Here is a 57,671-nt window from a genome sequence, read left to right as displayed (position 1 = left end):
GATTAATGCAATTGATACCAGTCCATCGGGCGTACAATTGGATATTGCCATCATCTGTCCCGGAAGCAGCCACCAAAGCCGAAGTTATCCTACCGTATGAACTAGCAAGGCTGTTCTCAGGCTCCAAAGTCCAACCATCAAAGCAGTAACCATCCGTCCTAAAAATTTGATCTATACTGGGGAACTCGGCCCCACCTTGATCATCAACGGGACCCTCAAAAGACTGCATAAAACCGTCTGACAGGAAAACATTACCCGGCCGACTTTTCTGATTCAGGTCGAAGTAAACCGTATAGACTTCTTCATCCTGCCCCATAGCAAGACTTGCTAAACTCACCACGGACAAGGCCATGGCACACAAAAATTTCGAGAATCTCACCATAAGAGTCCCTTTTATTCAGTACATACTTCCGATAGGAAATATAGTTACTTGTAAGAGTATTGTAAGAAAGCCACCGGGGCAAAACCCCAGTGGCTAAGCTCATACGGTTAAACAAGAACTATTAGGACCGCGAAAGGTTACTTCACCATCACCTTGGCGTTCATGGTCTGGCTTCCAACCTTCACCTGCATGAAGTAAAGGCCGGACTTGGGAGCCTGCAGATCAAGTACGTTCTGGCCGGCGCGGGCGGCAAAGTTGCCGCGGGCCACGCTCTTGCCGTTTACACTCACCAGAGCGTAGTGGCCATTGGCCCCAGCCAATGCGTCGGCCGCATTGAAGCCAACCTGCAGCGAACCTGCGTTCTGCAACACCTTGAATCCGTTCAGGGCGGCAGAGGCAACAGCCATGTCACTGCGAGCAGCCACACGGACCTGCACCTGCTTGGCATCCTGCTTCAGGGCGACATTCAGGGACTTTCCGTCGGTCACTTCCTTGGTTTCACCGTCAACAGTCACATACATGACGTAACCCAATTCCTTAAGGGCGTCAACACCTTCAAAGGTCAGCTTGCCTTCGCGGGCGGTATTTGCACTCAGGTCCAGGAACCATTCGTATTCCGATGCCACAGCCTTGATACTCTTGGCCAGAACAGAACCCCTGGCACTTTCGCGGATCGAGAGATTCACGCGGTCGCCCATGCCAGAAGGAGGCTCATCCAAGGTTTCGGCACTGCTGCCGGCACCCAGAATGTTCCAGGAGTCCACCTTGCCGTTATCGTCGGAAAGGGCAACAACCACACTCCAGTTATCCGCAGAAGCCTTACGGGCGGAACCCTTGCGCATAGAGGCAACCTTTCCAGCAACAGACAGGTCATTCTTCTCGGCATAATTGTAATCAGGGTCAGCCTTCACGCTGAACACCGTGGAGTGATCCACCTGAGCCCATACCGCTTCATAGGGGCCAACCACTTCGGCAACGCTGTAGGCACCCAGTTCGGAATCCCAGTGCCAGAAGATAACCTCGGCGTCACCTTCCGTTTTTCCCTTAGAAAGGTCTACGTACCAGCCATAGGGATTTGCCACCAGATTCCAACCGCTATACTTGTTATCCAGTTTCCACTGGATTTCGGCATCTGCAGAAACTTCCACTTCACGAAGGGGAATGGCAACTTCCCTTGCAGAGCCAACCCAGTAACCGCGGGTTTCATCAATGGGGCCACCGCGATAGGAACGATACTGCCAGTATTCTCCGACAGGATTCAGTTCATCCCACCAGTAGAAATTCATTTCAGAAGCGCTCAAGGTGCTTTCATCCATTGCCACTACAGAAACCATCTGCCAGCTCTTGGCCTGCATGACCACTTCCTTCTTTACCTCGTAGGACTCCTGGTAAATCACCTTGCCACCCACTTCAACAGTTACGTAGGACTTGCCCTTGGGAGCGGGCACCATTTCCCAGTAGCCGTCAGTGACCGTAGCCGTAGCAATAACCATTCCCAGTTCGTCAAGCACAGTCACCGTGGCAGGTTCGTCGGAACCCTCGGTCTTGAAAGACAGGCGGATAGCGTTGCCAGACTGTTCAAACTTCGGAGAGACAATCTGCACTTCTACCTGATTAGAGCTGCTGGAGGCAGGTTCTTCAGAGGCGGAAGAACTGGGCTTTCCAATGTAGGTAGAGTCGTAAACGGCCTTTATATTCATGTCGCGGATAACCTTGCCCAGAGCTTCGCTCCAGCCCTTAAAGGAGTACACATAATCTTCGGTAGCCTTGCGATCCAGAGCCATGCTGTTGGCCAAGTGGATGGTGTCGCCATGGGGAACCATCATTTCGTAAACGATGCTATCCTTGTAATCCCTGAAGACTACCTTGTATTTAATAGTGTCATAGATTGCGTTGATCTTGAGATCACCGACAATTTCGGTGTAGCTGGAATCCCAACCCACAAAAGTCAGACCTTCAATAACAGGAGCTTCGGGAGCCACCGCTGCCTGGCCATATTCTACCTGAGATTCATAAACCGTTCCATTGATTACAAAGGACACGGTGTACTTTACCAGGGAAGAATCGTATTCGGCCACATACACAACATTGTCGGTCACCTTTTCTACAGCAGGAGTCCAACCCTTGAAGGTGTAATCATACTGTTCCGTAGACTGACGGCGCGGTACTGCAGGGGCAGTCACTTCTGCACCATAAGTCAGCGACAGGAACTTGAGGGTATCGCCATCGTAATCTTCGAACACAACAGCATAGTTGAGCTGTTCATATTTAGCCTTGATTACAAGATCTGCCTTTACCTGCTTGTATTCATCACTGCTCCAGCCAATGAATTTATAACCTAGACGGGACGGATCGGCAGGAGTTTCAACGGAACCTTCATAAGTTATTTTCTTGGTCAGCAGTTCTGTTCCATCAAAATCCTGGAATACAACTTTATACATAACGGCTTCAGATTTAAAGACAGCCTTCAACACCACGTCTTCATCGGGCATGGTTGCAGGAATCACATCAGAGCCATCTTCCATTACCCACTTGACAAAGGTATAGGAATACTTTTCGTCGGCAGCCTTCTCGATGTCAGACATCAATGTGATTGCGCTTCCGTAAGCAACTTCAATATTTTCAAGCACACCATCTTCATCATCCATATAGACCAGCTGATGAACATTAGCCGTAAACTTTGCATAGACAGTGATGTCACTCTTGACATCCTTGTAGTCATCGCTATCCCAACCAGTAAAGGTATGGCCAATCTTCTTGACACCGCTGGGAACAACGGCAGATTTACCATACTCAACAAGCTGCGTCGAGATAGTGTCGTCCAAGGCCTTAAGGAAGGTGACGGTATAGGAGTTGATTTCATAGATAGCTCTAACAGTCAGATCACCCGTAACTTCAGAAAAATCCTTATCCCACTTCACAAAGGTGTAGCCTGCGACTTCGGGAACGTCGGGAGCATTGGCAGCCGAACCAGGATCTGCATTCACCACAACCAACTGTTTGTCGTCAAAGCCCAGGAAGGTCACCTTAAACGAGACCTTTCCTTCGGGAATTGTCGGAGAATAACTACCATGAGCAAGGAAGGGCAAAGTTCCCAAATAGTAATCTTTGTCAAAAGACCAGATATAGTCCTTGCTGTTTTCGAAGGCACTGTTCAGGAGACCCGCAAAGGATTCCTTTTTCACATCAGCACTTTTCTGTACACCATTGTAGCTGGCATTGAGATTGGCCTCGTCACCGTTACGGATTAGGAACTTGATATTGGTGTCTTCGGTCCAGTCTCCAGCAACACCCTTTCCACCAAAGGGACCAACATCCAGATCGTCTTCACCGTAGTGGTAGCAGGACTTGATGCTATATGCTTTCGTTTGCTGATCGGCCACAAGGTAAGCCAACCTTTTAACACCCTTGTCATTCTTGGAATTACCTTCCATTGTAGCATTTACCAGAATGTTACCAACGCTAAAAGCACCTACAATGGACACGGTATCCTTTTCATTCACATTCACAGACTGGCCAACCATGCCACCCATAAGAAGGGAGTCACCCGAGAAAGTACCCTCTGCAGTAATATTTGCAACTACGGCCACAGAGGACACATCGTGGAGTTCGCGACAGACACCGCAGACACCACCAATTTTAGCCACCTGATTGTCATTATAGGTTCGAGTTACCGGATCGGCGTGAACCGCATTCAACTTAATCAGGTTTTCGGAACGAACAAAGATGCTATTAAAATCAACAGCCTTTCCGCCATTAAGGTTCGGATACGTACCGACAACACCACCCACAACAACAGTATTCAAACTGTCAGCCACTTCGATGGCACCGTCATAGTAAATTTCGGTAAGAGGCAGAGCCTTGGCCGTGGCAGAATTCATAAAGCCAACCACGCCGCCCACAACAACCGAGTCAAATACGGTAAAGCCGTTGGACATCAAGTCACCATAGGCGGTCTTTGTACGAACATCGATATTCACAGAAGACGTATCCTTGGACAACCCATCGCCATTGGTAGCAAAACAGGCGTCACCGGCAATGCCACCCACAAAGGCCTGAACATGAAGGCCATCAACATCCTTGGCGGATCCGGCAATACGAATATTTCCTTGAGAACGGGATTCCTTGATAGAAACGTAAATCGTATCGGAATCACCGCCGAGACAGCGGTTACTTGCACCAAGGATACCACCGGCTGCATAGCGGTAAATACCTTCAACCTTGAGAGAATCCTTCAGAGAAAGTTCCGCCTGGCTATTCTTGATAAGCAGTCTAGACATACCAAGAAGAGAATCACGACCCACAAGGCCACCGGCAAAGATATTCTTCTGGAGAACGCTATTAACAGATACGCCTCCCACGGAACCATCAGAAATTTCACCATTGAAAGAGGACTTGATGATGTTAATGGAACCTTCCTGCTGGGAACCGTTTTCATAAAGCACGCCGGCAAAACCAACAAGGCCACCCATGGCGCTGCCGCCAGAAATCCTGGCAACTTCTTCGCCAGCCTGGGAACCGGAGGTCACATTGAGAACGGAGTCGAAGGAGGCGGCCATCATACCCACAACGCCACCCAGGGCAGAATTATTATCTGCAGGGATGTTCTGCACAACAGCATTAACACGAGTATCCTTGAAAGAAGGGTCTGCCTGAGAACGGACAGACACACCGGCGATACCGCCAAGGAATACTCCATATCCATAGTTCGTGCTCTTGACCGTGGAGTTATAGGCATTCCCCATAACCTTGGAACCGGCAAAACCGCTAGTGATCTTGGTGTTGTTGACAATGCTGATACCATCTTCCACAACAGAATTCTTGACAGTGGAATTGTTCAGTACACCAACGAGGGCACCTGCAAAAGGTGCATCAATCTGGACATTGGAAAGCTTGACTTTGTCAATAGAAGACAGGCTGATTCGACCAACAAGGGCTCCCACCGGATAATAATCTTCGCCCTTTTCACTTTCGCCATCAATGATAATGCGGACGTTTTCAATGGTAAAGTTAGAGATGTTTGCATTGTCGATTGATTCAAAAAGACCGACCGGTCCGCTCATTTTGGAACTATGGTAGCACAAATTGGTGATTTTCTTGCCATCACCATAAAATTCATTGCTAACACGGAACGGCAACGGCTTATGATTGACGGCACAGGAACCATCGGCAGAAATTTCTCCCAGGTCGATATTGGATTCCAATCTGAGGGTGTGCTTGCTTTTTGCACCGATCCAGTGCTTTTCCAGCAGGTAGTAAAGGCTATCGGGTGTTGCCTTTACAGACTGCACACAAGTCTTACCAGCAGGCCCTGCGGGGCCCCCGCACCTAGCAGCTTCCTGCTTTAGGTAGAACACAGAATCCTGCGTAACGCAACCAAAACCGCAAACAACCGAAGAAACCTGCAAATTCAAGGAAAAAAAGCTGTTTCCAGCAGCAAAAACCATGCTGGCGGCAAGCAGCATGGCACACAGGATAAAATTGAATCTCATCTTCATAATTCCACCTCTGTAATCCTTACTTTACAAAGATACCCATTATTTCGTAAAAAAGGGGATTTTCACTTAATATGGGTCTTCCATTGTGACATACCGCAACAGCTGTTCACACATCACACATGCGCACCATTCCGTCCGTCTTTACGCAAGCCGTAAACCGTCGACAAACAACGAGTCAGCGTACTCGTCATACATTTGTAAAAAAAATCACCCAAAAAAAGCGTATTCTCTTTACATTATTACATTCAGCATATTATATTTATTACGAAAACACTTCAAAACCCTATCAAGGAGACAAAAAGATGATCAAGAAGATTGCACTCGCAGGCGCTCTGGCTGCAACAGCATCCTTTGCAACCTGGGACAAGTTCCCCGTTCTCGAAGCAGGCAAGGGCCAGGCTAAGGTCGGCTTCAAGTATCAGATGCCCGAAGACAAGTGGTCTGCAGCAGACCTCTACGTTGGCGCACGCTACGCCGTGATCCAGAACTTGGAATTGGGCGTAGTTCTTGACTACCGTCTGTTCACCCACTATGATGGCGAAGACGCAAAGCGCGATGGTCTCGACAACCTGCCGATCATGGTCCGCTACCAGTTCATGCCCACCATGAACGCCTTCTTGGACGTAACCCTCCCCATCGGTGCTGACGAAGTTGTCGGTGACGATGGCGAAATCGGTTTCCACGCAGGTGTCCAGTTCTCTCAGAACTTCGGCATGATCGACCTGGGTACCGAAGCTGGCCTCGCTCTCGAAACTGCCGGCGACGACAAGACCACTCCTCCTTGGAAGCTGAACATCGGTGCAGAAGCTGACTTCGCTCTGGGCGGCCCTGTCACTCCGTACGTAGGCTTGGACCTGGTCATGGAACTGGGCAAGTACACCTATGATGGCGACAATGTTGGCGAAGGCCACACTGGCGACCTGGGTATCTTCCCCTATGTTGGCGTAGGCTACTCCATCAACCAGATGATTTCTCTTGACGCATCCGTCAGCCTGGGCCTCGGCAACGAACATCTCGTTGACGACGATATGGACCTGACCATCGACGTGAACGCCAAGTTCAACTTCTAATTCCCTGCTAGCGCTCGCTAGACTGGAATTACAAAGGGTTCTGCCGCAAGGCAGGCCCTTTTTTTGGTGGCGGTCACAAAAACTTACGATAATATTATTTAACATATAAAAACGTCTAACCTTTTCTACATTTTGGACTGGTTTGAAAAACTAAGGAGATGTTTATGTTCAAGAAAATTATCGCAGCAGCAGCTATCGCAGCCTCTGCAGCATTCGCAACTTGGGACTATTTCCCGGTTCAGGAAGCAGGCAAGGGAACCCTTCATGGCGGCCTCTACTATGACTGGCACCATGAATGGTCTCAGGCAGGCCTCAACCTGGGCGCACGTTACACCGTCATCCAGAACTTGGAACTTTCTCTGCAGGGCTGGGGCTACCAGTTCTGGAGCGAAGTGGATTGCCAGGGCTGCACCAACGGTGGCGACGGTCTCCGCGACCTGACCATCGGCGGCCGTTATCAGATTACCCCCATGGTTAGCGGTTTCATCGACCTGCGTCTCCCCATCGGTAACGATGACGACGGCGTCAACGGCCATCCGCCTTCCAATAGCGAAGTTTCCATTTACCTGGGCGGCCAGTTCTCTATGCCGATCCAGGGCGTTCAGGGCCTCTCCTTCGGTACCGAAGCCGGCCTTGACTGGGGTTTCGAACACGACAACTACGAACGCGGTCTCGAAATCCACATTGCTGGCGAAATGGACTTCGCCGTTCCCAACCAGATCTTTATCCCCTATCTGGGCCTGAAGTTCAAGCTGCAGCTCACCGAAGATACCTGGGAAGACGACAAGGGTAACGAATGGGGCGCTGACGACAGCGGCGACTCCCAGTTCAACCTGTGGCTGGGCTGTAAGTTCGCCCTCAACCCGCAGATTCTCCTGGATGCACGTCTCATCTTCCGTTCTGGCGACATGGACGGCGATGCAACCGGTCTCTATGCAGGCGTAGACTTCAACTTCTAAGTTGAAAATCTCACAAGCTTTAAGGAACATCCCATTGCGGGATGTTCTTTTTTGTTGTTTAACTTATATTTACATTCAGCATGATACGCAAATTGGTTATGGTGTTGTTCAGCCTGGCGGCCGGGATTGCCTTCGCAAGCCCTCAACTGGTGATGTCCCAACAGGACCCTGCCGTACTCAAGGCATACATTTCCCAACTGAGGGAAATGCGAAACAGCGGCAAGTTCTCCGCAGCCGAAAGGGAGCAGCTAGATGAACTGTGGCGCACCGCCGCCGATATCGAGGTGATGAATGACCGATGCGGCACGATTTCCATTACCGAAGAAATCGATGAATCCTGCGGAAACTTCTACCAGTATGAACTTCCCAAGTTCGAAACCCAGTATTTCAAGCTCACCGGCGAAATCCGCCTGAGCCCCAACAGACTTTCAAACGCTATCGAACAAAGGCGCCAGGCCATCAACCAGTGTTATGAAGCCCTGCAGGTCGACGCCTTCTACCCCACCCGCTATTTCACTCTCGAAGGCAGCTACACTCCGGAACCCCTTTCCAAGGGCGTCGAAGTCAGCTACAACTTTAGCCTAGAAGAAAACCGAGGCGCCATCAACGACCTGAACGACCGGATCCGCCAATGGTACAACGCCTGCGGGAAGATCATCCACCACAGCGACAACAGCGGCGCCCTGGCCCCCATTTTCGTGGAACTGGTCCGACAGAGCCGCGCTAACGCAAGCAAGGCGAACGGCGGCCTGTATTTTGAACTGGAACAAGGATACGGCAAAAGACTGCTAGTAAAAACAAAGGACGGCATCGAGGGCGTCTACTACCTGAACGGCCGAGAACTGTTCAACTATAAAATCCAGTCAAGCCGGGTCGTCTTTTCGATTAACCTGGACGGCAGACGGTCAAGCGCTGACCTTGTTCAGGGAGACCATTGGCGAGACCGCGTCATATTTGACGACAGCGACCTGAGGGACGGACTCATGGGCAGGTTCGTGTGGGGTAAACCCCGCAATCCCTGGCTCGACACCAAGCAGCCTTCCACAAACTCTCCTGCCGCAGAATACAAATCCTACGATGACGGTTGGGAAAATCATAACAGCACTTCATCTGTACAGACCAGCAGTACACCAAGTTCCTTCGGAATCTACCTCCAGGCTCTAGGCGGCATCAACCTCACCTTCGGGGAAGCAAGCGAAGCCGAACCGTTCAAGGATTTCGAAACCGAAAATGATTCCGTCACAGCCATCACCGGATACGCAGTCGGCTTGCTTGTCTTTGAATTCACAAGGCAATTCGCCATCGGCCTAGGCGGAGGAATCTCCTGGAACAACGTGACCTACGAACATTGCAACGGGCATTTTGACACCAGCTGCGATGAAGAAAACATCCACCAGGCAGCAGCCCCAATGGCCACCGCAGAAATCAATATCGGCGAAGGATTGAACGGAGGCGTCCGCTTCAGCTACATCTTTGACAAGGACATGCCCACCACCTATCTGGCGGGGTTCGCGGAACTGGGAAACGTTCTAGGAATAGAACTGGGATGGGCCCACGCCGACGGTCTATGGGACAATATCTACATGGGGCTGAGCCTGAGACTCCCGCCCCGACACTTGAGCGACTTACTAAAGGAAACAGGTTCCAAAAAGAAGTAACCGCAAAAAAATGCAGACTTAAAAATGCCCGTCGCTTGACGGGCATTTCGTTTATACCATGGCGGTCATCCGCAATTACTTTACATCATATTCAGGAATGGGCAGGGCTTCGCCAGCCTTCATGGCCTTGTCGAGAGCAGCAGACTTTACCGGATCCACCCACCAGTAAACGGGGATGGCGTCTTCGCGATTGAAATTGTCCAGAACCTTTTCGGGCATGCCATAACGGTTCCAGTACAGTATGCGGTGGTGATCGCACTGCCACATCAGAACGTAAGGCACAATCTCGGAAAGACGGTTATCCAGTGCCTTCAGGATTTCGTTGCGCTTCGCCAAATCAAATTCAGTCTTCTGCAATTCAATCAGGCTGTCCACCACGGCGTCCTGCAAACCGCTCAAGTTGTTAGTGCCCTTGTCCATAGCCGTCTTGGAGGACCAGCTGGCCTCGGGATCACGAAGTCGGCCTGCGCCCCAGTTCACCCAGTAAAGGTCAAAGTCCGCATCGTCAAGACGCTTACGCAAGGTGCTCTGGCTCATCTGTTCGATGGTGGCCACCACGCCGATCTTCTTCAGGTCTTCCTGGAAAAGGGTCAGATGACGCAGGTCTTCGCTGCTGGTAATGAAGTTAATTGCAAAAGGCTTGCCATCCTTTTCCAGAACACCCTGACCATTCACCTTGTAACCCGCTTCCGCAAAGAGGGCGCGGGCACTGTCCGGATTGAACTTGTACATAGTGGCCTTGGGGTTGGTATTGTTGGGCCACAAGTCAGGATAGTAGCTGTTCTGCAGGAAGTACTGACCGTACATGTACTTTTCGTTCATGGCTTCGCGGTTCAGCATAAAGTTCAGGGCACGACGGACGCGAACATCCTGGTACTCGGGCTTGCGCATATTGATGGCCATGCCCTGGAAACCGATAGGTTCCTTATTGAAGATGCGCTGCTTTACGGCCCAGCCCTTCTGCACGGCATCGAAGTCAGTCTGCTTCATCCAGATGCTGCTGGTGTAGATAGCGTAGGCGTTGAAGTCCTGCTTCTTGAATGCTTCCAAGGCCTTGGTCTGGTCGTTCATGAAGCGGTAACGGATCTTCTGGAAGTTGTACTTGCCACGGTTCCAGTTCTTCTTGAAGCCCCACCAGTCGGCACGGCGGGCCAGTTCCACATAGCGGTCTTCACGGAAGGTCTTGATGATGTAGGGGCCAGAAACCACCGGGAAATCGTAACGGATCTGGTTGAAGTCCTTGCCCTGCCAGGCATGCTTGGGGAATGCCAGCATACCGGCCGCTTCCCAGAAGTTGCCCCAGTGAATTTCCTTGGCGGTCATCTTGATGGTCAAGTTATCCACAACTTCGGGACGGTCAAAGCGAGAAAGTCCCACCTTGAAAATGGGAGTCAGGTTCTTCTCGTCCATGATCACGTCGTAGTAGTACTGCACATCTTCGGCGGTAATGGACTTGCCGTCGCTCCACTTGGCGCGAGGGTCCACGTGGAAAGTAAAAGTCTTGCCGTCTTCGCCCACGCTCCAGCTGTCTGCCAGAATTCCAACTTCCTTGTCTTCGGTACTATGGAGGGAGACCAGCGGTTCGAACATCATGCCCATCAACTCTGCAGAGAAGCTGTTGTAGTCTTCCCACATGTTGAAGGACTTAGGCATGGCGGAACCCCACAAGGTAATGGCACCGCAGGGGCGAGCCTCCTTGGAAGCCACCGGGTCAAACTCGCCAGTAGCTTCGGGATCCATAGGCCGAATCGGGCAATCCGCTTCAGAAACGGCAGCCTTTGATGCAGAGCCCTTACCCGAATTGGAACCAGACTCATTGCAGGCGATCAAAACTGCGGACACCGCCAGAGGCATCATTAAACCAAAAGCAACTTTCTTAAAATTCATCTTTCGTCTCAACTAGGGCAAGCCAACGTGGCGTGCGGATTGTTTCTTGGGTTTGGAATTTGCGTCGGCGGACTTGTCTGCATCATCAGCGGAGTTGGCGGCGTCTTCAGCCAAGAGCATTTCAAGGCTGACGCGGGCCGCTTCCTGTTCGGCCTTCTTCTTGTTGGGGCCAGAACCACGACCGTAGGTTTTATCGTTGATGTGGACTTCGGTGGTGAACACCTTCTGATGTTCCGGGCCGTCTTCGCCAATCAAGACGTAAACCGGCGACGTACGACGCTTCCCCTGCAGGTATTCCAGCAAGGCGCTCTTGTGGTTTACGAAATCGTCGGCCACAATGATTTCCTTGATGCGAGGGAAATGGAACTTGTTGAGAATGGCACGGACTTCTTCCAGACCGCCATCCAGGTATACAGCACCAAGTACGGCTTCGTAGGCGTCAGCCACAATAGTTTCCTTGCCGCGGCCACCCATCTTCATCTCGGACTTTCCAATCTTGATATATTCGCTCAAGCCCCATTCCTTGCTGGACTGGGCGCAGGCGTGACCCGACACGATGGCACTCTTGCGCTTGGAAAGATCACCTTCCGGGTCGTTGGGATAGTTGCGGTACAGATACTCGGTGGTAAGCATGTTGAGCACGGAATCGCCCAGAAATTCCAGACGTTCGTTGTTGCTCTCGTAGGGCATATCCTTTCCTGTCAGGAAGGAACGATGCACCAGGGCATGAGCCAGCAGTTCCGGATCTCTGAATCTGTACCCAAGCTTTGCCTCAAGCCCGTCCTCGGACTTCTGGCGAAACCAGAGCTTTAATACTTTGTGCAATAAATTTTCGTTTTCCAAATTTATCTCCTATGGGGAAACGCGGGTTGGATCCGCATACTGAATATAATACGTAAAGATAAAAAGACCGCCCAACCGCACAAAAATAAAACGGCCCCGGGAAGTTCCAGGGACCGCTTTAAATTCGATTGCTTAATTCCAACAAATCAAGAAATTACTTCTTGGATTCGATGAAGGCGACAACGTCGGAAACCTTCTGGAACTTTTCTGCATCGCTGTCGAGGATTTCGACTTCGAATTCGTCTTCGAGAGCCATAACCAGTTCGACGCGGTCGAGGGAGTCAGCACCGAGGTCGTTACCGAATTCGGATTCCGGCTTCACATCTTCAGCCTTAACTTCGAGTTTGGCAACGATAACGTCGACAACCTTCTTAAAAATTTCTTCGTTCATTTTAGTCTCCATTTTTGGATTAAGTGTTTGAGTTTAATTTAGTAAAAAATCGTTAAGCGTTCAAGCCCCCGTCAACGCCCAATACCTGTCCGGTAATGTAGGAAGCGTCGTCGGATGCCAAAAATGCCACTGCCTTGGCCACATCTTCGGGGTTGCCAATGCGCTGCAGGGGGATAGAAGCGGCGTACTTTTCCTTGGTAGCGTCGTCCATCTTGGCAGTCATGTCGGTGCCGATAAAGCCAGGAGCCACAGCATTCACGGTAATGCCGCGGGAAGCGAATTCCATGGCGTTGGACTTGGTCATGCCGATGATACCGGCCTTGGCTGCGGCATAGTTGGCCTGGCCAGCCTGGCCACGGATAGCGTTAATGCTAGTGATGTTCACGATACGGCCAGTGCGCTTGCCCATCATGGTGCGGGCCACGGCACGGGTGCAGAGGAACACGGAACGGAGGTTGGTCTGGATGACGGCGTCGAAGTCTTCGTCCTTCATGCGCATCAGCAAGCCGTCGCGGGTGATACCGGCGTTGTTCACCAGGATATCCACGGTACCCATATCAGCAATGATCTGCTTGAACACGTTCTGTACAGTTTCGGAGTCGCCAACGTTGCAGGCATAGCTCTTGACCTGCACACCCAGTTCGGCGCTCAACTTGGCAGCCAAGTCTTCCTTCACGGAGGTGGAAAGGATGGCCACATCGGCACCTTCGCGTGCCAGTTCAGTCGCAATGGCGAGACCGATACCGCGGGATGCGCCAGTAACAATAGCCTTCTTGCCAGTAAGTTTACCCATTTGATAGTTCCTCATAAATTAAAAGTTTAGCAGTCAGGTGCGAGGTCGGTCGCCTTCGGCTCCCTTTGAGGTATGAGGTTAAAGCCTAACAACCTCAAAGCGAACGTAGTGAGCGACCTCATGCCTCAAGGCACGAAGTGCCGACCTATTAGCCCTTCAGGGCTGCAAATGCTTCGATGGTTTCGACGGGGGTGACCTTCACGTCGCGGCTGATCTTGCGCATGAGGCCCATGAGAACCTTGCCGGAACCCACTTCAACACCCTGGGTTACACCGAGGGAGATGGCCTTGTTCATGCAGTCGTTCCAGCGAACCGGGGATACCAGCTGGCGGACCAGGAGGTCTGCAATTTCCTTGCCGGAAGTCACAGGTTCTGCAATGACGTTAGCGATAACCGGCTTAGCCACATCGTTGAAAGTAGTCTTTGCGATAGCTTCAGCCAGACCCGGCTGAGCGAACTGCATCAGCGGAGAGTGGAAAGCACCGGACACGGCCAGGGGGATAGCCTTGATGCCAGCAGCAGCGCAGTTTTCAACCAGCTTGTTCACGCCTTCGACGGCACCGGACACCACAATCTGGCCCGGGCAGTTGATGTTTGCCGGAACCACGACACCTGCATCCTTCACGGATTCGCAGAGTTCGATAATCTTTGCTTCGTCCTGACCCATGATGGCAGCCATGGCACCGGGGTTCTTGGAACCGGCAGAGGCCATCAGTTCGCCACGGGTGCGGACCAGGCGGAGACCGTCGGCGAAGCTGAAACCGCCAGCGGCATAGATTGCAGAGTATTCACCCAGGGAGTGACCTGCAACGTAGTCAAATTCAAAACCTTCGGACTTGAGAAGTTCCATCACCATTGCAGAAACGGTGAAGAGAGCGGGCTGGGTATTGTCGGTGCTCTTGAGAACGTCTTCCGGACCTTCAGCCATGAGCTTGGACAGGGAGAAGCCGAGGATTTCGTCAGCTTCCTGCATGATCTTCTTGGCAGGTTCAAAAGTAGAAGCCAGAGTCTGGCCCATACCAACATACTGGGCACCCTGGCCCGGGAAAAGAAGAATGGTCTTAGACATGTTTTTCCTTGAGTGTAAAACAACGACTTGTAATATACGTCACAAAATTACAAAAATCATACCGCAAACAGGAGGGGCCAGTCCAAATTCAATGATATAAAAAGGTGTCTAAAGACTTACGTCACCAAAAAGGCAATCTCTTTGAGCATCAAAGGATTAAGCGCATTAGAACAAGGTCAAGGATTTTATATTCTACGCAAAACATCATCGGGACGGGCCTAGTCCTGGAGCCTTTTTGTTGAATGTTTACATCTTTTTTCTGGGAATAAATTAGGAGAACATATGAATATATTCAAGAATCTTGCCGTGATGTCCATCGCCGCGATCATGCTTATTGCCTGCGGTGGCGATAACGGCTCAAGCGCCAAGGACGACGAAATTATCCCGAGGAAAAAGCTGAAAAGAGATCAAGCGCGTCATGGGCAAGTAACTCCAGCTCTGTATTTCAAATCGTTTCGATAAATAAGTCCAATGGCTTCTCCGTCCGTTGTGTAATGGTGGAGTAACACCAATCTCCTAAACAATTCTCCCCAAAAAAGATTCTAGGGAACCCTCATGGTGAGGGCTCCCATTCCCAAGTTTAAATGATAATGATACGCAAAAGGCGTATCGAGGGTAAAATTGAATTTGTAAAAAAAAGACAGGATTGTAGTCCTGTCTTTTTTCGTTCGTCACTGGATCCTTCGCTTCACTTCGTTCCGCTCAGGATGACAATCCGCGGATTATGCCTGAGCGGGAGCTTCTTCGTCCTTGATTTCAGACAAACGAGCGTTCACAGCCTTAGCCACGCCGAGGCGGGCGTACTTGGCAGCCACTTCAACAGCCTTTTCGATAGCCAGAGCGTCGGAACGGCCGTGAGCGATAATGCCGGTGCCGTTGAGACCCAGGAGCAAGGCGCCACCGGTCATGCGGTAGTCCCACATTTCGTCGAACTTGCGACCAGCTTCGGAATCGATGTTGCCGAACATCTTGTGATGCATTTCGTAGAAGCCTTCGATCATCTTGAGGATTACGTTACCTGTAAAGCCAGAGGTAACAGCCACGTCGGCCTTGCCCATGATCAGGTCTTCACCTTCGATGTTGCCGATGAAGTTCACGGGCGCGTTCTTCAGGAGCTGGTAGGCTTCCTGGCAAACTGCGGGACCCTTGTGTTCTTCTTCGCCCATGTTCACGAGACCGACCTTCGGCTTTTCGCGACCGAAGTAAGTTTCGGCAAAGGCGGAACCGGCAATGGCAAAGTCAACGAGCACAGAAGCGCGTTCGTCTACGTTAGCACCAGCATCAACAAGGACGATGGGCTTTTCGGCGGTGGGGATCACGCAGCCGATAGGCGGACGGCCAAACTTTTCGGTGGTCTTGCCAAGAAGCATAAGGCAGCTGGCCATCATGGCGCCAGAGTTACCGGCACTGACGGAAGCATCGACCATACCCTTCTTCTGGAGGGCGACGCAAGTCACCAGACCGGAATGAGGCTTCTTCTTGAGGACCTGTACAGGATGTTCATCCATGGCCACCGGATCCGGTGCGTCAACCACAGAAATGCCGTGACCGGTGTAGCCACGCTTTTCAAGACCAGCCTTGACCTCGGCCTCAGGTCCGCACAAAACAATATGCAGATCGGCATCCTTGTTGGCAGCGTTAATGGCGCCTTCAATCACAACGTCGGGAGCGAAATCGCCACCCAGGGCATCCAGTGCAACTTTAACCACAATAACTCCTTATACATCAAAAAAAGTAAGCCCCGGCGCATGCCGGAACTTACCTTAATATAATCAATTAAATTAGGCTTCGGCCTTCATGTCGACAACTTCGACACCGTTATAGAAACCGCAAACCGGGCACACGCGGTGCGGACGCTTCACGGAACCGCAATGATCGCAGGTAGCCATAGCGGGCACGTCCATCTTCCAGTGGGTGCGGCGCTTGTCACGACGAGCGGTAGAGGTTTTTCTTTTAGGTACTGCCATTTTTAACTCCTGTTAGTCTAGTTACCCTTAGACATTTTGTCTTTGAGGGCCTTGAGTTTGTCCCAGCGAGGATCCATAGGCTTTTCACCATCGGATTCTTCGCCAGCTTGATTGTTTGTTACAAAGATAAAATCTTCGTCGGGATTTTTCACGGGTGCTTGCGGTTCTTGCAGTATAATTAGCTCACGAACGCACTCGGAAACATCGACGAAGTACTGCCCCTGGGGAATCTTGTAGGCAAAAACGTCTACATCTTCCTCGTCCAATTCTTGCTTGGCCACCTGAAGACGTTCAACTTCGACCACGATTTCAGTGGAGAAGGGTCGATCGAACGGTTCAAGAGTACGGGAGCAGGTCAGCGTCTGAACGCCAGAGATAGAGCCAGTCACAAGCCACTTGTTGTCGCCTTCGGGGCTAACCAGCACCTGAGCTACCAGATCGCCCTTTAGGTGCAGTTCGTCGAAGAGTTCAGGGGCATCGGCATGGGACCAGACCACCTGGCGGTCTTCGGGTTCAGTCAAGGTTTGTGCAATTTCTATTCTCACAGTGAGCGCAAATTTAGTAAATCACGGTATTTAAGTCAACATAGGGTATCATCGCAATAACGCTGGATATCCAGCAGAACCTTGCGGAATTCTTCCATCAAGGCCGGATGGGACTCAAAAATCACCTTGAAATTCTCTTCCTTAGCGGCATCTTCCAGCTTCTTCGCCATAAGGGAGACCTTGTCGGCCCCCACGTTCACCAGGCAAGACTTCAAGGCATGAACCTTGACCCGGTAGTTGGCCCAGTCAGACTTTTCGTAATACTCCTGGAGGTAGTAGTCAAAATGTTCGTCGGGCAAGGACTGCAACACTTCCTTGTACAGTCCCCTGTCATTAACGCAAAGGGCCAGCCCCTTCTCGAAATCGATCAACACCGATTCCGTTTTCACCTCAGGTTTCGCAACATCCGCCTCGTCTGACTTCATGTGGACCATCTCTGCCGGAAGGTGCCGCAGGAGCACCTTTTCTAGCAGGGAGCCGCGGACAGGCTTCGCCAGGAAGTCATCGAAGCCGCGAGCCAGGTACATCTCCTGGGCTCCCGACATGGCATTGGCCGTCAGCGCCACCACCTTGGCTTCAGCGGACTTGTTATTGGACTTCGCCTTCAACCGTTCCAAAGTTTCCACGCCATCCATCTGGGGCATCATATGGTCCATCAAGATAACCTGGTAGCAGTTTTCTTCTACTTTATTCAAACACTCCTGACCGCTCTCCACGCAGTCAATCTGCATCCTGGAATTTTTCAGCAGTCCCCTAACCACCATCAGGTTCATGCGGTTATCATCAACCACAAGAATCTTCGCCTCAGGCGCCTCGAAGCATTCCTGGAATACGCCTACAGACTTTTGCCCATCTGCATTTTCAAGGTCTGCGTTTCCTATGGCGGTCCCATCCACCACATCCTGGGACAGCACAAAATAGAACTCGGAGCCCTTGCCGTATTCGCTCTTGATCTGAAGAGAACTCCCCATCAGTTCAAGCAACTTCTCGGTAATGGAAAGTCCAAGGCCGGTCCCTTCGATGCCACGGTTACGGGTTTCTTCCAGTCGCTTGAAGGATTCCAGCAAGCGCGGTTTGTCTTCTTCGCGAACACCGACACCCGTGTCCTTGACCGACACATAAAGTTTGCATTTCGAGTCTGCGGTCTCGCCCCAGACCTTCAATGTCACGGAACCCTTAGGCGTATACTTCACCGCATTGGTCAGCAAGTTCATGATAATCTGGCGCAGGCGGAAATCATCGCCCACCAACACCGACGGCAAATCAGGAGAAATCTCGGTCTTTAATTCCAGACCACGTTCTTCCACCTTCGTCGCAATCATGGTCTTCAAGTCGGCCAGGACGTTAGACAGTCTGTATTCCACCGGGACGATGTTCATCTTGCCGCTTTCAATTTTAGAGAAATCAAGGACGTCGTTCACCAGAGACAACAGCATGTTTCCTGCCAGCTTGATATTCCGGGCGTACTCCGCAATTTCTTCGGGCGTACCACCGCGCAGGATCATCTCGTCCATGCCAAGCACCGCATTGATCGGCGTACGGATTTCATGGCTCATGCTGGCCAGGAAGTCGCTCTTGGCGTTGTTGGCCTTTTCGGCTTCGCGCTTCAGCAGTTCCTGGGTCTTGTAGGCTTCCTGGAGGGCGGCCTGTTCATCGTAATAGATGTTCTTCTGGTAGAGTACCGTAACCACCACCGTTATGCCCACCACAAAGGTGGAGGCCACCGTACTGATGTAGGTGTCGGCCATGTTCGTAAAAAGGTAGACGAAATCGGGGCGGTAGTAGCCAATGCCATAGCTGGCTCCATCTAGAACAAAGGCGATTGCCATGGCGATGTACATGCGGCGCCCCTTCAGGGCAAAGGCGATATAGAAGAATTCGTAAACGAACCAGCTGTTCACGCCGCTACTCACACCTCCAGCCGAAAGCCAGACAATAGGCATGGCCACCAGAATACAGGCAATCAGGATCCAGAACCCAAGATCTTCGTGCCCCGTCTTACGTGCCACCACCGAAATAACCATCATGGCAAGGACAACCGAAGCCACCGCCATGATTCCCGCAAAACTGACTGACGCAGCAAGGCAAATCAGCAAACCGCAAGTGGTACCGATAATACCAGTCACCACGAACATGGTGTTGGTTCGCTGTTCCAGCGGCACACTGTGGTCATAGACATAACGTTCCGTCGAGAAGATAAACGCAGACCAGTAAAAAGCGGCAGCCGCCAAGCTGAGCGCAAAGACCGTATAATCAAGACGGGACGAGCCCAAGAATCCGGGGAACAGTTCCGACACGGCGCTGAACATGACCACCGTTGAAAAGCCCAGCAATGCAAAACGATACTTGCGGTGATAATCCCTATCGGAGCGGACCCACTTGTAAACCAGCAAACAAACTACCACAGCGGCCATCACGTAGGTAAACGTCAGATGCAACCCAAAGAGAACACTTGGAACCAGGTCAAACCGGTTGAATCCCTCTGGACGAGCCGCAAAGCTCAACATGATTTCCTTAAAAGGATTGATAATCCAGCAGACCGCATCAAGGCTAACCAGTATCAGGAGCAACTTATTTACATAGGGCACAAAAGGCCGGTCAGCCAGTTCCACAAGATGGAACGTAAATGCCACCACGCAAACCAACATGGACATCACACATATGTAATGCAAACTGGTAAAACAGGAGTAGGAAAAATACTCCACACTCATAACGCTTGCCAAATAAGTCAAGACAACCAAAGAACAGAAAGTACAGGTAACACCCAGCAGTCTACCTGCCGGTCCGCCTTTCTTAAACGATAGCACGGCCCCCAGTATGTCGAGCCCCATAAAGCCAAGGGCCGTTACCAGAAAGCCAATCTGGAACATCGTCATAAATACCTCAAATACTCCTTACAGAGGTAGATATAACATTTTTACACCGCATTGTAAGTTTTTCTTAAGGAAAAAGCGTCATAAAACAAGAAGCCCGCGACAACCATCGCGAGCTTTTTTCGTAAAGCCTCTAGCCACGTAGTGGCGACCTCATACCTCAAAGGCCAAAGGCCGCCCTCAAAGCGCAGCGACCTGATTACAGGTCAACCACTTCAGTCCAGCCGAACGGGTCTTCTGCTTCGCCGAACTGGATAGCAGTGTACTTGGTGAAGAGTTCGGTGCAGACAGGACCCGGGTTTACGCCGTCACCATAGGTGAAGGTCTTGTTTGCAACGGGGTCCACGATCTTCTTGATCGGGGTAATCACAGCTGCGGTACCGCATTCTGCAGTTTCAGAGAATTCAGCCAGTTCTTCGAAAGCCACCGGGCGCTTTTCAACAGTGTAGCCCAGGTATTCGGCCAGCTGCTGCAAGCTCTTGTTGGTGATAGACGGCAAGATGGATTCGGACTTCGGGGTAATGTAGGACTTGCCCTTGATACCGAAGAAGTTTGCCGGACCGCATTCGTCGATGTACTTCTTTTCCTTGGCATCCAGATAGATGGTGCTGGAGTAGCCCAGCTTCTTGGCTTCGGCAAGAGACTGGAGGGAAGCAGCATAGTTACCGCCAACCTTGACAGTACCGGTACCCTGAGGAGCGGCGCGGTCGTAGTTACGGCTGATCATCATGTCAACGGGCTTGAAGCCGTCCTTGAAGTAGGGGCCGACCGGGCAGACGAACATCATGAACAGGTATTCGTCAGAAGGCTTCACGCCAACTTCTGCACCGGTACCGATGAGGAGCGGACGGATGTAAAGAGTTGCACCATGGCCATAGGGCGGAACGAAGCGAGCGTTCAGCTTGGTTACCAGGTGAGCCATTTCGCGGAAGAGTTCAATGGGCGGAACAGCCATGAGGACGCGGTTTGCAGTGCTCTGCATGCGCTTTGCATTTTCGTCAACGCGGAACAGACGGACCTTGCCATCCTTGCCGGTGTAAGCCTTCAGGCCTTCGAAACCTTCCTGACCGTAGTGGAGGCAGGTAGCGGCCATGTGAATGCTGATGTTCTTGTCGGAGGAGACTTCAATCTTGCCCCACTGGCCATTGCGGTAGTAGCAACGAACGTTGTAATCGGTGTCGGAGTAACCGAAGGGGAGAGTCTTCCAATCGACATTATTCAAATCAATCTGCATATTTGCGACCTTTTATAAGGCGTCACAAGGCGCCAGAGTTAAAAATTTCTGTTTGAAATTTATAAAAGTTCACGTAATCGGCAACAAAAAATCATAAAAACCCTGTGATTTTTATGGCAAAACATTCAAGGGATACAAGTCGAAGGCTTTCAAATTCAACCCAAAGCCAAGGGCTTCATCGATTTAGCCTGTTTATGCTGATTTTACCCATAAATTGCCGAAAAGAATCGCATTTATAGGTAAAAATTCACGCTAAAGAAGAAAATTCTTGTAAAACACTCTTGGAAAGCCCCTGAATAAGGCCGTTTTTGGCCAAAAATACAGTTCATTTGCCCGAAAATGCCTCGTTTCATCACGCACAAACTAAAATCCTACCTATAAACACCAAAATTTTGGGAAATTTATAGGTAATTTCTTAAAAACCTAGGACCTTTCAGCATGTATTTTTTCAAAATCCTCACGGATCTGTTTAACTTTAGCGATCAGCTGTTCCTTGCTCGGCATGTAAAGTTTGAACTCACTTGCTAGAATTGTCTCGTTATCTTCGGGCAAGGTCATCTTCAAGGAGAATTCTTCTTTGCCTTGCGATAAAGGCAAAACCGTTTCCAAGTTCCAACAAGAAACGCTGCAGGTGATTGATGATGGCTGTTTCAAGATCCCTCTCGTAATATTCAGGGTTTCGTTCCAAGCCCAGGAATTCCAAGACCATGGGATCCTTGATAACTTCCTGAGGTGTTTCTGGAATACGCTGCTTGCGAGCCACAGCCAGGACTTTTTCCTTGTCAGAACTCATCAAGAGACGTTCATAAAGCTGAGAATGAATCTGGCGTTCTAGTTCACGGCTGGTCCAGGCGTTATTGATCGTTTCCAGTTCATAATATTCACGTTTTTCAGGATCATCAATCTTAATCAAATCTCGATATTGCGTCCAGTTCAATTGCGAACGCACTGCGTTCGCAATTGGATACAGGGTATAAAAACGCCTGCACATTTCCAACTGACGCACAGAAAATCCGCTGCCATACTCCGGTTCCAGCTCCTTGGAAAGGTTTTTCAAGAGAAACGAACCATAATCAGCCCGTTTCTTGCCTTTCTGTTCCTCTACTTGAATGCGCCGCCCGATGTTCCAATACATTTGAACGCGGCAAAAATCTACGCTACGGACAGCATTCCTACGAGACTGCTCAATGATTCCGCGAATATCAAGAACAAAGTTCTTGTTAATAGTTTCAACACTTTTCTTTGTCATAAAGACCTCCTGCAATTAGGCATAGTTCAACACAGTTGTGCCATCGAATTTTCGACTTTTTCATCAAATGTCGCCATAGTTTTATCCAGGCGGGAACGCCCCCGCAATAGCGCAGGGCGTTTTCGCCCTACATACTATAACACGTTTTGAACGAGGAAATGTTGCATGATTTTATGTAAAATAATCGTAAAAATGGGAATCCTCTAGCTCTTTCAAAAAAAATGAAACCAATACTATTGATTCTTATTTTTTCAATTTCTCTTTTACAAGCGAAAACATGGAGTTCATACTATTTAATAACGACTCGATTTCATTCGATTCCATTTACCGGAAAGATTTGCGATCGTCCAGCATCAATTTCTTGTCAATATCAAGATGACGGCAGTCTTCGTTTTGCTCCATTTCCTAAGATACCCTCTGATTGCAACTACTCAGCTAAAATAAATTCAATAAAAAAAGGGAATACTAAAAAGTTGCAGAAAAAAGAGTCCTATTTCGTCAATGGCACCCATCCCATTAAGAGCTCATCAAATGTCGTTATAGAGAACAAACAACCAATACTTCAACTAAAAGGAGTACGTTAAATAAAACTGCTAAATTAAAATTTGAGATTTTTGCCTATTCAAATTGGGTGACAATATCCAAGGCGCCACCTCGGCCATACTGATCCATATAGGTCAATTTCCACTGGACAGGATTTTCAGGGACCTTGTCAGAAATGTTGATTAGGCGATAGGAAAACACCTTTGCATCTTCGGGGATTTTCCAGCCTTCACAAAGTCCAGCCATCATATCCGTTTTATAGGATGTCAACACAATTCCGCAGCCAAAATCATTAATCTCTGCTGTAATCGTTTGGTTGGAGATATCAAGTCCTCTATCTGGAGCATATTTCAGTTCACTGTAATATCCTACCATGAGTTTGTTGTAAGAAGACTTTTCATCTTGACCGGCCTCATAAATGTGCGCCTTCACGGCGTCCAACTCTTCCTTCGGGAATAAAGCCGAATAGTATTCCCGAGAATCTCCACGTCCCTTGATTCCTTGGCCATCGCGATAAAGTACAATTCCTTCAGGCAATCCATCCGCTTGCAATTGATAATTTCCTTCAAAATGAAATAAAGTTGAGCAAGGCTCGGCAGGTAAAACAGAGAGTTGTTCCAAGATGCCATCCCTATCAAACTCGGGAATGTCAGCAAACGGAATGAATGTAGTAAGTGCGCTATCGCCAAAGTTTATATCCACCAGTCGCGTAATATCTGTGCTGGTGTGGAAGTACTCACTATAGGCGCCGTCCTTGTCTCTTGCGCTAACGCCAAGAATCCCATAACTTTGCGGGATACGAATTTCACCACCATCATAGGCAATACAGGAACGTTGTTCACAAAGAAACTTTCCTTCAGCTTCAAAGCGGCATTCGTCTCCGTTGAAGTACCCGGTATCCAAGGACATGTCTGCGCGGGGATACAGGAATCGATAAATGGTCAGACGAGAGGAATCCACCATATCTTCACGCAACCAGACGAAGCTGCTGGAGGAATACGCTACAGGCTCAAGGTTCGATGCCGACGAAAGGACCACACTGCTACTGGATTCTTCGACTTCGGCGGAGCCTTCGCTCAGAATGACGCTGGAGGAACTGCCGGCCCCCTCGTCCGTAGCGCTGGAGCCATTATCGTCGCCGCATGCAACAAGCATTGTTGCCACGAACAACAGCATAGCGAGCTGAGCGACACGCGGTTTTGCGCTCAGAATAGTTCGCAGGCGGCCTATATTCATTTGTCCTCCTAATTTATTCCCTTTTCTCAAAAAAAAATATAGTCAAAAAACACAGACTGTCATAATTTGACTTTTGCAATTTGTATATTTATCCCAGCCGGAAACGCCGGTTTTTATTACATCCCCCGACAGGGGCCCGCGAGTTTCCTCGCATCATGGGAAATGCGTTCCTCGGAGTTTCCGGTGGAAAATCATCTGGAAAAAAAGCCTGAGAAAGGCGAAATCATCGCCTACCATGCCGATGGCGAATTGTATCTTGATGTCCGTCTCGAAAACGAAACCGTATGGCTGACGCAGGCTCAAATTGCAGAGCTATTTGGCACAAAACGGCCCGCAATTACAAAACACTTAAAAAACATCTACGCATCTCAGGAACTAGATGAACATAGCACATGTTCCGTTTTGGAACATATGGGTAATGCAAGCCAACAGGTTTACGAAACGAAATACTACAATCTTGATGCGATATTATCCGTCGGATATAGGGTAAACAGCAAAAATGCAACCCTTTTTCGTCGCTGGGCAAACCAAGTCCTTAAAAACCACCTTCTCAAAGGCTACAGCATCAACCAGCGTTCGATGCTTTCCGAGCAACGCATTGACCAGCAGCTAGTCAATCACGAGAACAATCTACAATCTCACGACAATCGGCTTGATGCTCTCGAAAAGCAAGTAGATTTCTTTGTCAAGCTAAACACGCCTCCCACAGAAGGCGCAATTCCTGCGAAATCCTGGTGGAGCGGCTACGAATTCGCAGCCCAGCTCGTCCGTTCAGCAAAACAAGAAATCATTATCATCGATCCCTATGCAGACGACAGGACTCTACGACTCCTGGCAAAATCTATTAAATCGTCAAAACCCACCGTACAGGTCCTGAATATTCGAGATGTTCACGACCGTTTTATCATCGTCGACGACATAGTCTATCACGTAGGAGCATCCATAAAGGATTTGGGCAACAAGCTGACCGCATTTTCTGTTTTAGAATTTTTGACGAAAGAGCAATTGCTGAACATGATTCCTCTACAATCAACTTGATTTGCCGGGGGCGTTGCGGGGGAGCCCCCCCCCCCCCCGCAGAGGGGGAACCCTCCCCCCCCCCTAAAAAATCACATTTTTCTTACAAACAAATATTGTAATACGATTTGTGAAAAAGACGAACATTTTTTTGCCGTTTTTGGGCTGTTTTTGTGTTCGCGGAAGTCCCCTCCTACCTTGCGAGTGGGGTCAAAAAAAACTAAATTGCCCTCGGTTTAAACAAATTTTTCAACAGGAAACGAAAAATGAACTACAATCCTCTCGCAGTTGCCTTGAACGCCGAACTTTCTGCAAACGGCTGCAAGGTTCTCGACATGCTCTCTGAACAGGGCAAGGCCATTTTCTTCCCCCGCAAGGGTATTCTTGGCCAGGGTGCCGAAGCTAAGGGCTCCGACATCAACGCTACCATCGGTACCGCTCTCGAAGACGACGGTTCTCCGCTGGTTTTGGATTGCGTTCTCAAGTCCCTGAACCTCCCCAAGAACTCCTTCCTCTACGCTCCCAGCTTCGGTAATCCGGACCTGCGCAAGGCATGGAAGGAACAGGTCATCAAGAAGAACCCCACCCTCGCTTCCAAGCAATTCAGCAACCCGGTGGTCACCTGCGCTCTGACCCACGCTATCAGCTGCGCCGGCTACCTCTTCCTGGACGCCGGTGACGAAGTCATCATTCCGGACCTGTACTGGGACAACTACGAACTGGTTTTTGAAAACGCCCGCGGCGCAAAAATCAAGACTTTCAATACCTTCAAGAACGGTGGTTTTGACACCGAAGCTCTCAAGGCAGCCCTCGCTGCAGGCAAGAGCGACAAGAAGGTCGTGCTCCTGAACTTCCCCAACAACCCGACTGGCTATACCGCTACCGAAACTGAAGCCGTGGAAATCGCAAAGATCCTGACCGATTGCGCTGCTGCAGGTAACAAGGTTGTGGCTCTCATGGACGACGCATACTTCGGCCTGGTTTACGAAGAAGGCGTCACCCGCGAATCCCTCTTTACAAAGATTGTGGACGCACACGAAAATCTGCTGGCTGTGAAGCTGGACGGTCCTACCAAGGAAGACTACGTTTGGGGCTTCCGCGTTGGTTTCATGAGCTTTGGCTTCAAGGGCGCAACTGAAGCACAGCTGAAGGCTCTGGAAGACAAGGCCGCCGGTACCGTCCGTGGCAACATCAGTAACGGTCCGTCCATTTCCCAGAAGATTCTTCTCGCCGCCTACCAGTCTGCAGAATACGATGCACAGAAGGCTGAAAAGTACGCAACCCTCAAGAAGCGCTACGACATCATCAAGGAAGTCCTCGCTTCCCATCCGGAATACGCAGAAGCCTTCGAAGCCATGCCCTTCAACAGCGGTTACTTCATGTGCGTAAAGCCCAAGGGCGTCGACGCCGAAGAACTCCGCCAGAAGCTCATCAAGGATTACAGCACCGGCACCATCATGCTGAGTGGTCTTATCCGTCTGGCCTTCTCCGCAGTGCCTACCGAAAAGTTGGGCAAGCTCTTCGACAACATCTACAAGGCTGTCAAGGAACTGCAGAAGTAGGAGCGAAGCCATGAGGCTTTGAGGTATGAGGTCGGGCCTTCGGCCCTTTGAGGTTAGAGTCCGACTTCATTGCTTTAGTTTCATGGCATGGATTTTGCATAAGTACTTTGTGTTAGCTATCTTTGCAAAACACATTTTACGATGAACAAAAAGGTTTTGGCAAGAGGCCTCGCCCCTCAAAGCGAGCATCGCGAGCGACCTCACACCTCAAACCTCACACTGGAGGATCAATGTCCGACAACGCAATACTGAACTACAACGGAAAGAGCTTCGAGCTCCCCGTCTGTGAAGGTACTGAGAACGAACACGGTCTCGACATCAGCAAGCTCCGCAAGGAATCTGGCCTTGTAACGCTTGACTACGGTTACCTGAACACCGGTAGCACCAAGAGCTCTATCACCTACGTGAATGGTGAACAGGGCATTCTCCGCTATCGCGGTTACGCCATCGAAGACTTGGCTGAAAAGGCCACCTTCCCGGAAACTGCATGGCTCCTGATTTACGGCGAACTGCCCACATCTCAGCAGCTGTCCCATTTCCGCACCTTGCTGACCGAAAACGCACTCCTCCACGAAAACCTGCTGAGCTTCTTCCGTCAGATGCCGCCTAACGCCCACCCCATGGGTATCCTTAGCTCCATCGTGAACGCCGTGGGCTTGTTCACCCCCCGCTTCTACGACGACGAAAACATCGCCAGCGCTTTCGAACTCACAACCGCAGGTCTTATTTCCAAGATCCGCACCATTGCAGCCTTCTCCTACAAGGCTAGCATCGGTGAACCGTTTGTGTACCCGGAAGCAGAACGCAGCTACTGCAGTAACTTCCTGAACATGATGTTCAGCAGTAAGGCTCGTCCTTACCACCCGGATCCGATTATGGAAAAGGCCCTGAACACCTTGCTCATCGTTCACGCCGACCACGAACAGAACTGCTCCACTTCTACCGTCCGTATGGTGGGCAGCTCCCAGGCAAACCTTTACGCTTCTATCTGCGCAGGCATTTGCGCCCTGTGGGGCCCGCTCCATGGTGGTGCAAACCAGGCTGTGCTGGAAACCCTGCTCCGCATCCAGGAAAGCGGCATGACCATCGACCAGGTCATGGCCAAGGCCAAGGACAAGAACGACCCGTTCCGTCTTTCCGGTTTCGGTCATCGCGTCTACAAGAGCTACGACCCTCGCGCCAAGGTTCTTAAGAAGCTGATGTACCAGGTCTTCGAACGCGAACACGTTCACGACCCGCTGCTGGACATCGCCCTGAAGCTTGAAGAAGCCGCCCTGAAGGATGAATACTTCATCGAACGTAAGCTGTACCCCAACGTGGACTTCTACTCCGGTATCCTGTACCGCGCCATGGGCATCCCCACCGACATGCTGACTGTGATGTTCGCTATCGGTCGTCTGCCCGGCTGGATTGCCCACTGGAAGGAAATGCACGACGATCCCAACTCCAAGATCAACCGTCCCCGCCAGATTTACACTGGTTTCAACGCAAGACCTTGGGTGGACCGCGAAGCTCGCTAAAAACGTTGCAACAGCACCCTTATCAAAAAGCTGCAGTTTATTAAGCTGCGGCTTTTTTTATTTTGAGATTATCAGCCAAGAAAATGAAGATGAAAATTTTATCCCTTATATCAACAATCGCCCTTTGCGTATTGGCAGGCTGTTCCGACGACAGTTCATCCCCGTCAAACAGCACCAACGGCAACAATATTGAAGACTCCTGCACGGAATCCCCCATGACGGTGGAAGAAATGAAAACCCTTCTTGAAAGTTTCAAATTTTCCACCACAACACCGGGCGTAGAAACCCTTGACGCAGAAACTCCCATGTATAAGGTTTCTCACAAGGAATTCAATACCGCCATGTGCGACACCACCTACCCAGCCATCATGCAGGCTGCCGGATGGACAGAAGAGGCTTCAGAATCCGTAGGCTCAGGAAACTTCGTTTCATTCGTGGGCTACCGCTACATCAAGAAATATGGTTGTACCGACATAGCCGTCTCCTTCATATGCCGGGACGGCATCGAAACCGGGACCACAAACTTTTATGTAGAATACCTGAAGAACGCACGCAAGGAACATTTATTCGTAGGAACATACGAATAAACACTACTAAATACAATTCTTGAAAAGAAAATCCGAGCTTTTGCAGCCCGGATTTTTTATTTAAAGTTCTTCCGAAACCGTGAAATTTACCGCAATCTTCTCAGGCCCTTGGGCATGGGAACTTCCTTGCCATCTTCCTGCAACAGGTAAATGTTGTCCAGGCTGATGAAGCCCTTGCCGCTCCAGCGGGCCCTGAAGGCGAAGTTCTTGATTTGCCTCGGATCCAGCTGGGGAACGTTCTTGCCCCAACCTTCCTGAGTCATGTTTTCCCAGATGAGAGTGTCGCGTACCCAGTTGCCGCGGGTGTTTTTCAGACGGACCATGAACTCGTCGTAATCCTTCACCTGTTCCGACATAATCTGCAGTTCGATGTAACCGTCGGGATTGTTGTGGTTGGTGGAGTAATCAAAGACAATGCCCACGGAGTTCTTCACTTCGGGAGGCAGCACATAGTAAGCGCCGGAGTAGTTGGGCCAACCCAGTTCAGGAGGTTGCTCAATAATCCAGTCATGACGGATATAACCACCCAGGGGCGGATTGCCGTTGTAGACCTTGGCATCCATGGAGGTGGCGTTGTCGCCATTCACCACGGGGAACCAATCCACGGCATCAATACCGTTGTCGAAGTTCTGCATACAGCTGGTGGTACGGTAAGCGCCACGAACACGGAACGGAATCTTCTGCACAGTCTTCTTGCCGCCAAGACCTGTAACCGTCAATTCCATTTCCGGAAGCTTTTCCGTTGCAGCGGTAATCTTTGCAGTTTCCGGCACAGGGACCTTCACATGGAAGCTTTCGATGGACGCATTCCACTTGCCGTCATCGGGCGTAATATTCACCGTCTTGGAACCGCCCTTGGGGCCAAAATCAGGAATCTTAATGGATGCGCCAGTAATTTCACCATCCTGCTGGGTGACTGTCCCAAACAAGTCCAGGGTATCGCCACGCATCATGACCTTCTTTTCAAGAGCTGCGGCAAGGACTACAGGCGTTGCGGCATTCTTTGCAGAGGCCTTGTCAGCCCCAACAACGCGGGGATTGATTTGCACCACCGCCATACCGAAAGGAGGAATCATAACATCGCGGGACTTTGCCGGATTCAGGCGGCGGCCACTGGGACCCATCTTGGGATAGGGATAGGCATTCTTGCCATCACCAATCCACTTGAACTGATCCTCGCCAAACACGTCCACTTCAATGCGGGAATTTTCCTTCTTGGATCCCACGGAAGCGCGATCAATTTGTACAACCTGCGCAACGTCAGACAAATTTGCCAAAAGAACACGGGCCGAGTCGCCAACACCTGCAGCACCCTTCTTCGCCAAGGCATAAGCCACAACTTCAGAATTGGAACTTTCCACAGGAACCACAGCAAAGCCGTCTTCCAGGAACTGCTTGAAAGTCATATACACGCCGTAGTATTCCGCAGTAGGCTCCAGAGATTTCCACTTGTTCCAGGAACCTTCCTTCAGAAGGGCGGTCATACTGATGGTACCCCAAGTATCGTCCGGGCTCTTGAAGAGGTTGCCGAAAGCGTCCCAGGGCAGCACCTGCAAGCGGTCGCCAAAGCGCACCGCATGCTGCGCAAAAATCATGGCCATGGCCGTTGCCTGGGGGTAATCCATCAACAGGCTGTAACCCTGAACGTTGGTGCTGAATTCCGAAAGGAACACCCGACGCTTCTCTTCGCCAGAAGCAGAAGGAACCTTATCCACGCCAGGCAAGTGACGCTTCATCCAAACATCCAGCGTATCCATGTTGGGGCCCACATCCAGCATGGCCTTCAGCATGTCCTTGGCGTTGGCGCCATTGGGAGTCCAGTACGGGTAATTATGCAGGTCCACAGCATCCAGGTAGCGCTTGCCATCGGCGATTTCCGCCTCCCCCACAATACGGAGGAATTCTTCCATCCAGTACTTTCCATCCAGAATGCCGGCGCCCTTCTGCATCATCTTGTGAGTACTGAGCAGCGGTCCATGCAAAATGATAGTGGGATCCACAGCCTTCATGGCGCGGGCGTATTCCAGGAATCGAGCAGCGTAATGGCGGGCAGAAATAGGGCCAGATTCTTCCCACTCTCCGTCCAGTTCGTTACCGATTTCCCACTGCTTAATATTGTAACCCTTCACCTTGTTGGCGTAACGCACCCAAGCGGCAGCTTCCTTGGAAGTGCCCGTACCCGCATTCACGCAAATCACAGCCTGGGCAGGTTTGCCGTCGGCGGATTTCGGCAGCGTTCCCAGATACTTCATGAACTCTTCGAAATGCCAGGGAATGTTGGTCCAGTCGGTGCGGGCCTTGTCGCCATTGCGGGTGGACATGGCATACATCTTGTATTCGTTTCCAGCCAGCAAATCCTCGCCGTTACTGAACATCTTCATCTCGCGAATCTGCACGCCCTTGCCCGGCAAGTCCTGCAACTTAAAGCGGATCGCCACATAACGAGTGCGCACGGACTTTCCCTTGTACAAAGTTTCCGGGCCAGTCACCTTCACGTTGGCTTCCAGCTTCAAATCATTGGTCAGCGCCTGATGCACGCCAGGATACTCCGCATAATCCGTAGTCCAGTATTCATACTGGAAAGCCTTGGGGCGCAATTCACCCCAGCTAATAGAAATGGAATCAATGTTCTTCTTTTCGGGGAATTCCACCACAACCCAAGGCGGATCGTTGGGATCCAGAATCTCGCCCCACCACATGGTTTCCATGTTGCCGTCAGCCAGGTGGCAGCGACGCACAAAACCGTAATTGTCCTTGGTGGTACCGCGGTAAATGGTTTCGCCCAAGAAACCCGGAGCGTACTTGCCCTCTTCTTCCGTAGTGATCCAAAGGCCCGTGCTATCATACTTGCCAATACCATTCCAATGGTAATCATTGCTCAAGCTGCCGTTAGGGAAGCGGAACAAAGTGTAACCGCCATCCACCAGGGCGTCGGTCATATCATAATAACGGCTAGGCGGATTCCAGATAGCCAAATCCGCAGACATCATATTATTCTTGTTGATCACCACACCCGGCTTGGTATCATCCACCTTAATCACCGTCTGTGCCGCCTGGGCGGTACCCGCCAATCCAAGAGCAGCAATCATTGCCGCCGACAAAACAAATTTCTTTTTCATAAAACTTTTCGGATTTTAAATTTTCAGATTTTATAATAGCAATCTAAAAATAAATTCTTTAATAAAATCCGAGAAGCCTATCATATCACCCGATACAGAAGACTTTTCAATTTTCGACAGTTCTTCCTTCACAACTTCCGCCAACCTGAATTGGGCAATTTCATTGCGGCGGTAGTTCCGCATTACGGACTTTACATCCAGCTGAATGCCAACGATTTTGTGGTAAGGTTTAGAATTGTCCATCCGATCGTTTTGTTTATGCGCAATTTACGATTCTGTTCTTTAATTCCTCGTACCATTCTTTCGGGTTTAATTCGCTTTCAAATAAGTCACTACACATTTTATATAGAGAACCATATTTTAAATTTTTCTGAAGAATGGCAATCAACAAGTCCGTTTCCATTGGCGAGATTTTCATACCTGAAATTTCACCGCCGCCATTTCCATAATACGGCTGATTTATTCTCATTCGGAAATCAGAAATTACATTTAGGTGTAAAAAATTTGTTAGGAAGATGCAGTACGCATTTGACTTATTGTTATTGCACAAATACTCCCCTAAATGGCGAGATACTGGTTCCATTTCCATTCTTCGTTGATTTGTTGAATCGGCCAATGTAGCTTCGATTAATAGGTCATGCTTGGGATAATCCTTTGTTGCGGGATATTTATAAACAATATCAGCTTCACCACCACCTGCATGCGTTTGGGGCATCAAATCAGCCTCTAAAGAAAGATTCATATATTTCAGTACATCGCCCTGGCGTTCACTGATTTGATACCATGCAATTGCAAGAACATATTCAAATAGTGTTGGAGCGTCAGCTCCGTCAGTTGTAAGTTTTTGTATTTCCTTATCATTTCTTTCTTTAAATAATTGAAGTAAATGAATAATTTTTTCGGATGTGAATTTTTCGTCGACAAGTTTATTAAATCTTTTATATCGTTCATCATAAACAAGTGTTTTTGCTTGAGAAGCATCAGAAACCTTAACATCAAACAAATTACCGAGCGAATCTAAAATACATGCCTGGTCGACATTTAGGAACGGAGAAATTTCTTTTAAGGATTTCAATTCCTCCAAATTATTTGAGGCTTTAAAAGCTAAATCAAAAAAACGATCGTCAACATTATCAAAGAAAGCCTTAGGAAGTACATCAAATTCTACTATTGAATCTGAATAAATGACAGTGTCGGTTACTTTAAAGTAACGTCGATTTAAATCGGAATAGTCATCTAAAGATCTCTTCGCCTTAAAAAGATGCATTTGTTTAAAAAATTTCGTCTTGAAATCCCTTTCGTTATGACAATCCGTAAATAAATTTGCTCGTAAATGCGCAAAGGGATTGCTTTTTTTTGCCGATTTCAATGAAGAATCAAACAAAAGATTGCGCCAATATGTAGCGACATTTTTCAGTTTAGATTTTTCAAAAAGTTCTATAATAGCTCGGTCAGACATATCGTTTTCTACATAGCATTTTTTCAAAGCCATGTATAACGGATAATACTGGGCATCGTACGCTCTACTTTTTCTGTTCATTCCAATCTGCGTTAATACATCTACATCAACACTGGAGATATTTAGAAAATAGTTTAACGCCGATTTATAATTGTCCATTTTCATAAACACATTGATGATAGCCTTGTCTATCGAAATTGTTTGCTTTCGATGCTTTTCAACAAGATCTTCAATGTCAAGAGTACTTTCTTTATCAATACATAAAGGAAGTAAATATGCAAATTCCTCCCATGTGAGATATCCAAATTTCTTTAAAAATTTACACAGTATGACAAAAGGACGAATTTTTAAATTTGCGTCATAACTTTTCAGCAACTGCAAGAAATAAACAAAACTATCTTTGGGAATCTGCAAAAAATTATCAGTTTCAAAATCACCTTCATTTGATATTTTTAATAGATATCGACCAACCGGCGTTAAATGTCGTTCATCATTTAATAAACCGATGTCTACAAGACCTGATGTTTTTTCTCGCGCATCTTTATCTTTTCTTTCCGCATTACCTTCAATGAAATTTTCTTGTTTCAGAAAATTATAATAGGACTCCTGCAATAATTGGTTTGAATTCCATCGAGCATTTGCGTTACTAGGCAGTTTCCAGAATTGGTCAATCAACTGAAGTTGGCGTTCAATCATAAGATTAAAATTGGCCATTCGGAAGCTTGTAGTTCCTAAACTCCAATAATATGACTTAAAAGCAAAACGATCTTCCATGCTATACCTCATAATTGACAATGAGAACTTCTCTAGTTTTTTTGTTTGTATTTTTTGCGTGATAATTGGAGTTGCTGTAATCCTTATTGAGATCAATCACCGCATATTCTGGATGCTCCAAAAGCCATTTTTCTAGAACCAAATTGTGTAAGCCTTTATGTTCTAAAACATTGGATAACGCAAATTTTACGTTCTTTTCATTAACTTTATTCAATAATGCAAGTAAGAGTGTTTCCTGTTCTTCATTCCAACCGTTCTGTTCGTTATACGAAGCACAGGATATAAGATATGGGGGATCCGCATAAACAAAAGATTCTTCCGTTAGTTCGTCTAAAGAAACTGATGAAAAATCAACACTTTGAAATTCATAATTTCCGGATTGAAGTCTTTCCATGAAAGACTTCAATTTCATTTGCATTTTTTTATTAAAATCCCTCTTGCCAACAGGAAGATTAAACTCTCCCTTTGCATTAAAGCGAACTTGATTGTTGAATGCATAAACAATCAAAACAAATAGTTGTAAAAAAAAGTATGTATCTCTTTTTTTGTTGTTATTGAAAGATTTCTTTAAATCATTAAAACCGGAACGATTGTACTTTGCCAAACCCTGTTGACTATTACATGCGTAAAAATCATAACCATTTTTTGATACTAACGAAAGGTTGTAACAGTCAATTATTTTAAAAATTTGTTCAAACACAACATCGATTGAATTTTCTCTCAATGTTTTTAACAATCCGACAAGTAATTCACATTTGTCATTGAAAATCACTTTCTTACAGTTTATGTTTATTCCAACATTGCACCCACCGCAAAACAGATCTAGGGCAACATCAATTTTCCGAGGGAAAAGCGGAAGCAATTGAGAGAGCAGCTTAAATTTACCTCCGGTATAATTTAATGCGGATGGAATAAGCTCTTTAGAAGGATGGCAAATGCAAAGAAATAAACGTTCTTCATTATCACTAATGTCAGATTTTCCAGCGCTGAACGCCTTATATTCCTCTGAGAAAACCTTTACCTCGCCTTTCTTGCCTAAAATTCTTAATATGTCACTATCGGATATTTTGGCGTTTGAACGATCGTTACCTTTTTCCGCCATATTGTTATACGAAAGAAGGATGTATTTGGCATGAATGTTTTCCACCAAATTTTCAAAAGCTGTTGTCGCATTTTTTGTGCAATAATCGCTTTTCAAATTTGAGCGATCCATTTTTCTTGCAATGCCAGAGACTTCGGGTTTTTCCCACCGAGCTACATTTTCCAATATATGGTAAGCGTCGCAATATTGTCGTGAATTATAAGGCGGATCAACATAGACCAAATCAGCCTCTATCTTTCTCACAAGTTCATTTGTGTCTATGTTATAACAAGAGTTTCTCCTGCTCAATTTTTTTGTAAACGCAGGAACCAACATTTCAAGATGCTTATCGTATGAAACGCCCTTACGGTAGGCATCGTAATGACCGCAAGTATTGGCGATTTTATCCATTGCGTAAAGCAATGAGGTTATTAGTAAAGCTCGTTCTTTCTCATTAATTTGTTTGTTATGGTATTGAATTTCAATATCTTCTCGTATAAAACCGATTTTGCGACAATCATCGATAGAGAAAAAAGTGTTCCCAAAATTATGACTCATGTAATTATCTGGAAATTCAGACAATTCGTTGTACTTGCGAATAATGGATTTTACTTTTTTCCTTGAAAATCTTTGCGGACTAAACCAAGCAATATGGCAAATATGGTTGCTATAAAGAAAATCATTTACAACAAGATCTTTATCTAAAAAGGCCGAAGCAACGGATCCAGTCCCAGCAAAAATATCCGCTACAGTCTTGACATCTCTACATTCATTTTCAACAATCGTTTTTATAAAAGGCAGTAGTTTAAACTTGTTTCCCAAGTAACGTCTATTGTTTATAAAAAACGTTTTTTCTTTCGGCATAGCTTGCCCCTGAGAAAAGGTGAACGAGTTCACCCTCAGTCGGGAGCAAGAAACTGCGATGTCAAAACAAGCAAAGAAAACGCTCGTAAACGCACATGTGGATACACGCACGAATTCCCCGGGCACCGAATGGATACAGTACGCCCAGGGTACAGCATGGCCTATGCAACCATAGGTCAACGAACGTTTGTCTTATTCAATGGTTTTGAAAAGTGTCGAAGTTTTCAGCTGTAGAACAAGAGCAAACTCAGCAAGAGTCGTTCTTGTAGCATACTTCACACACATTTAAAGGAAAAAGGCGTGGAATTGAATGCATCTACCCAACTGAAGGCCTTCGACTGCCCAAAACCAAGTAAACACAAACAACCCACGCCCCAATTGCGTGCCGTAAACACGGCAGCAGATGCAATAGCATCTAAAGGGTCGTTTGCGTACAGGCAGATTTATCAAATATGCATATAGCAAAACGATGCCATCAAGCAAAGCCTGATAGCAAGCGTGAGCGTTCGTCTTGCACCGGGTTTTTGAAAAGTGTCGAAGTTTTCAGTTCGGAACAAGAGCAAAACTCTTTATGTACACGGGGAATATAGATAATCCAGCATGTCAGTAGGTGTCACTCAAATTTTTTCGGCGTCCCTATTGCCCATTTTTACAAAATTGGTTATATTTTGTTCACTAGAACATTTGTGCATTAAATTTGTGTTTTTATATCCAGCTTGTAACACAAAGGAGTAAATATGAGCAAGATTGAAGTTATGAATACCGAATATATTGGAGAATGGGAATCAATCTATAATCCAAATTTTAATTATACCGAATTCGGTACAATTAAAAATGCCGCCGGTTCCAACAATTTCGTTCTATCAACAAAACAGTGGATTCTCCAGACCAACGCAATCGGAATTATTGCTAAATCCGGAAGATACGGAGGAATCTACGCGCACCGCGATATCGCATACCATTTCGGAATGTGGATTAGTCCCAAATTTCAATTACTCATGGTAAAAGAATATCAGCGTCTCAAAGCAGCGGAGTGGCGCACTGCCAACCCTACACTACCGGGGAACGTCCGTGATTACGCGACGGTCAACCAACTGATTTGCCTCAGCAACATGGAATCGTTAAACTCCGTCTTGATCAACGAGGGTGTAACGCAAAGCGAACGCATAACAGAGCTGAACCAGATTGCAATTTCGCAGATGACAGTTTTGGAAAGTATCGGGCAAAACAAATTGCTGAAGTGAATTTTGTGTTTTTATATCCAGCTTGTAACACAAAGGAATAAATATGGAAGAGAAGAATGAAATCATCGTGTATCAGCCCGAGGGCGGCGAATTTCACATTGAAGCGCGTTTGGATCAAGATACTGTATGGCTAAATCGCCAACAAATGGCAGTTCTATTCGGTAGAGATGTCAAAACAATTGGAAAGCATATTAATAACGCCTTGAAGGAAGAATTGCGAGGACTTCCAACTGTCGCAAATTTTGCGACAGTTCAAGAAGAAGGTGGGAGAAAAGTCTCAAGAAATGTTGAGCATTACACTCTTGACATGATTTTATCTGTAGGTTATCGGGTTAAATCGCAAAATGGTATTTTATTTCGCCAATGGGCCAACCAGGTTCTCAAGGAACATCTTCTGCGCGGAGCAAGTGTAAACCAACGCTTTATGCTGACTGAAGAACGAGTTGACAGGCAACTGATTAATCACGAAAAACGTTTGGACGAACTTGACACAAAAGGCATGGAAACGAGCTCTCGCCTAGCCACTCTCGAAAAGCAGGTGGACTTTTTCGTCAAGGCAAACCTACCTCCCAGTGAGGGCATCCTGAATGCAAAATCCTGGTGGAGTGGGTATGAATTTGCCTGCCAGCTGGTGCGTTCCGCAAAGGAAGAAATCATCGTCATTGATCCTTTCGCAGATGATGTCGCACTCTCACTTGTTGCCAAGAAGTCTGCGGGTGTAAATGCGTTTGTCTATTCCGGGCATGTAAACCGACATCTGCGAGAGGAAGAAGAACGACTGAATCGTCAATTCCCAACTGTTAAACTCGAAGGCATGCAGAATGTTCATGACAGGTTCATCATTGTGGACGAGACGGTTTATCACATCGGTTCATCCATCAACGAACTCGGGAAAAAATTGACCGCATTCTCCGTGCTGAATTTCGTTTCAAAGCAGCAACTGCTGGAAATGGTGTCGCAGGCGTCTGGAAAGAAGAACTGCTAATTTTTTTGGGGGGGCGAATTCGACCCCTATTAATGGAAACTATAGAGATATTGCGTTTGTAATAAATGTGGCGAATTCGCCATATTTTAAAGAGGTCGAATTTGACAACTTTATGAAGATTTATCGCAATGTTACTGATTTCCGTTATATTAACAAATTCTTGACGCGTTCTAAAATCACGTTAAACCCATTGAATTCGAGGAGTTTAAATGGGTCTTAATCAATTGTGACACAAGATAGGAGGCAATCATTTCTTTGAAGTTAAGAATCACAGGACGCGGGGGGCCGAAATTTTCGCAGCCTTTGACTTTGTCGCCATGCTGTACTTTTCAGAAATCAAGGCAATCTCGGGGACATCGTGATAGAAAAAATATCGAACGAGAACAGTCTCGTTGTGTAAGATTCCGTTTTTTTCGTTGTTGTGAAGTGGTTAGAAATTCTCAACGAAACATATGAGGTTCCACCCTCCATATTTTCACAACCTATGGATTTAGCGTATTTTCATAAGAGGTAATTACCAAAACATTGGGTGCGAATATGAATAAGAAAATCTTTCTTGCGGCAACGCTTGTGTCCGTTTCGTCCATGGTAATGTCTTGCGGAGACGATGAATCCGTAAACAAGAACCTTGATGACGACCCCTCTCTGGAACTTCCCGAGGATACACTCAACCCGGAACAGCCCAAGGATTCCCTCAATCCTATTCAGCCTAAAGACAGCGTCTCTCAAGAGCAGCCTAGCGACCCTCTCGACAAGGATGATGACATAAAGAACGTGGCGAAGTACGATATCGCTCTCACTATTGAAGATATCATCGTGGACTGGTTTGGCGGCGGCGGCGAAAAGGACACAACTAACAACAGCTTTACCTACAAGCAATACGCCAACAACTATTGGGATATTCACGACCTGGACACGGACGTTTTCACCAAGGTTGAGATAGCTTTTACCAAGGCCGTCGAATACGACAATATTGACGTAATCGCAACCTACAGCGACGAAACCAAGACAACGGAAAGAATCTCTAGCGGTGCAAAAAATTTTGCATTGACCTTTGAACCGGGCAAAACTCTCGTTAGCTTGGCACTGGTCGTAAGCCCCAACACACCTAGTGATGCAGCGACCATTAATTTCGGTAAAATCATTATCCGCGCAAAGGACTCTGACGGCACTGTAAGCAAGATGCCAGTGAAGTCCCCAAAACTGGGCGTGGGCAACGGCAACCCTATTCTGGATTTCCAGTACTGCGCAGACCCGACCGCCATTGAATACAAGGGACGCCTCTATGTGTATGGAACCAATGACCATCAGCAGTACGAAGAAGGCGTCAGCAATACTTACGAGAAGATCAAGACTTTGGTAATGATGTCCACCGACGATATGGTCAACTGGACTTACCACGGATTGATTCCTGTCGGCGAGGTGGCTCCCTGGATTATGGCTTCATGGGCACCAAGCATCATCAGCAAGGAACAGGCCGATGGCAGCACCCTCTTCTCCCTCTATTTCTCCAATAGCGGTTTTGGCACCGGTGTTATCCAGGCAAAGTCTCCGGTAGGCCCGTGGACATCTCCTTTGAGCAAGAGCCTTATCGATGGCGACCATCCCGTTGTAAAGGGCAGCGGCTCCATATTTGACCCAGGTGCTGTAATTGACGACAATGGCGATGGATGGCTTTCGTTTGGTAATGGTCAAGGCTGGATCGCCAAGCTCAAACCAGATCTGCACTCTCTCGATGGGGATCCGGTCAAGCTTCCGTCCCCGTTCCATTTCGAGGCTAATGAGCTCAATTATATTAACGGCAAGTACGTGTACACCTTCAACAACGACTGGGATGACCATACGCCCTGGGATTGGGGTGGCGAGGCGCCAACTGCCTGCAGCATGAATTACTTTACCAGCACCGAGCCGCTGAATCCCGATTCCTGGACCTACGGCGGAAACTACTTCAAGAACATGGGTGAAAATGGCATGACCTACGGCAACAACCACACCCATCTCCATAAGTATCAGGACAAGTGGTATCTGTTCTATCAGGCAGCAATTCTTGAGGCTTCCATCGGTTCCCATGGCGGTTTCCGCAGCATCTTGGTTGACGAAATCGAGGTGGACGAAGCAAAGGTTGTCATCAAGGAAGCTAAGCCGACTTACAAGGGCGTAAAGGCTATCAAGAATCTTGACCCCTATATTGTGCAGCAGGCATCAACAGCTGCGGCTACCTTGGGCATTCGCTACGTGCAGACAGAGGAACCGGGCCACATGGTGGCTACAATCGGTACTCCCAGCAAGGACGGCCCCGCACCTACAGAAGGCATCATCGAAGTTCGTAATGTAAATTTCAGCAGTGCAAAAACTCTGAAGGCTTTGGTGAAGGGCAAGGGTTCTGTAACTCTCCGTCTTGATAAACGGGATGGTGCAAACGTTGCCACAGTCAACAGTTCTGCAAGCGACTGGCAGGAACTGGAAGCAAAGTGCAGTGGCATCACAAGCGGCGTTCACACCGTCTACTTGATAATCAAGGGTGATGTGCAGTTCGATACCTGGCAGTTCGCGAACTAGTTGCTCAAAATTTCCTACAGATTCTGGTAGAATCACAAACCACCCCTTAAGGGGTTATTACTGCCAGCGCCTAAATGACGCTGGCTTTCTCTTCGTTCAAGCCATCGTGGACTGATGTCAAAGCAAAGCAAAAAGTTGCAAAACATCATTAAAAAACATTGCAAAAAGTTGTAAAATGTTAAAAAGAAAGCTAACGAAGGTCCTAGAAAACTGGCTAAAGTCGGGTCATGAAAAGGCACTGCTGCTTACAGGCGCCCGCCAGGTCGGCAAAACTACGGCTGTCCGCGAATTCGCAGGCAAGTTCTACAAGCATTTCGTAGAAGTGAACTTCGTAAAGAATCCCATCGCAAAGCAGGCCTTCGACTGCCCTGAACAAATAAACGCAAACAACCCACGCCCCAAAAGCGTGCCGTAAAAACGGCAGCTGGTGCAAGATGCACCCAAAAGAGTCGTTTGCGTACAGGTAGATCTATTAAATATGCATATAGCAAAACGATGCCGCCAAGCATAGCCCGGTAGCAAGCGTGAGCGTCGCCTTGCACTCTGATCTGAAATTGTCGAAGTTTCAAGCGAGGACAAGAGCAAAACTCTTTATGTACACAGGGAATATAGATAATCCAGCATGTCAGTAGGTGTCACTCAAATTTTTTCAGCGCACCTATTGCCCATTTTTATCAAATGGTTTGTCAGGCTAAAGCACACAAAAGAGCATAAATTGTCGAAATTACGCTGTTTTTGCACTGTTTGGCACAGTCGCATTACAATTATATAGTAAAAACGCAGCCATACAAAATGGCTTGACATAATCTGCAAAATGGCTGTGTCAAGCCGAAACGTACTTTTGGTCAGGGCTAGCATAAAAGGTTCATTTCGTAAACCCATTGGAAACTGCATTTCTGCTGTAAAATCGCCAAAATAGTACAGTTTATTAGCTTCGCCGCCAAAGCCTAAAATACTAAAAAATGGTCTAAACCAACAAAAAATTAGGTTAGACCAAGTATCTAAGATACAGTTTTTAGATAGGTAAATCTCAGTAAGTAAAAGGGTGTGATATTTTACTTAGTTATATTAGGTCTACACTTTGAAAGAACATTGCCTTTCTTTTTTTTTAGAATAGTTTATGGAAAGGCAAAAAACAGAGGACCTTCCGATGAATTTCAAAAGAATTTTCAGCATTCCCTGCTGCATTGGTCTACTATTTAGTTCAGCCAATGCACTTCCCACTGCAAAAGAAGTCTTCGCGAAAATGGGAATGGGTTACAACATCGGAAACACGCTGGAAGTTCCCATGAACCCATCCGCCTGGGGTAACGATTTTCCCACCCAGGAGCTGATCGATTCCGTCAAGTCCGCGGGTTTCAACACGGTCCGCATTCCCTGCGCCTGGTACAGCCATTCCAACGCCATCGCCGTAGACTCCAACTGGACACTTTATACTCCTGACGGTGACGAGAACACCATTAATGCCGCCTGGCTGGATTCCGTAAAGACCGTGGTAGATTACGTAGTCAAGCGAGACATGTACGCCATCCTCAACATCCACTGGGATAACGGCTGGCTGGAAGACCATATCGGAACTTCCGTAGACGAAAAGATCAATGCCCGCCAGAAATCCTACTGGGAACAGATTGCCGCCAAGTTCAAGGATTACGATGAACATCTGCTGTTCGCCAGCACCAACGAGCCCGGCGAAAGTGGCGACGGACTGAAACAGGACAACGCCAACACACTGAAAGCCTATCACGAGACCATGATCAAGGCCGTTCGCAGTTCCGGCGGCAACAACGCTACACGCACCATCATCGTGCAGGCACCCGACACCGACGAGAACAAGGCCCACAATTACCTGAAGGGAAACTTCCCTGCTGACCCTGCCGGCACCGACTACATGATGGGAGAATTCCACTTCTATCCCTATACGTTCGCCTTGATGGAACAGGATGCTGACTGGGGCAACACCGTGCGTTACTGGGGCGAAGGCAACTACTCCACCACAGATGTCGCTCACAATGTTAAGAAAGGCGCCTACGCCAGCCCCGAATATGTGGATTCCGTCTTCGCCATGCTAGGAGAAGATTTCAAGGACATTCCTATGGTCATCGGTGAATTCGGCGTCATCAAGCGTCTTGAATTGAAGGCGAAGACCTTCGATTGCATCTGAAGTCTCGCGCCGACTACTACGGCAGAATTGCGGAACTTTCCAAGAAGTACGGCTTCGTGCCCTGCATCTGGGATACCGGTGACGAAGGCAACGGCAACATGACCATCATCCGCAGAAACAAGAACCGCGGCATCCTGGATTACGAAAGTCTGAACGCCATGCGTGCCGCTTATGGTTTGCCCAAGTTCGAAGGCAACTCCATCGACGCCCTTGTAGAAAAGAGCTTGGATAATAGCGATCGTGAAATGAAGGTGATTTACAAAGCCCAAAGCGACACCGCAGAAACAGGAACTCTTAGCTACAGCTTTGCCGCCCAGGACTGGAGCCAATATACAGCCATGTCCTTTGACATCAAGTTCAAGGGATCCAGCAGCTCATGGTCTGGAGTAACCCTGTTCAACATGTCCGCAGATTGGAAATGGAAGCAGGTGAGCCTTGGTGACTTTGACGACTTTACAGGCGAATGGCAGAATATCAAGATTGCATTTGACGGATCCTCGGAACCGGGCATGGATTTTGAAGACATTTCCAAGGTGGTAGTCATCGGCATCAATGTTCAAGGCGTAGATGTGGATGCCTCCCTGGAATTGGACAACATTATCCTGTGGAAAGAGGACGGTACCAAGGTAACGTTCTTGGACTTCAATGACAATAAGGAACTGAAGTGCGAAGGCATTGCCGTAGGCGGCCTTGCTCCCTCTACCATCAATGACGGCGAAACAAGAATTACAACGCCTGCAAACACAGACTTTACTAGAGTGGGCCTGCGTTCCATTGATATCCAGCAGGGACCCATAAACGCAATCTTTATAGGAAACGAACCAGGTTCGGCCAAGGCGTTTCTTATAAACGGACTAGGTCAGATGATTGCTACTCAAAACATCAACGCAAAGGCAGGCAGCAACAGCATTCAGCTGAAGGCAGAAACCCGCGGTCCTGCAATCCTCATGATCAAGCAGGGCAGCCAGGTTTACAGCCAGAAGGTAATCCTGAAGTAATTATTATACACCCCGGATGTTTGGGAAAAAAAGGTCCGGTCACTTGAACGGACTTTTTTTTCATTATCATTTCTACAAATCAAAAATTTTGTTGCGAAAAAAACATCGGAATACATTGCGCTTTGAAAAATTTCAAAAGTTTTTTCTTTTGGCTGTGTCAAGCCGAAACGTATGGTCGGGACTTGCTAGCAAACTTTCTGGATTTTGTAAGCCCCTTCAAAACTGCATTTTTACTGTAGAAGCGCAATTTTTTGGCTGAAACCGGCTTTGGCGCCGCAGCTTTCTAATAGCAACTAAACAATCTTTTCTCAGCAATACAACTTGACTTGACAGAGCTTGCAAAATGGCTGTGTCAAGTCAATTCGTACACGGTGCCGTTGCTGCGAAAACGCATTTTAAAGTCTGTATTCCGATTGCGAAGGCGCCGTTGCTCTGTCAAACCCGATTGTATGGCTGCATTTTTGCTGTTTTTTCAGGCTTTGGCGCCACAGTGAACTTAGTGTAATTGTGCAGCAAATAAACAATTTAGAACGGGTTTACGAAATCAAAACCTTTTGCTAGCCGAGTAAAAAGGTACGTTTCGGCTTGACACAGCCAAATTTTTGGCTATGTTCTATTAGAGTGTAGAACTGCCATTTTAGGTTGAATTTGCTGAAAAAATACTAAAAAATGGTCTAACCCAACAAAAATTAGGTTAGACCAAGTATCTAAGATACAGTTTTTAGGTAGGTAAATCTCAGTTTCTAATAGGGTGTGTTTTTTAGATAGTTATATTACATCTACACTTTGAAAGAACATAGCCAAAACATTTATTGAAAGAGAATCAACAAGCAAACAAACTATAAAAACTTTAGAAACTTTTGGAAACCGAAGACGCTTGTACAATATTCTTTTGGAGACGCAACGAAGATGACTTTTAGATTTCTTGTTGTAACCCTTTTAGTGATGAGTAGTTGTGCTGTTTTGAATGGTGACCGAAATCGTTGGAGTGTGAAAATTTTTTCAGAGAGAATAAAGGACTCGTTCCATAGCAGGTATACGTATGAACCAGGGGAAAAGTCTATTTTGCGCTATAATGTGTGTGAAGAAAAAATAGAGAATCGAATAATTTTATACCCTTGTTCTCTAGAATATATAACATTCAAAGAATATGTAGAAACTTTACAAATAAAAGCGAGTGGGGTTGGTGAGTTAAATGTTCTATTTTTTTATTATGCGGCACAAATGTATTATTTTCCCGAGGATTCAAGTTCTTCTTCCGTAAAATCCATTTATTCGTTTGCGTCTGAACGGGGACCTATTTATATAGATAATAATGGGGCGAAATTTGCTCTTTGCCAATCTACAGATGGAATAAAATGCGATTATCTTTTTGCAGAAATATCAGTAAAAAAATACTGTGATTCGTGTATTACAATTTATCATGAAATATATATGGATTTATTTTTAAAAGAAGAAATGAATGCAGAAAATTTGTTGAATGTCTTGAAGGAAGAATCAGTGGCAGATGAAAATTATATTCCGTCTGATGTAGTTAGGCATACTTGGCCTTATTACAAGATGGATGGCAATAAAATGGCAGATTACTAAAATTTTTGGCTGTGTCAAGTCAATTCGTACACGGTGCCGTTGCTGCGAAAACGCATTTTAAAGTCTGTATTCCGATTGCGAAGGCGCCGTTGCTCTGTCAAGTATGATTGTATAGCTGCGATTTTGCTGTATTTTTAGGCTTTGGCGCCACAGTGAACTTAGTGTAATTGTGCAGTAAATAAACAATTTAGAATGGGTTTACGAAACCAAAACCTTTTGCTAGCCGAGTGAAAAGGTATGTTTTGGCTTGACAGAGCCCGCAAAATAGTGTACATTTGTGTATATAAATAACTTTGGAAACGTGCTGCTTTATCAAACTGAAGATGGAAAGTCCCAGATTGAAGTTTCTCTGAAAGACGATTCTGTATGGCTTTCAATAGACCAAATGGCGGAACTTTTTCAAAGGAACAAGTCTACCATTTCTAGGCATATCAAGGGTGTCCTTGAATCTGGCGAACTCACCGCCGATTCAGTTGTTGCATTTTTTGCAACAACTGCCGCAGACGGGAAAAATTACAACGTCGCCTACTACAACCTGGACATGATCATTAGCGTGGGCTATCGCGTAAATTCCCACAGAGGCGTGCAGTTTCGCATCTGGGCGACAAACGTCTTGCGGGAATACTTGACGAAGGGTTTTGCACTGAACGATGATTTGCTAAAACGCGCCGGGGGCGGCAATTATTTTGACGAGCTTCTCGCACTTCTCGGCTCACGGCCACACCGCAGCCGAAGTAATTTTTGAAAGGGCTGCCGCAGAAAAAGATTTTATGGGACTCACGTCATGGACGGGTGCCATGCCGAAACAGGGCGATGCAGAAATTGCAAAGAACTATTTGTCAAAAACAGAGCTCGACACTTTGAATAGAATCGTTTCACTGTACTTAGATTTTGCGGAACTCCAGGCTCAAAGCCACACGCCTATGTACATGAAGGACTGGATTCAAAAACTGGACGATTTCCTGAAACTATCTGGCAAAGCTCTGCTAAATCATGCTGGCAAAATTTCCGCCGATGTTGCAAAGAAAAAGGCGGACTCGGAATACGAAAAATTCAGCGAACGGACCGCACTGCAACTTTCCCCTGTGGAAAAGGACTTTCTGGACAATTTCGAAAAAATGCAGAAGAAAATAAAGTAAAAAATGTCCTGACTAAAAGCCCAGAGCAATCAACGCTCCGTAGCGTTGTTTCACAGGATCCGCCAAGGGCAACACCTGTATGGACAGCAACTGTTCTTCAGCTCCGTTTTTCTCAAGTTGTTTACGCTTTATATAATCCTCACGTTTTTTGTAGTACTGGTTATATTTGTTATGACGATGAATTTTCGCCAAGGAGAAAACGCCGTAAGCCGTCCACGACGGAAGAAAGAGAAAAAGCGGCGTCGCTAGCCCCCATTCCAGTGCGGACCATTCGCAATCATTATCCTCGTTCACATTGCAACCCATCGACCATGCCCCCAACATCATGGCCGAAATCGGAGCAACGGCACTCAAGCCAACGCTCGTCCAAAAAAGAACGTCCGAAACGGATTCATCTGTGCGAAATTTCTGATGATTGTACTCATACACCTTTTCGTAGTATGCAGCGGAATCTACTTCTGCAATTGGCGTCGTTTCACTTTGAGCGAAACAGGTCGCAGCCAAGAGGCATAAAGTAAGTACAATCAGTCTCATCGGGTGGAAAGATAATTTTTTCCGACGAGGTGGATTTGTCATGCAAAAACAAGGGCTTGTAAAAACCACTTTTTTTACTGGACACTGTATACCCACAATGTTTAAATCCTACCCAAATGTTGTCCCAAGTTTACATTTAGGCGATTTTGGGAGAATTTGCGCTTGAAATGACCCTGCTTGACTGCGGATGGTCATAAACACGGAAAGTATACAGTGTCACGGAGAATTGAATGAATACCACTGATAAGAAAGGCGAAATAGTAATCTATGTTTCCGATGACGGGTCTTCGCATCTTGAGGTGAAGCTTGAAAACGAAACTTTGTGGCTTACGCCAAAAGCCATGGCAGAGCTGTTTGAAGTTGGCGTTCCTGCAATTAGCAAACACCTAAAGAACATCTTTGAGGAAGGTGAACTGGAAGAATACAACCTAGACGCAATCATTTCCGTAGGCTATCGAATAAATTCCTCGAGGGCAACGCAGTTCCGCAAATGGGCTAGCCAAATTCTCAAGGAGTACATCGTCAAGGGATTTGCGCTAGATGACAAACGTCGGCGATATTCTTGAACGGAACGATATTCGTTCAAAGGATGAACTTTCGGAACTTCTGGACGTTCTAGCTTCAAATATTGGCAGTCTGACCAACCCCAAAAAGTTGTCCGACACATTCAAGAGCGTCAAGCAAGCTACATCGGAACCCCCATGAAGTTTTACTTTACCGATGCGGGACTCCGAAATGCACGATTGAACTTTAGGCAAATTGAAGAACCCCACTTGATGGAAAACGTAGTTTATAACGAACTTAAAATCCGCGATGCACTTGCTGGACCCTATAAAGAAACACCAGAATCAAGACGGTATCGTATTCTTGAACGTTTTCGACTTTTTGCTGGACGAGAACAGCCTCGTTGTGTAAGAAAGACAAACTGGTCAAAAATTTTGACCAGTTCTCAAGGGAGCCACCGACCACCTATCGATTCTCGTAGCGATTCCCGAAAACCAGGGTGTTATCCTTGGCGCCGTTCAGATTCACCAGGCGGTTGGGTTCGTAGCGCAGGCTCTTGGCGATGCCACTTTTCAGCTTTTCCTTGCGTTCGAAAAATTCCTCGGGAGTCTGGGCAGTAAGCAAAGTCTGACGGACATGCATGGCGGCCGACGTACCAGTCTGCGGTTCGTCCGCGCAACCTTCGGAGCCATCCACAAATCCCTTGCACAGTCGAGCGGCCAGTTGCTTTAAACGACCCATGGCGCCCATTTCCGTGCGGCCTTCTTCTTCCAGGAACTTGTAGTAGATGGAGAACACATCCAGCGCCTCTTCAGCGGTAATAATATGGGCCGGCTTACCTTCCCAAGCGTCGGCGATCTGCCCGAAAATCCAGGGGTTGTGCATGGCGCCCCTGCCAATGCTTACGCCAGACACGCCATAGGTATTGATGCGTTCCAGGGCACATTCCACACTATTCACATCGCCATTGCCAACCACGGGAATCTTTGCGGCGGCGGCCACCTTCCCGATCCAGTCCCAGTTGGCCAGACCGTTGTAGCCCTGCAGGCGAGTACGGCCGTGAACCACCAGAAGTTCCACCCCCTCCCCTTCCGCGATTTTCAAAGTTTCCATGACGTTGATGGAATCGTCATCCCAACCAATGCGGCACTTCAAGGTTAGAGGTACATTCACCTGACATGTATCCAGGGCCTTACGGGTATCGTGCAAAATTTCCTGCAGACGGGGCAAATCCCTAAGCAAACCGGATCCGCTACCCTTTCCCGCCACCTTGGGGGCCGGGCAGCCCGCATTCACCTCTATATAGTCAGGATGGAGCCCATCTGCGATTTTTTTTGCCGCAGCGGCCATCTTATCGGGATAACAGCCAAAAATCTGGATACCGAAAGGCTTTTCCTCGGGGTAGAATTTCAGCTGTTTATGGCCCGTAAGGCTAAAAATCTCGTCGGCATTGGTGGGTACGAACTCAGATACCAACAATCCCATGCGATTTCCCGACAAAACACGGCATAAACGCCTAAAAGGGGCATCTGTCACCCCGTCCATGGGGCTCAAAATGGTATTGGGAAACACCTCTAATTCACGGAGTTTAAAGGACTTAACAGCAGGTTTTAAATTTTCAACATCTTTCAACATTCTAATCACAATTATCCACAAAAAGTTCGCAGTATCAGCCCAGAAAAAATATTTAATTTCATCAGGACACCTAGCCTAACTCATTGATAAACCTATATTTACGTCGTGCCTAATATTACTAAACAAACTCTGATTCAAGAAATCGCCAAGTCCACTGGATTTGTGCGCAACGATATTAAGACCGTCATCGAACAGTTCCTCGACCTGGTGGGCGAAAAGCTGATCGAAGGCAATACCATCGAAATCCGCGGTTTCGGTACTTTCAGCTGCAAGCCTCGCAAGTCTCGTCCGGCTCGCAATCCCCGCACCGGCGAAACCGTCATGATCGAGGAACGCATGGTTCCCTCCTTCAAGTTCAGCAATGACATCAAGGATAAGATCAATTCCCTGGAAGCCATTGTGGAAGGCGTGAACGCAAAGCTGGAATCCGAAGACAAGGACGTGATGATCGCCGTCAAGTCCACCGAAGACGAAGCCTAATCAAGCGAACCAAATTTCTAACGAACCAAATTTAGTTTTTAGAGAGAGAAATGAAAGCCCCGGTTTATAACCGAGGCTTTTATTTTTAAGCAAACATTTTTTACTTCGTCAAAGAAGTAACTTCTTCTTCAGTCATAAATCGCCAGCCGCCGCTGCCCAAGGAACCGTCCATGGTGACAGGGCCGATGGCCTCGCGGGAAAGGGTCATCACATGGTTGCCCACGGCGGCAAACATGCGGCGCACCTGATGGTACAGGCCTTCACCGATGGAAATGACAACCGTATCCTTTTCTTCGCCGTCAATCACAATACGTTCTTCGGAAAGTTCACGGGCAAGAACCGGGCGACGTTCATCCTTCAGCATCACGCCCTTCAGAAGTTCTGCCTTCTGTTCGGCGGTAAATTCACGGGCCAAAGTCACGCGATATTTTTTCAGGTAGCCTTTCTTGGGGCTTTCCACCTTATGAATGAAATCACCCTGGTTAGAGAGTAAAATCAAACCAGAGGAATCCGCGTCCAGGCGGCCCACAGACTGCAGGCCCATGGCGGTAAAGCGATCCGGAAGCAAGCTGTAGATAGACTGATGGTCGCGGGCATTGTGGCTGCATTCCACATCAAGAGGCTTGTCCATCATGATGTACAATTTTTCAACCGTGGGAATTTCTTCTCCATTCACAACGATCGTCTCGGGGCGGGCCTTGAATTCCACGAAGGGATCGTCCACCACTTCGCCATCCATTTCCACCATACCGGCGCGGATAAGAGCGCGGGCTTCCTTGCGGGAGCCGAAACCAATTGACGCCACCAGGCGTTCCAAAGTCAAAGCAGGCATTATTCCTCCGCCATCATCTTAACAATTTTATTTCTAATCCAGCCCAGTTCAGGCAATTCATTTGTCTTCAACACGTGAGCTCGGCGACGCCAGAACTTATAGGCAATGATGCCACCATAAAACAGCGTTGCGATTAAAAGTCCTATAACGCGGCACAGATTGATGCTGGCCCGAACCTGACCGGCTGAGCGCAGTTCATGATCGTGAGTCCAGTCCATTCTGAAATCCCAGTCGCCAATGTACGGGTAACCCTTCAGAAATCCGTTCAGGGCTGCACCATAACCCATGTGCATCACCTCGCCGCGGAAACCTTCCACAAAACAATCCACAAAACGGATGCGGAACAGGCGCAGCAAGCAGAAGAACCATTTCTTCAAAGCCCAGAATGCAGTTTCGTCAAACTCCGGCGTCAAAAGAATCGTCCAGAATTCCGTATCTGTCAAAGAACGCTTTTCAGGTTTTTCTGTTTTTTCGGTTTTCTCAGATACGTCCACCTTTCCAGAAGATTCCGGTTCTTCGGACGTTTTGACTTTTACCGATTCTTCGAATTTTTTAGAAGTTTCAACCTTTTTAGGTTCTTCAGTTTTTACTTCTTCTACGAGAGGTTCAACCTTTTCAAATTCCGCAGCGACTTCAGCGGGAGCCTCAGTAGGTTCCGCAGCGATTTCCGTGACGTTTTCAGCAGATTCTGTAGCTTCGTCGACTACAGGAGTTTCCACAACTTTCGGGGCTTCCAATTTTTCCTTGGCAGGTTCCGGAGGGCGCGATTCAATTTTCGGTTCTTCCACCTTTTTCTTAGGCGGCACATAAGTGGGAACCACCGCCTCCTCGTTATCCGGGCGACTATCAAAATCCCCTACGGAATATTTTTCGTCAGCGGTCTCGTCTTCCGAAAACTTCTTTTCGTACTTATAGAACTGTTTCTTGAATATGGAAAACCGGGCCTCAAATCCTTTCAGCCCAGCCTCGAAATCAATCTTAAAAATGAACGGGAAAAATAAGACAACCAACGCCAGTACACAAAGTACCGCGCCGATAACAGTCCATGGCGTAAGCCACTGCAACAGGCTTACTTCTCCGCCTCGTCGGCTTTCTTGGAGATGACTTCAATCAGTTCAGCAAAGCTCTTGGTCTTAAGAATCTGACCGAACTGTTCCTTATAGTTGCGAGCCGTAGAAAGGTCGTCAATGACCAGATCCCAGGCCTTCCAGTTACCGTTCACCTGACTCATCTTGTATTCAAGAACAGATTCCTTGCCCTTGTTCCAGAGGTGAGCAACAACAGAAGCTTCTTCGCCGTTCTTCTTCAGCTTGGCCGGTTCATAAACGGTAGAGTCGGCGCGGTAAACTTCAAGGCGCTTGGCGCTGGAGTTCTTGACCATGCGCTGGAATTCTTCGACGAACTTTTTCTGGGAGGCTTCATCCTGAGCCTTCCAGTCGCTAGAAGACAGGGACTTCTTGGCCAGCAATTCGAAGTCAAAGGATTCGTTCAGCAAGGACTTAACGCGTTCAGTTTCCTTGGCGCTACGATTAGACTTCTTGATCAAGGCCTGCAGTTCGGCATCCTTCTTCTGGATAGAAGCGACGGGATCTTCGGCTGCAAAAGCAAACAGGCTTGCACAGGCAATAGCAATTAACATTTTCTTGAACATGTTCTTCCTCACTTTTTTATTAAATTCGACTGGAAGTCCTTCAGCGACAATCCCATCTTGGAGATCAGCTGAGCAAATTCCACATTGTACTTGCAAACCGCAAAATAATAGTCCTTCTGCATAGACACATTCTGGGTGTATGCAGAAACCAGGTCGCCCGTTTTAGACTTATCCAAGTCATACTGCATGGCCGCACCCTTCAAGATAGCTTCCGAAGCGCGAAGACTTTCCTTCATGGCATCCATCTTTTCCTTGGCGGACTGCACGATATAATACTGTTCTTCAGCCTTGGCAATCAAACCATTGGCGGCATAGCCTTCCTTCAGTTGCAAGCCACGATAATCCGTCTTCGCAGCCCTGAATTTTTCCCAGTTCTTCCAGAAATTCAAGTTATAACGGAGACCAAAACCAACTGCACCAGTCAACTTGTTCACCGCGTCTTCAGAGAAGGCATCCTTCTGCATAATGCTACGGTTACCAGCCCAGCTCTTTACATATTCCACTTCGCCCATCACGAAAAATTCGGGAGCCAGTTTAGCTTCTGCCAAATCCATCTGAAGTCTACGAGCCCTAAGACCAGCGTTCAGCTGTTTCAATTCCGGATGGTTACGGAAGGTGATATCGCGAACCTCTTCCAGGGAAGGCAGACGTTCACTACGGGGAGTCAAGACAGAATCCTCCGAAGCAAAAGTGTCTTCGTCACGCATGTTCAACGCAAAACGAATTGCCAGCAACACGCGTTTCATACCCAGGTTGGCTTCAGAAACACCTTCCTTCACGGTATGCATTTTCGCCTTGAGATTCAACAAATCCATCTGGGAAACACTGGGGTCATCATCATCCAGCGCCTCTTCCATCTTCTCGTAGGCATTATCCACCTGCTTCTGGGCATCAGCGGCAATGCGAATCATTTCCTTGGCAAGCAGGTAGTTGTAATAGTAAGTCTGCAGTTCCACATCTTTCTTGTGGACCTGATGTTCAATTTCAAAATTTTTCTGTTCCAGGTCTGCTTCAAGGGCAGCCTTGCCTGCACGATACTGTCCCAGATTCAAAGGCTGCACAAATCGAGCCTGCACGCCCCAATAAGGCCCCATCTTGGAAAAATCATAGACCTCGGTCGTGTCGCCATTATCGATTTCATCACGAAGACCAGGAGCCGGACCGACCATCATACCCACATAGAAAGTGGGCAAAATAGCCTCGGCCTTCAACTGAGCAATCTTGTCTTGTTTTGACTGGGCACCAAACCTTGTTTCTGCCAGCTGGGGATCGGAATTCAAGCCCTCTTCTACAAAGCGAGACAAGTCATACCGGACCTCTCCAGCCATGACTCCAACCGCACAAAATAGCGTGGCTAAAATTTGGAATTTCTTCCCAAAACAAAACATGGACCAAATTTACAAAAAGGCGAAGATCACGGCAATCGCATTTATGCGATTTGCCATGATTGAGCCGTAATAAATGCGAACGGAGTTCGCAAATTCTTACAAGAATGAAAGTTGGGTCAAGTTTCTATACTTTGAAACAACATGTTCATAATAACGTGTGGGCAAGGGAGTTCCCTTTTCCAGCATTTTATCCACAGCGGAATGTCCAAGGTTGTAAGCAATCAGGGCATCCTTCCAGTTTCCATATTTTGCAATAAGGCGCATCAAATAGGCAGTACCGACAGTCACGTTGATTTCCGGTCTGAGCAGGTCCTCTTCCTTTTCAATAGGCAAGCCAAAACGATCCCCCATTTTCTTGGCGGTCTCCAGCTTGATCTGCATTAAACCTAAGGCACCAGAAAACTTTCCCGACTGCATTCTACCGCGGGCATTGGGATTGCCGTGACTCTCCTGGGCCACCACCGCCAAAATCAGCAAGGGATCCGTGGCATAGGACCTGGAAATCTGCCAAATCTGTTCCGACAGGAGAGCACGTTGTTCTTCTGTTAGACGGTCCTTCGAGAGGTAAGCCAAAGCCTTGTCTATCTTTATAAAATCAATAGTCCATTTTCCCCAGGTAGACAGCCTATCTAGATCATTTCGTAATTCTATTTCCTGTGCAGCAATTTCAGATAACGCACGCTGCTGGGTAAACCACCTAGACACGAAAAGACCCAAAGCGCCAAACCATAGGATTAGCGCCAAGCCCAATAACCACGCAGGAAAACGAACACTGGTCTTCATAGGAAGCCTATTCCTCGCGGCGGGTATTTTCCAGATACTCCAGGTAACCGACCCAGTCCTGAATCAAGCCAAAGGAACTGAGCCTTGTGGTATCTTGCATCACCCCAAGCTTACGCAAAGGACCAATCGTTGATTCCAGTTTATCTATTTCGCGGATGTAGCGATCTTTCTGGTTCTGCAAGGCAATAATCTGGGCTTGCTTATCAGCCAAGTCTCGCCCCTGCGTCGATACGACAATGAACAAAGTAACAATCCAACCAAGAATCAAGGTCAAAAAGGCTATAGCCACACCAGGACTGAGCGTAATACCGGAACGCAAACCATAATAAAGGCCAATCTGCTGAAGCTGTTTCTTGGTTCCAGACTTCTTGTAGGCACGACGATTTTCATAAATCTCGAAAATGTTCTGATACCTGGAAAAATACTGGAATAGTTCGTTCTTGTCGAAAATAAGAATCAGGGAAGACTTGCGGGCCTTTACGCGATTCAACAAGTCAAGAAAGAAGTCAAGATACCGCTCACTGGTAAAATGACAATTCTGCAAATTCAGAAAGTAGAAGCAACCAGGCCCTTCAACAAGCATGGCCAGCTTTTCCTTCACGGCAGAAAACTGGGAAAAACCCAGAGAGCCGGAAAGTGTGATTTCCACATCATCGCCGCTAGATTCCACCTGGATGTCAATCAAGTCAGACTTCACGGTTACCTCTTAGAAAATCGAACGGTCATGTTCAGGTTCTTTTCGGCATTGGATTCCAGCTCGACCTTCCAGAAGGGGAACAGTCGAATGCCCTGCAAGGCTTCCGGCGCCGCAGACGACGAAGCACCAAACATCGGAGACACCAGCAACGAAGCCGGAGTCTCGAACTCAAGTCTAATGCGACTGGTAGTCACCTTGTCAAGGATTTCAATAACCTTGGCTTCTGGGTAAACCAACGGAGAACTAAAATCAAAAGCAATGGCGCTGCCATTCACAAGAATTTGACGTCGGCCATTACATGCAAGAAGTCCTGTTTCAAGAAGGGAGCCAAAGAATCCCTTGGCCAAGGAGAAGGCCGCATTCGTAAGTTTAAAACGAAGATCAAAATCAGACCCTTCAGAAGAAAGTTCATAGAACTTCTCCACAAGAAGGACTCCCATCTGTTCGCTGAACGAGAAATGCTGTTCCCCCAAAAGGAGAATATCCGTACCCCCCTCATGACGCTTCACCTGATAATCGTAGGGTTCTCGCAAAGCACCCTCACGATATTCAAGAATCTGATCAAGCTTGGCCGCACTCAATTCCACATTGGGAATCATGAAGTCCATAAAACCCACGGCAGCTTCACCATCATCTCGCCAAGAACCTAGCAGACTGTTTTCTGAATTCTTTCCATTCAGAATTCTAAGAAAACCGCCACCGAAATAATCAAGCATAAACGAGTAGGAATGGTTCTCAGCCCAAATCTGCTTACGACCTTCCAACATAAAGTCAGCCACTTCCAGCCTGATTCCATCAAAGGAAACCAGCTCTGACAAGCGGTTTGCCGCCTGCATCAGGAACCTGGCCCCCCACCAGCGAACCAGGGGTGAACGCATACCTTCACAATCCTGCATATCTCGATAATAAATCGGAGACATCAGCGGCAACAACATTTCCAAAAAATCCTGCTTCGCCTTATCCTTCAGGTTTCCAACCGCACGCCTATACAAGGATAGCAGGCACTTGTGCAGCAGATTCACCTCGGGGCGACGGATCAGAAGCTCGCGGCAAGTCTTAGCTGCTGCAGGCAAACCAATCTTTCTACCCGCAGAAAGCAGGGAACTCAGACGACCTTCCGTACTCTGGTCGTTGACCAAACTAGAAACAGTCTTGGTCTGCAGATCATTAGTCTCTACAAAATCCAGCAGCCTTTCAAAGAACGGCACGATGTCGCCCGGCATAGGAGGAACATCCAGTAACACAACGGCAGTCTTGCCACCACGGCAATAAGGTTCCGCCAATTCCAGCCAGCGGTAATCGTCATTCTGAATCGCATTGGTGATAACCTCCGAAACAGGAACCACCCGCAAGAAGGACCCCTTGTCCTCTACCGAGTACCAGCCAGAAACCGGAGTCGTACGTCCAAGAGCATCCTGAAGGGCGGACTCCTGCACAAGGGCATATTCAAACCGATGCTTTTCCAGAAGTTCCGTCATGTCCATTTCCCAAACCATGGACGAGTTAAAGTATCCGGTCGGCTCAATGGAAAAATATTTCCAGAGCAACTCCGCCTGCTTCTGAAGCTGCATCGATTGCAATTCCGTAGGGAACAGGGGCAGCATCGCATCATGGAAACCGCCACCCAAAAATTCAAGACATCCCTCTTCAACAGCCCTGCGGAATTTACCGAACATCAAAGGCCTGGCAACACGTCCTGCAGCCTCAAGCGTAGGTCCATCCATAAAAATCGAAAAACGGAACTTGCCAGATTCAAGCACCTTGCTCATACCAGACAACAAGTTTTCCGCAACAGCATCAAGCTTTGCGTAAGCGGTCGACGGAGGCAGCTGCAATACTATAGACAGAGACGGTTTCATAAGATAAAGGATAGCAAAATCGTACGCCATAAGCTCGCACGAACACCACAATCACCATTCCCAGGTGGAAGTCCCTTGGTAAAAAACAAGAGCCCCCTGGCGAGGGCTCAAAGAAATTTTTTTAAGGTATTCTTTTGAGGGGATGATTCGTCGGGCAGGCCCCGCAAACCCGGGGACAGGCGGAAAGGCCGCCGGCAGGGTACGCCTTTCCCGGTAAGCCTCCTGCGACAGCTTATGGCCTGCGCCTGGCGACGGCAGGTGCGGCGGGCCGAAGCCGCGCCCATGTACGGCGGGCGATGCCCGCGTCGACGCCCCGGCGCGACGGCGATGGACATAAAAGAAAGGGCCCCCCGAGGTTTTTCCTCGGGGGGCCCGTGAATCCAGCGGCGACCTACTCTCCCGGACCCGTAGGCCAGGTACCATCGGCGATAGGAGGCTTGACTTCCGTGTTC

At 47.9% G+C, this 57,671-nt stretch carries 42 protein-coding genes and 4 pseudogenes (1 of these 46 running past the window's edge); 19 read left to right on the top strand and 27 right to left on the bottom strand.

The window, feature by feature from the left end:
* Together BUB38_RS15845 and BUB38_RS10485 are read right to left on the bottom strand one after the other, a co-directional pair.
* Positions 1-382, bottom strand: the 5' portion of a protein-coding gene (locus tag BUB38_RS15845; protein ID WP_139258406.1) for a T9SS type A sorting domain-containing protein. It extends 3,854 nt beyond the left edge of the window; only the first 382 of its 4,236 coding nucleotides appear in the window; the start codon lies at positions 380-382; its stop codon lies off the left edge, out of view.
* A gap of 137 nt (positions 383-519) precedes the next feature.
* A complete protein-coding gene (locus BUB38_RS10485) occupies positions 520-5,880 on the bottom strand; it encodes an InlB B-repeat-containing protein (RefSeq protein ID WP_073160300.1) in 5,361 nt (1,786 codons plus the stop codon).
* Positions 5,881-6,182: 302 nt separating this feature from the next.
* On the opposite strand from BUB38_RS10485, the gene BUB38_RS10480 reads away from it, so the two are divergent.
* The 3 genes from BUB38_RS10480 (at position 6,183) to BUB38_RS10470 (ending at position 9,567) form a co-directional block, all read left to right on the top strand.
* Positions 6,183-6,950 carry a hypothetical protein gene (locus BUB38_RS10480; protein WP_073160298.1) on the top strand — a complete coding sequence of 256 codons (768 nt, stop codon included), beginning with the start codon at positions 6,183-6,185 and terminating at the stop codon, positions 6,948-6,950.
* 164 nt (positions 6,951-7,114) lie between these two features.
* On the top strand, positions 7,115-7,909 hold the full coding sequence (locus BUB38_RS10475; protein WP_073160296.1) for a hypothetical protein: 795 nt from the start codon (positions 7,115-7,117) through the stop codon (positions 7,907-7,909).
* 80 nt (positions 7,910-7,989) lie between these two features.
* Positions 7,990-9,567, top strand: a complete 1,578-nt coding sequence (locus BUB38_RS10470; protein ID WP_139258405.1) for a hypothetical protein — start codon at positions 7,990-7,992, stop codon at positions 9,565-9,567.
* 75 nt (positions 9,568-9,642) lie between these two features.
* Here the strand turns inward: BUB38_RS10470 and BUB38_RS10465 are convergent, their stop codons facing one another.
* The 5 genes from BUB38_RS10465 to fabD form a co-directional block, all read right to left on the bottom strand.
* Complete coding sequence (locus tag BUB38_RS10465) at positions 9,643-11,454, bottom strand: extracellular solute-binding protein (protein WP_073160292.1); 1,812 nt, start codon at positions 11,452-11,454, stop codon at positions 9,643-9,645.
* A 12-nt stretch (positions 11,455-11,466) separates the two neighbouring features.
* Positions 11,467-12,279 carry a ribonuclease III gene (gene rnc / locus BUB38_RS10460; RefSeq protein ID WP_254794941.1) on the bottom strand — a complete coding sequence of 271 codons (813 nt, stop codon included), beginning with the start codon at positions 12,277-12,279 and terminating at the stop codon, positions 11,467-11,469.
* Between the two features lie 172 nt (positions 12,280-12,451).
* Positions 12,452-12,688 carry an acyl carrier protein gene (acpP, locus tag BUB38_RS10455; RefSeq protein ID WP_073160288.1) on the bottom strand — a complete coding sequence of 79 codons (237 nt, stop codon included), beginning with the start codon at positions 12,686-12,688 and terminating at the stop codon, positions 12,452-12,454.
* A 52-nt stretch (positions 12,689-12,740) separates the two neighbouring features.
* Positions 12,741-13,481, bottom strand: coding sequence for a 3-oxoacyl-[acyl-carrier-protein] reductase (fabG, locus tag BUB38_RS10450; protein WP_073160286.1), 741 nt, complete (start codon positions 13,479-13,481; stop codon positions 12,741-12,743).
* A 148-nt stretch (positions 13,482-13,629) separates the two neighbouring features.
* On the bottom strand, positions 13,630-14,550 hold the full coding sequence (fabD, locus tag BUB38_RS10445; protein ID WP_073160283.1) for an ACP S-malonyltransferase: 921 nt from the start codon (positions 14,548-14,550) through the stop codon (positions 13,630-13,632).
* Between the two features lie 282 nt (positions 14,551-14,832).
* Between fabD and BUB38_RS10440 the strand changes: the two genes are divergently transcribed.
* Positions 14,833-15,012 carry a hypothetical protein gene (locus BUB38_RS10440; RefSeq protein WP_073160282.1) on the top strand — a complete coding sequence of 60 codons (180 nt, stop codon included), beginning with the start codon at positions 14,833-14,835 and terminating at the stop codon, positions 15,010-15,012.
* Between the two features lie 260 nt (positions 15,013-15,272).
* Here the strand turns inward: BUB38_RS10440 and plsX are convergent, their stop codons facing one another.
* The 7 genes and pseudogenes from plsX to BUB38_RS10405 form a co-directional block, all read right to left on the bottom strand.
* A complete protein-coding gene (gene plsX, locus BUB38_RS10435; protein ID WP_073160280.1) occupies positions 15,273-16,259 on the bottom strand; it encodes a phosphate acyltransferase PlsX in 987 nt (328 codons plus the stop codon).
* Between the two features lie 72 nt (positions 16,260-16,331).
* Positions 16,332-16,517 carry a 50S ribosomal protein L32 gene (gene rpmF / locus BUB38_RS10430; protein WP_073160278.1) on the bottom strand — a complete coding sequence of 62 codons (186 nt, stop codon included), beginning with the start codon at positions 16,515-16,517 and terminating at the stop codon, positions 16,332-16,334.
* A gap of 17 nt (positions 16,518-16,534) precedes the next feature.
* The gene (locus tag BUB38_RS10425; protein WP_073160276.1) at positions 16,535-17,062 is read right to left on the bottom strand and encodes a YceD family protein; all 528 of its coding nucleotides are present in this window, start codon (positions 17,060-17,062) and stop codon (positions 16,535-16,537) included.
* Between the two features lie 35 nt (positions 17,063-17,097).
* Positions 17,098-19,938: an ATP-binding protein gene (locus BUB38_RS10420; RefSeq protein WP_083542101.1), complete on the bottom strand. Its 2,841-nt coding sequence runs from the start codon at positions 19,936-19,938 to the stop codon at positions 17,098-17,100.
* A 196-nt stretch (positions 19,939-20,134) separates the two neighbouring features.
* The gene (locus BUB38_RS10415; RefSeq protein ID WP_073160365.1) at positions 20,135-21,157 is read right to left on the bottom strand and encodes a branched-chain amino acid aminotransferase; all 1,023 of its coding nucleotides are present in this window, start codon (positions 21,155-21,157) and stop codon (positions 20,135-20,137) included.
* Positions 21,158-21,722: 565 nt separating this feature from the next.
* Positions 21,723-22,418, bottom strand: a pseudogene (locus BUB38_RS10410) (PDDEXK nuclease domain-containing protein); the annotation flags it as partial.
* A 618-nt stretch (positions 22,419-23,036) separates the two neighbouring features.
* A complete protein-coding gene (locus BUB38_RS10405; RefSeq protein ID WP_073160272.1) occupies positions 23,037-24,197 on the bottom strand; it encodes a hypothetical protein in 1,161 nt (386 codons plus the stop codon).
* A 162-nt stretch (positions 24,198-24,359) separates the two neighbouring features.
* Here BUB38_RS10405 and BUB38_RS10400 point away from each other — a divergent pair, with 162 nt between their 5' ends.
* The 4 genes from BUB38_RS10400 to BUB38_RS10385 all read left to right on the top strand — a co-directional run bounded on the left by BUB38_RS10400 (position 24,360) and on the right by BUB38_RS10385 (position 28,883).
* A complete protein-coding gene (locus BUB38_RS10400) occupies positions 24,360-25,235 on the top strand; it encodes a virulence RhuM family protein (RefSeq protein ID WP_073160363.1) in 876 nt (291 codons plus the stop codon).
* Between the two features lie 245 nt (positions 25,236-25,480).
* Entirely contained in the window at positions 25,481-26,776 is a 1,296-nt protein-coding gene (locus BUB38_RS10395; protein ID WP_073160270.1) for an aminotransferase class I/II-fold pyridoxal phosphate-dependent enzyme, read from the top strand.
* Positions 26,777-27,006: 230 nt separating this feature from the next.
* A complete protein-coding gene (locus BUB38_RS10390; RefSeq protein WP_073160268.1) occupies positions 27,007-28,296 on the top strand; it encodes a citrate synthase in 1,290 nt (429 codons plus the stop codon).
* Between the two features lie 83 nt (positions 28,297-28,379).
* A complete protein-coding gene (locus tag BUB38_RS10385) occupies positions 28,380-28,883 on the top strand; it encodes a hypothetical protein (RefSeq protein ID WP_175547674.1) in 504 nt (167 codons plus the stop codon).
* Positions 28,884-28,969: 86 nt separating this feature from the next.
* On the opposite strand, the gene BUB38_RS10380 is transcribed toward BUB38_RS10385, so the two are convergent.
* Genes BUB38_RS10380 through BUB38_RS10365 form a run of 4 tightly spaced genes read right to left on the bottom strand, consistent with a single transcriptional unit; the run spans position 28,970 to position 36,180 of the window.
* On the bottom strand, positions 28,970-32,002 hold the full coding sequence (locus tag BUB38_RS10380; protein WP_073160264.1) for a discoidin domain-containing protein: 3,033 nt from the start codon (positions 32,000-32,002) through the stop codon (positions 28,970-28,972).
* 30 nt (positions 32,003-32,032) lie between these two features.
* Positions 32,033-32,245, bottom strand: a complete 213-nt coding sequence (locus tag BUB38_RS10375) for a hypothetical protein (RefSeq protein WP_073160262.1) — start codon at positions 32,243-32,245, stop codon at positions 32,033-32,035.
* Between the two features lie 13 nt (positions 32,246-32,258).
* The gene (locus tag BUB38_RS10370) at positions 32,259-34,235 is read right to left on the bottom strand and encodes an AlwI family type II restriction endonuclease (protein ID WP_073160361.1); all 1,977 of its coding nucleotides are present in this window, start codon (positions 34,233-34,235) and stop codon (positions 32,259-32,261) included.
* Between the two features lies 1 nt (position 34,236).
* Positions 34,237-36,180, bottom strand: coding sequence for a Dam family site-specific DNA-(adenine-N6)-methyltransferase (locus tag BUB38_RS10365; protein ID WP_073160260.1), 1,944 nt, complete (start codon positions 36,178-36,180; stop codon positions 34,237-34,239).
* A gap of 737 nt (positions 36,181-36,917) precedes the next feature.
* On the opposite strand from BUB38_RS10365, the gene BUB38_RS10360 reads away from it, so the two are divergent.
* The 8 genes and pseudogenes from BUB38_RS10360 to rhuM (BUB38_RS17035) all read left to right on the top strand — a co-directional run bounded on the left by BUB38_RS10360 (position 36,918) and on the right by rhuM (BUB38_RS17035) (position 46,856).
* A complete protein-coding gene (locus BUB38_RS10360; protein ID WP_073160258.1) occupies positions 36,918-37,424 on the top strand; it encodes a KilA-N domain-containing protein in 507 nt (168 codons plus the stop codon).
* Positions 37,425-37,467: 43 nt separating this feature from the next.
* A complete protein-coding gene (gene rhuM, locus BUB38_RS10355; protein ID WP_073160256.1) occupies positions 37,468-38,409 on the top strand; it encodes a RhuM family protein in 942 nt (313 codons plus the stop codon).
* 537 nt (positions 38,410-38,946) lie between these two features.
* Entirely contained in the window at positions 38,947-40,968 is a 2,022-nt protein-coding gene (locus tag BUB38_RS10350) for a glycoside hydrolase family 43 protein (protein ID WP_073160254.1), read from the top strand.
* Positions 40,969-41,143: 175 nt separating this feature from the next.
* A complete protein-coding gene (locus BUB38_RS10345) occupies positions 41,144-41,383 on the top strand; it encodes an AAA family ATPase (protein ID WP_073160252.1) in 240 nt (79 codons plus the stop codon).
* Positions 41,384-42,118: 735 nt separating this feature from the next.
* Complete coding sequence (locus BUB38_RS10340) at positions 42,119-43,129, top strand: glycoside hydrolase family 5 protein (protein ID WP_073160250.1); 1,011 nt, start codon at positions 42,119-42,121, stop codon at positions 43,127-43,129.
* The gene (locus BUB38_RS10335; protein WP_073160248.1) at positions 43,120-44,127 is read left to right on the top strand and encodes a hypothetical protein; all 1,008 of its coding nucleotides are present in this window, start codon (positions 43,120-43,122) and stop codon (positions 44,125-44,127) included. The genes BUB38_RS10340 and BUB38_RS10335 overlap by 10 nt, the downstream gene beginning before the upstream one ends.
* Before the next feature lie 909 nt (positions 44,128-45,036).
* Positions 45,037-45,717: a hypothetical protein gene (locus BUB38_RS10330; RefSeq protein WP_073160246.1), complete on the top strand. Its 681-nt coding sequence runs from the start codon at positions 45,037-45,039 to the stop codon at positions 45,715-45,717.
* Between the two features lie 277 nt (positions 45,718-45,994).
* Positions 45,995-46,856: pseudogene (gene rhuM / locus BUB38_RS17035) on the top strand (RhuM family protein).
* 12 nt (positions 46,857-46,868) lie between these two features.
* Here the strand turns inward: rhuM (BUB38_RS17035) and BUB38_RS10320 are convergent.
* Entirely contained in the window at positions 46,869-47,390 is a 522-nt protein-coding gene (locus BUB38_RS10320) for a hypothetical protein (RefSeq protein WP_073160244.1), read from the bottom strand.
* Positions 47,391-47,620: 230 nt separating this feature from the next.
* Here BUB38_RS10320 and BUB38_RS10315 point away from each other — a divergent pair.
* Together BUB38_RS10315 and BUB38_RS17030 are read left to right on the top strand one after the other, a co-directional pair.
* Positions 47,621-47,941: pseudogene (locus BUB38_RS10315) on the top strand (virulence RhuM family protein); the annotation flags it as partial.
* Positions 47,934-48,202: pseudogene (locus BUB38_RS17030) on the top strand (ATP-binding protein); the annotation flags it as partial. The pseudogenes BUB38_RS10315 and BUB38_RS17030, both read left to right, overlap by 8 nt.
* A gap of 157 nt (positions 48,203-48,359) precedes the next feature.
* On the opposite strand, the gene BUB38_RS10310 reads toward BUB38_RS17030, so the two are convergent.
* Positions 48,360-49,529 carry a tRNA dihydrouridine synthase gene (locus BUB38_RS10310; RefSeq protein WP_073160240.1) on the bottom strand — a complete coding sequence of 390 codons (1,170 nt, stop codon included), beginning with the start codon at positions 49,527-49,529 and terminating at the stop codon, positions 48,360-48,362.
* Positions 49,530-49,634: 105 nt separating this feature from the next.
* Here BUB38_RS10310 and BUB38_RS10305 point away from each other — a divergent pair, with 105 nt between their 5' ends.
* Entirely contained in the window at positions 49,635-50,009 is a 375-nt protein-coding gene (locus BUB38_RS10305) for an HU family DNA-binding protein (RefSeq protein ID WP_073160238.1), read from the top strand.
* 100 nt (positions 50,010-50,109) lie between these two features.
* Here BUB38_RS10305 and BUB38_RS10300 read toward each other — a convergent pair whose 3' ends face one another.
* From BUB38_RS10300 to BUB38_RS10270, 7 genes are all read right to left on the bottom strand, one after another.
* Entirely contained in the window at positions 50,110-50,841 is a 732-nt protein-coding gene (locus tag BUB38_RS10300; RefSeq protein WP_083542095.1) for a pseudouridine synthase, read from the bottom strand.
* Positions 50,841-51,905 (bottom strand): hypothetical protein, encoded by a 1,065-nt coding sequence (locus BUB38_RS10295; protein WP_139258402.1) that lies wholly within the window; start codon positions 51,903-51,905, stop codon positions 50,841-50,843. The genes BUB38_RS10300 and BUB38_RS10295 overlap by 1 nt, the downstream gene beginning before the upstream one ends.
* Before the next feature lie 5 nt (positions 51,906-51,910).
* Complete coding sequence (locus tag BUB38_RS10290; protein ID WP_254794938.1) at positions 51,911-52,480, bottom strand: MlaC/ttg2D family ABC transporter substrate-binding protein; 570 nt, start codon at positions 52,478-52,480, stop codon at positions 51,911-51,913.
* Positions 52,481-52,500: 20 nt separating this feature from the next.
* Positions 52,501-53,820 (bottom strand): TolC family protein, encoded by a 1,320-nt coding sequence (locus BUB38_RS10285; RefSeq protein ID WP_249269474.1) that lies wholly within the window; start codon positions 53,818-53,820, stop codon positions 52,501-52,503.
* 156 nt (positions 53,821-53,976) lie between these two features.
* Positions 53,977-54,585: a lytic transglycosylase domain-containing protein gene (locus BUB38_RS10280; protein WP_158236699.1), complete on the bottom strand. Its 609-nt coding sequence runs from the start codon at positions 54,583-54,585 to the stop codon at positions 53,977-53,979.
* A gap of 85 nt (positions 54,586-54,670) precedes the next feature.
* Positions 54,671-55,360 carry a hypothetical protein gene (locus tag BUB38_RS10275; RefSeq protein ID WP_073160230.1) on the bottom strand — a complete coding sequence of 230 codons (690 nt, stop codon included), beginning with the start codon at positions 55,358-55,360 and terminating at the stop codon, positions 54,671-54,673.
* Between the two features lie 2 nt (positions 55,361-55,362).
* On the bottom strand, positions 55,363-57,219 hold the full coding sequence (locus BUB38_RS10270) for an alpha-amylase/4-alpha-glucanotransferase domain-containing protein (RefSeq protein ID WP_158236700.1): 1,857 nt from the start codon (positions 57,217-57,219) through the stop codon (positions 55,363-55,365).
* Positions 57,220-57,671 lie beyond the last annotated feature (452 nt).

It is taken from the genome of Fibrobacter sp. UWH5 (genome assembly GCF_900142505.1).
Lineage (GTDB): Bacteria > Fibrobacterota > Fibrobacteria > Fibrobacterales > Fibrobacteraceae > Fibrobacter.
Note: the sequence above shows the minus strand (reverse complement) of the source record. Positions and strands in the feature narration are given on the sequence as shown.

What these genes read in the sequence shown, in the direction of transcription:
- BUB38_RS10485 (WP_073160300.1), bottom strand. Translation starts at nt 5,880, where the DNA reads ATGAAGATGAGATTCAATTTTATCCTGTGTGCCATGCTGCTTGCCGCC.
- BUB38_RS10480 (WP_073160298.1), top strand. Translation starts at nt 6,183, where the DNA reads ATGATCAAGAAGATTGCACTCGCAGGCGCTCTGGCTGCAACAGCATCC.
- BUB38_RS10475 (WP_073160296.1), top strand. Translation starts at nt 7,115, where the DNA reads ATGTTCAAGAAAATTATCGCAGCAGCAGCTATCGCAGCCTCTGCAGCA.
- BUB38_RS10470 (WP_139258405.1), top strand. Translation starts at nt 7,990, where the DNA reads ATGATACGCAAATTGGTTATGGTGTTGTTCAGCCTGGCGGCCGGGATT.
- BUB38_RS10465 (WP_073160292.1), bottom strand. Translation starts at nt 11,454, where the DNA reads ATGAATTTTAAGAAAGTTGCTTTTGGTTTAATGATGCCTCTGGCGGTG.
- acpP (WP_073160288.1), bottom strand. Translation starts at nt 12,688, where the DNA reads ATGAACGAAGAAATTTTTAAGAAGGTTGTCGACGTTATCGTTGCCAAA.
- fabG (WP_073160286.1), bottom strand. Translation starts at nt 13,481, where the DNA reads ATGGGTAAACTTACTGGCAAGAAGGCTATTGTTACTGGCGCATCCCGC.
- fabD (WP_073160283.1), bottom strand. Translation starts at nt 14,550, where the DNA reads ATGTCTAAGACCATTCTTCTTTTCCCGGGCCAGGGTGCCCAGTATGTT.
- BUB38_RS10440 (WP_073160282.1), top strand. Translation starts at nt 14,833, where the DNA reads ATGAATATATTCAAGAATCTTGCCGTGATGTCCATCGCCGCGATCATG.
- rpmF (WP_073160278.1), bottom strand. Translation starts at nt 16,517, where the DNA reads ATGGCAGTACCTAAAAGAAAAACCTCTACCGCTCGTCGTGACAAGCGC.
- BUB38_RS10420 (WP_083542101.1), bottom strand. Translation starts at nt 19,938, where the DNA reads ATGACGATGTTCCAGATTGGCTTTCTGGTAACGGCCCTTGGCTTTATG.
- BUB38_RS10405 (WP_073160272.1), bottom strand. Translation starts at nt 24,197, where the DNA reads ATGAATATAGGCCGCCTGCGAACTATTCTGAGCGCAAAACCGCGTGTC.
- BUB38_RS10400 (WP_073160363.1), top strand. Translation starts at nt 24,360, where the DNA reads ATGCGTTCCTCGGAGTTTCCGGTGGAAAATCATCTGGAAAAAAAGCCT.
- BUB38_RS10395 (WP_073160270.1), top strand. Translation starts at nt 25,481, where the DNA reads ATGAACTACAATCCTCTCGCAGTTGCCTTGAACGCCGAACTTTCTGCA.
- BUB38_RS10390 (WP_073160268.1), top strand. Translation starts at nt 27,007, where the DNA reads ATGTCCGACAACGCAATACTGAACTACAACGGAAAGAGCTTCGAGCTC.
- BUB38_RS10385 (WP_175547674.1), top strand. Translation starts at nt 28,380, where the DNA reads ATGAAGATGAAAATTTTATCCCTTATATCAACAATCGCCCTTTGCGTA.
- BUB38_RS10380 (WP_073160264.1), bottom strand. Translation starts at nt 32,002, where the DNA reads ATGAAAAAGAAATTTGTTTTGTCGGCGGCAATGATTGCTGCTCTTGGA.
- BUB38_RS10375 (WP_073160262.1), bottom strand. Translation starts at nt 32,245, where the DNA reads ATGGACAATTCTAAACCTTACCACAAAATCGTTGGCATTCAGCTGGAT.
- BUB38_RS10370 (WP_073160361.1), bottom strand. Translation starts at nt 34,235, where the DNA reads ATGGAAGATCGTTTTGCTTTTAAGTCATATTATTGGAGTTTAGGAACT.
- BUB38_RS10365 (WP_073160260.1), bottom strand. Translation starts at nt 36,180, where the DNA reads ATGCCGAAAGAAAAAACGTTTTTTATAAACAATAGACGTTACTTGGGA.
- BUB38_RS10360 (WP_073160258.1), top strand. Translation starts at nt 36,918, where the DNA reads ATGAGCAAGATTGAAGTTATGAATACCGAATATATTGGAGAATGGGAA.
- rhuM (WP_073160256.1), top strand. Translation starts at nt 37,468, where the DNA reads ATGGAAGAGAAGAATGAAATCATCGTGTATCAGCCCGAGGGCGGCGAA.
- BUB38_RS10350 (WP_073160254.1), top strand. Translation starts at nt 38,947, where the DNA reads ATGAATAAGAAAATCTTTCTTGCGGCAACGCTTGTGTCCGTTTCGTCC.
- BUB38_RS10345 (WP_073160252.1), top strand. Translation starts at nt 41,144, where the DNA reads ATGTTAAAAAGAAAGCTAACGAAGGTCCTAGAAAACTGGCTAAAGTCG.
- BUB38_RS10340 (WP_073160250.1), top strand. Translation starts at nt 42,119, where the DNA reads ATGAATTTCAAAAGAATTTTCAGCATTCCCTGCTGCATTGGTCTACTA.
- BUB38_RS10330 (WP_073160246.1), top strand. Translation starts at nt 45,037, where the DNA reads ATGACTTTTAGATTTCTTGTTGTAACCCTTTTAGTGATGAGTAGTTGT.
- BUB38_RS10320 (WP_073160244.1), bottom strand. Translation starts at nt 47,390, where the DNA reads ATGAGACTGATTGTACTTACTTTATGCCTCTTGGCTGCGACCTGTTTC.
- BUB38_RS10310 (WP_073160240.1), bottom strand. Translation starts at nt 49,529, where the DNA reads ATGTTGAAAGATGTTGAAAATTTAAAACCTGCTGTTAAGTCCTTTAAA.
- BUB38_RS10300 (WP_083542095.1), bottom strand. Translation starts at nt 50,841, where the DNA reads ATGCCTGCTTTGACTTTGGAACGCCTGGTGGCGTCAATTGGTTTCGGC.
- BUB38_RS10290 (WP_254794938.1), bottom strand. Translation starts at nt 52,480, where the DNA reads ATGTTAATTGCTATTGCCTGTGCAAGCCTGTTTGCTTTTGCAGCCGAA.
- BUB38_RS10285 (WP_249269474.1), bottom strand. Translation starts at nt 53,820, where the DNA reads ATGGCTGGAGAGGTCCGGTATGACTTGTCTCGCTTTGTAGAAGAGGGC.
- BUB38_RS10270 (WP_158236700.1), bottom strand. Translation starts at nt 57,219, where the DNA reads ATGAAACCGTCTCTGTCTATAGTATTGCAGCTGCCTCCGTCGACCGCT.